Source organism: Streptomyces albicerus (assembly GCF_008905045.1).
Taxonomy (GTDB): Bacteria; Actinomycetota; Actinomycetes; order Streptomycetales; family Streptomycetaceae; genus Streptomyces; species Streptomyces albicerus.
In genome coordinates this window covers 1-57,671 of the sequence record NZ_VWMY01000050.1, presented here as the reverse complement: position 1 = coordinate 57,671, position 57,671 = coordinate 1, and the positions used below count along the sequence as shown (strand labels likewise).

Sequence of the window (57,671 nt, the reverse complement as noted above, 5' to 3'; positions counted from 1 at the left end):
AGCTCTCGGCGTGCGAGGCCGCCGGGTTCCGGCCGCGGTTCGTGGTGGAGAGCGAGGACTATGTGACCGCGCAGGGGTTCGTCGCGGCGGGGCTCGGCGTGAGCCTGATCCCGCGGCTGGGGCTGGGCAGCCGGCATCCCGGCGTGGTCGTACGGGAGGTCCGTCGGCCGGAGCCGATGCGGTCGATCTTCGCGGCCGTACGGGAGACCGCGCCGCCGGCGCCCGCGGTGCGGAGTTTTCTGGAGGCGCTGCGGGAGGCCGCCGGCGAGGGCGGTTACACGTCCTGAAACCGCCGGTCACCGACACCGCCGGTCACCGACACCGTCGGCTACCGGCGATGACCACCGGTCACGCCCGCTACGCCTTGCTGGGCAGCAAGGTCCCGCTCGGCCCTCTCGCCGGGACCAGTTGCGGCAGCGCGTACGGCAGAGACCCGTACCAGACCCTCGCCACCGTGAAGCCGAACGCCAGGCAGATCATGCCGCCCGCCGCGTCCAGCCAGAAGTGGTTGGCCGTGGCGACGATGACCACCAGGGTCACCGTGGGGTAGAGCAGGCCGAGGACGCGGACCCAGGGGACCGAGGCGAGGGCGAAGATCGTCAGGCCGCACCAGAGGGACCAGCCGATGTGCATGGACGGCATCGCCGCGTACTGGTTCGACATGTTCTTCAGGTCGCCGGAAGCCATCGAGCCCCAGGTCTGGTGGACCACGACCGTGTCGATGAAGTCGTTGCCGTTCATCAGGCGGGGCGGGGCCAGTGGATACAGATAGTAACCGACCAGGGCCACACCCGTGGTGGCGAAGAGGACCATGCGGGTCGCCGCGTAACGGCCCGGGTGGCTGCGGAAAAGCCACACAAGGACACCCAGGGTCACCACGAAGTGCAGTGTCGCGTAGTAGTAGTTCATGCCGACGATCAACCAAGTCACCGAGTTCACGGCGTGGTTGACGGACTCCTCGAAGGCCAGCCCGAGCTGGTGCTCGACCTTCCAGATCCAGTCGGCGTTCTTCAGCGCCTGCGTCTTCTGCTCCGGCACCGCGTTGCGGATCAGTGAGTACGTCCAGTAACTCACCGCGATCAGCAGGATCTCGAACCAGATCCGAGGGCGGCGGGGCGTGCGCAACCGGCGCAGGAAGCCCTCGCCCGCGCGGTCGTTCGCCTCGTCCGCGACGGGCTGGTCAGTGGCCTGCTCCTGGCCTTCCAGTGTCGTCACGGTGCTCTCACCCATAGGGACAGAGTCTGCCAGATAAGCCCTTCCCCACCGATCATCCCTCGGGTGGGTTCGGGTCGCACGTTCTACACCCGGAGGAGGTGGGGCACTACTGCTTACGTACGATTTCGGTCCCCAGGGGCCGAAGCGGTCGAACCGCGCACCACCAGCTCCGGCATGAACACGAACTCGCTGTGGGGTGCAGGTGTTCCGCCGATCTCCTCCAGCAACGTGCGCACCGCGGCCTGGCCCATGGCCGGCACCGGCTTGCGGACCGTCGTGAGGGGCGGGTCCGTGAAGGCGATGAGCGGGGAATCGTCGAAGCCGACGACCGAGACGTCCTTGGGGACGTCGAGGCCGCGCTGCCGTGCGGCCCGTATGGCGCCGAGCGCCATCATGTCGCTCGCGCAGACGATGGCCGTGCAGTCGCGGTCGATGAGCGCGTTGGTGGCCGCCTGGCCGCCCTCCAGCGTGTACAGCGAGTGCTGGACCAGGCGCTGCTCGATATCGTCCGTGCTCAGGCCCAGCAGGTCCTGCATCGTGCGGACAAAACCCTCGATCTTCCGCTGTACCGGTACGAACCGCTTCGGGCCCAGAGCGAGACCGATCCGCGTATGACCGAGCGAGACGAGGTGGGTGACCGCGAGGGCCATCGCCGCCCGGTCGTCCGGCGAGATGAAGGGGGCCTGCACCTTCGGCGAGAAACCGTCGACGAGGACGAAGGGCACGCCCTGGCCGCGCAGCTGCTCGTACCGCTGCATGTCCGCGGAGGTGTCCGCGTGCAGTCCGGAGACGAAGATGATCCCGGCGACGCCCCGGTCGACCAGCATCTCGGTCAGCTCGTCCTCCGTGGAGCCGCCCGGAGTCTGGGTCGCGAGGACCGGCGTGTAGCCCTGCCGGGTCAGCGCCTGGCCGATGACCTGGGCCAGGGCCGGGAATATCGGGTTCTCCAGCTCCGGGGTTATCAGTCCGACGAGCCCCTCGCTGCGCTGCCGCAGGCGCACGGGCCGCTCGTAGCCGAGCACGTCGAGCGCGGCCAGAACGGACTGGCGGGTGGTGGCGGCGACGCCCGGCTTCCCGTTCAGGACGCGGCTGACCGTCGCTTCGCTCACCCCCGCCTGGGCTGCGATGTCGGCGAGCCGTGTGGTCACAGGGGTGGACTGTACCGGCCGGGTAACGCCTTGCCCACTGAACGAACGCCGTGCGCGGGCACTTGAACGGCCCGCCCGGGGCTGCTGCGTCATCGCGGTCCCTCGTGATTCTGGTCGGCATTCCGGTCGGCGTCCGCCGCGTGTGCGCCGGCGGTAAGGGTGTTCCTGCAAGGCGCCGACGGGGCGATGATCCCCGTAGGAGTCGGTTGTGGCAAGACCTTGCAGAGTCTTGCACGGTGGCCCCACCCCCGGTCAACAGCGGTAAGTCAAGGCTCGAGACGGTCGAGACGAGGTCACGGGAGGGTAACTGTGGGCCGCTCTTGCACTTTTTTGCTGCAAGGACTTTCGCAACGCTTTCAACGCTGTTACGTTCACGTCGCCCGGCGGCGGCAACGGCGCAGTCGGCAAGTCGACAGGAGCGGCGGACGGGGCCGCCTTCTGTGAGCACACGGGCTTTCACCCTCAAGGAGAACTCATGCGGCGTGGCATAGCGGCCACCGCACTGGTGGCGTCCCTCGCCCTCGCGGCGACGGCCTGCGGCGGCGACAGCGACAGTGGCGAGGCGGACGGCCCGGTCACCATCACGTGGTGGGACACGTCCAACGCCACCAACGAGGCACCGGTGTACAAGGCCCTCGCGAAGGAATTCGAGAAGGCCAACCCGGGCATCAAGGTCAAGTACGTCAACGTGCCCTTCGACCAGGCGCAGAACAAGTTCGACACCGCCGCCGGCTCCAAGGGCGCCCCGGACATCCTGCGCTCCGAGGTCGGCTGGACCCCGGCCTTCGCGAAGAAGAGCTACCTGCTGCCCCTCGACGGCACGGAGGCCCTCGCGGACCAGAGCAAGTTCCAGGCCAGCCTGATCGAGCAGGCCAAGTACGAGGGCAAGACGTACGGTGTGCCGCTGGTCACCGACACCCTCGCGCTGGTCTACAACAAGGAACTCTTCGAGAAGGCCGGCATCAGCGAGGCGCCCAAGACCTGGGCGGACCTGAAGAAGGCCGCCGCCACGATCAAGGACAAGACCGGCGTCGACGGCTACTGGGGCTCCACCCAGGCCTACTACGCGCAGTCGTTCCTCTACGGCGAGGGCACCGACACGGTCGACGCCGACGCCAAGAAGATCACCGTCGCCTCGGCCGAGGCCAAGAAGGGCTACGAGACCTGGCAGGGCCTCTTCGACGGCAAGGGCCTGCACAAGGCCGACACCACCGCCGACGCGTACGCCCACATCCAGGACGCGTTCGTCAGCGGCAAGGTCGCCGCGATCGTCCAGGGCCCCTGGGAGATCACGAACTTCTACAAGGGCTCGGCCTTCAAGGACAAGGCCAACCTCGGCATCGCCACCGTCCCGGCCGGCTCCAGCGGCAAGGCGGGCGCCCCGACCGGCGGCCACAACCTCTCCGTGTACGCGGGCTCGGACAAGGCCCACCAGGAGGCCTCGCTGAAGTTCGTGAAGTTCATGACCTCGGCGAAGTCCCAGGAGACCATCGCCCTCAAGAACTCCACGCTGCCGACCCGCGACGACGCCTACACCGCCGAGGTCAAGGCCGACCCGGGCATCGCCGGCTACCAGGGCGTGCTCTCCGCCGCGCAGCCGCGCCCGGCACTGCCCGAGTACAGCTCCCTGTGGGGCCCGCTCGACACCGAGCTGCCCAAGATCGCCGGTGGCAAGGAATCGCTGGACAAGGGCCTGAGCAACGCGGAGACCGCGATCGCCAAGCTGGTCCCGGACTTCAGCAAGTGACCCCGAGTGGCCGTCGGATCCGACTGGGGGGACGGATCCGACGGCCATCGGCCTGTCCGTGCGACCCGACCAGCCCGGATCAGCCCGTGATCCTCCAGAACGTGCGCCCCACCCCTGATTTTCCAGAAGGTGTCGAACCATGACAGTCGTCATCGACCGCGCGACCGGCAAGCGCCGCGGTGACCGGGCCCCGCGCCCCGGCCCGCTCCAGCGCCTGAAGCACTCGTACCAGAGGTACTGGTACGCGTACGCGATGATCGCCCCGGTGGTCGTCGTGCTCGGCGTGCTGGTCCTCTACCCGCTGGTGCGGGGCATCTACCTGACGTTCACCGACGCCAACAGCCTCAACTCGGCCCGCACGATCGGCGTCAACCACATCGACGCCACCTACAAGTTCATCGGCCTGGACAACTACGCCGACATCCTGTGGGGCCCCACCGCGTACGACCGCTTCTGGTCGCACTTCATCTGGACGATCGTGTGGACGGCGCTGTGCGTCCTGCTCCACTACGCCATCGGCCTCGGCCTCGCGCTGCTGCTCAACCAGAAGCTGCGCGGCCGCACCTTCTACCGGCTGATCCTGGTCCTGCCCTGGGCCGTGCCGACCTTCGTCACCGTCTTCGGCTGGCGCTTCATGCTCGCCGACGGCGGCGTCATCAACTCCGTGCTCGACACGCTGCATCTGCCGTCGCCGCTGTGGCTGGAGGACTCCTTCTGGCAGCGCACGGCCGCGATCATGGTCAACACCTGGTGCGGTGTGCCGTTCATGATGGTCTCGCTGCTCGGCGGACTGCAGTCCATCGACGGCGCCCTGTACGAGGCCGCCGAGATGGACGGCGCCAATGCCTGGCAGCGCTTCCGGCACGTGACCCTGCCGGGCCTCAGGTCGGTCAGCTCCACCGTCGTCCTGCTCGGCGTCATCTGGACCTTCAACCAGTTCGCCATCATCTTCCTGCTCTTCGGCGACACCGCGCCGGACGCGCAGATCCTCGTCACCTGGGCCTACTACCTGGGCTTCGGCCAGCAGCCGCGCGACTACGCGCAGTCCGCCGCGTACGGCGTCCTGCTGCTCTCCATCCTGATCGTCTTCACCTCCGTCTACCGCCGCTGGCTGGCCCGCAATGAGCAGCAGCTCGCGATCTGAGGCAGGAGTCCCCATGAGCACCACAGCAGTCCAGAGCTCCGCCCCGGCGGACCAGGTCCCCGTGGACACCACCCCGGCGGGCAGGGGACGGCGGCGCGGCGAGCGAGGCCTCGCCGGCTCGCTCACCTCGCACGGCATCCTGATCGTCGCGAGTCTGATCGCGCTCTTCCCGATCGCCTGGCTGGTCTACCTGTCCCTCGGCCCGGACAAGGACGACTACCTGCACCCCGAGGACATCCTCGGCAAGATGACGCTCGACAACTACTCGTTCGTGCTCCAGCACACGCCCTTCTTCGACTGGCTGTGGAGCACGGTCGTCGTGTCGCTCGGCACGACCGTCATCGGTGTGCTGGTCGCCGCCACCACCGGCTACGCGGTCTCCCGCATGCGCTTCCCCGGCTACAAGAAGTTCATGTGGGTCCTGCTGGTCACCCAGATGTTCCCGGTCGCCGTGCTGATGGTCCCGATGTACGAGATCCTTTCGGAACTCCAGCTCATCGACAACTACTTGGGCCTGATCCTCGTCTACTGCTCGACCGCCGTGCCGTACTGCGCCTGGCTGCTCAAGGGCTACTTCGACACCATCCCCTTCGAGATCGACGAGGCCGGACGCGTCGACGGGCTCTCACCCTTCGGCACGTTCGCGCGACTGATCCTGCCGCTCGCCAAGCCGGGCCTGGCCGTGGCCGCCTTCTACAGCTTCATCACCGCGTTCGGCGAGGTCGCCTTCGCCTCGACGTTCATGCTGTCCGACACGAAGTACACGTTCGCCGTCGGTCTGCAGAGCTTCGTCAGCGAGCACGACGCGCAGCGCAACCTCATGGCCGCCACCGCGGTGTTGGTGGCCATCCCGGTCTCCGCGTTCTTCTACCTTGTGCAGAAGAACCTGGTGACCGGACTGACCGCGGGCGGCACGAAAGGCTGACGCCCTTGACACCTCCGACGTCTCGTTGTGGAAGTACCGCCTGCCGGGTGGCGCCCGGCCCTCCGCAGGCGCCACCTTGACGACAGGAGCCAAGCTCCCGTGCGTTCACCGCGCGGGTGGCGGCCGCGGTGTCCCTCCGACCCCGCCGGCACCGCGGCCGCCTCGTCCCAGCGCCGTACGCACACCCACCCATGACCGAACTCCTTACGCATCAAGGATGTTATGAGCCAGCACTCCGCCGACCCGGCCCCGACCTCCGCCCTCGTCACCGTCGCCGACCGCCGCGACTGGTGGCGCGACGCGGTGATCTACCAGGTCTATCCGCGCAGCTTCGCCGACAGCGACGGCGACGGCATGGGCGACCTGGAGGGCGTACGTTCCCGACTCCCGTATCTGCGCGACCTCGGCGTGGACGCCGTGTGGCTCAGCCCCTTCTACGCCTCGCCGCAGGCCGACGCCGGCTACGACGTGGCGGACTACCGGGCCGTGGATCCGATGTTCGGCAACCTGCTCGACGCCGACGCACTGATCCGCGACGCCCACGACCTCGGCCTCCGGATCATCGTCGACCTCGTGCCCAACCACTCCTCCGACCAGCACGAGTGGTTCAAGCGGGCCGTCGCGGACGGGCCGGGCTCGCCGCTGCGGGACCGCTACCACTTCCGCCCGGGGAAGGGCGTCGACGGTGAACTCCCGCCCAACGACTGGGAGTCCATCTTCGGCGGGCCCGCCTGGACCCGCGTCACCGAGCCGGACGGCACCCCCGGCGAGTGGTATCTGCACCTCTTCGCGCCCGAGCAGCCCGACTTCAACTGGGACCACCCGGCCGTCGGCGACGAGTTCCGCTCGATCCTGCGGTTCTGGCTCGACATGGGCGTCGACGGCTTCCGCATCGACGTGGCCCACGGCCTGGTGAAGGCGGCCGGCCTGCCGGACCTGGGCGCGCGCGACCAGGTGAAACTGCTGGGCAACGATGTCATGCCGTTCTTCGACCAGGACGGCGTGCACGAGATCTACCGGGCCTGGCGGATCGTCCTCGACGAGTACGCGGGCCAGCGCATCTTCGTCGCCGAGGCATGGACCCCGACGATCGAGCGCACCGCCAACTACGTGCGCCCCGACGAACTGCACCAGGCCTTCAACTTCCAGTATCTGAGCACCGATTGGGACGCCGGGCAGCTGCGCTCCTGCATCGACCGCACGCTCGACGCGATGCGTCCCGTGGGCGCCCCCGCCACCTGGGTGCTGTCCAACCACGACGTGACCCGGCACGCGACGCGGTTCGCCAACCCGGGCGGGCTCGGCACCCAGATCCGTACCGCCGGGGACCGCGAGCTGGGCCTGCGCCGGGCACGTGCCGCGACACTCCTGATGCTCGCGCTGCCCGGGTCCGCCTACCTGTACCAGGGCGAGGAGCTGGGCCTGCCGGACGTCGTCGACCTGCCGGACGAGGTGCGCCAGGACCCCGCGTACTTCCGGGGCGCGGGCCAGGACGGGTTCCGCGACGGGTGCCGGGTGCCGATCCCGTGGACCCGGGACGGCTCGTCGTACGGCTTCGGCAGCGGCGGCAGCTGGCTGCCCCAGCCGGACGGCTGGGGCGAGTTGAGCATCGAGGCGCAGACCGGCGTCGTGGGCTCGACCCTCGAGCTGTACCGGTCCGCGCTCGCCGTACGCAGCGAGCAGCCCGACCTCGGTGCGGGCGACCGCGTCGAGTGGCTGAAGGCACCCGAGGGCGTCCTCGCCTTCCGCCGCGGGGCGTTCACCTGCACCACCAACACCGGCGGCGAGGCGGTGACCGTCCCGGCGTACGGGCGGGTGCTGCTCACGAGCGGCGAGACGACCGGCGGGATGACCGGCGAGGTGACCGTGACGGACGACGGCGAGGCGAAGCTGCCGGCCGACACCACAGTGTGGTGGACCGATAACTGACCGTCCATCACCCGAGGGGTTCTGCAAGAACTTTCCGGAATTTTCAGAAGCCCGTCTTCCGCTCCGGAAGGCGGGCTTCTACTATCTGGCGCACCGCATGGCTGTTGAATCTTGCAGCAAGAACCTTCAATGGAGAAGGACCCCCACATGGCCAAGAGAGCTCTCTGTGGCGCGCTCGCCCTCGCGGCGGCCGCGCTCGTCGTCCCCGCGAGCACCGCGGGCACCGCGCACGCCTCCCCGCCCGGCACCAAGGACGTCACCGCCGTCCTCTTCGAGTGGAACTTCGCCTCGGTCGCCAAGGAGTGCACCAACCGCCTGGGCCCCGCCGGCTACGGATACGTCCAGGTCTCGCCGCCCGCCGAGCACATACAGGGCTCGCAGTGGTGGACCTCGTACCAGCCCGTCAGCTACAAGATCGCCGGCCGGCTCGGCGACCGAACCGCCTTCCAGAACATGGTCAGCACCTGTCACGCGGCGGGCGTGAAGGTCGTCGCCGACACGGTCATCAACCACATGTCGGCGGGCAGCGGCACCGGCACGGGCGGCTCGTCCTACACGAAGTACGACTACCCGGGCCTGTACTCGTCGTTCGACTTCGACAACTGCACCTCGCAGATCACCAACTACCAGGATCGCGGGAACGTCCAGAACTGCGAACTCGTCGGGCTCGCCGACCTGGACACGGGTGAGGAGTACGTCCGCGCGACCATCGCCAAGTACATGAACGACCTGCTCTCCCTCGGTGTCGACGGCTTCCGCGTCGACGCGGCCAAGCACATCCCGGCCGCCGACCTGGCCAACATCAAGTCGCGGCTGACGAACCCCTCGGTGTACTGGAAGCAGGAGGCCATCCACGGCGCGGGCGAGGCGGTCCAGCCCAGCGAGTACACCGGCAACGGCGACGTCCAGGAGTTCCGGTACGCGTTCGACCTCAAGCGGGTCTTCAACAGCGAGAACCTCGCCTACCTGAAGAACTACGGTGAGGGCTGGGGCTACATGAACAGCGGCGTCTCCGGCGTCTTCGTCGACAACCACGACACCGAGCGCAACGGCTCCACGCTCAGCTACAAGGACAACGCCAACTACACCCTGGCCAGCGTCTTCATGCTGGCGTACCCCTACGGCGCGCCCGACATCAACTCGGGCTACGAGTTCTCGTCCACGGACGCGGGCCCGCCCAACGGCGGTACGGTCAACGCCTGTTGGCAGGACGGCTGGAAGTGCCAGCACGCCTGGCCGGAGATCCAGTCGATGGTCGCCTTCCGCAACACGACGCGCGGCGAGTCCGTCACGAACTGGTGGGACAACGGCAACGACGCCATCGCGTTCGGCCGCGGCAGCAAGGGTTTCGTGGCCATCAACCACGAGTCGTCGTCCCTGACCCGCACCTACCAGACCTCCCTCCCGGCGGGCACGTACTGCAACGTCCAGAGCAACACGACGGTCACAGTGAACGGCTCGGGCCAGCTGACGGCAACCCTGGGCGCGAACACGGCACTGGCGGTCCACTCGGGCAAGTCGAGCTGCTGGCGCGCAGGCTTGGTTGAGGGCCCGGCCCGTCGCTCCTCGGCGGTCCGGGCCCTCCGCGCGGACGCACCGCTTTAGAAATTTCTTGCTACGGATTTCAAGACTCTTGCTGTAAACCTTGCGTAAGCGATACGGTCACGCCGGCGCCCGGCACCGTGGCCGTGCCGCGGCGAGGGGGCGGACCCAATTGAGCCGTATTCGCTAGGAGTTCACGCCTGTGGCCCTGATACCGAGATGGCCGGCGCCCAGGGTGCGCCGTACCGCGCACCGCAGACGGATCGCGGCCGTGGCCGCTGCCGCCCTCGCCGTCACCCTCGCCCAGCCCCTCGCCGCGCGGGCCGAGACCCCGCCCGCACCCCCGTCGGACGCGGCCCTCGCCAAGACGGCCGCCCGTAACGACCTGACCCGCGAGCAGTTCTACTTCGTCCTGCCGGACCGTTTCGCCAACGGGGACCGGGGCAACGACGAGGGAGGTCTCACCGGGTCGCGCCTCGACACCGGGTACGACCCCACCGACAAGGGCTTCTACCAGGGCGGCGACCTCAAGGGGCTGACCAAGAAGCTCGACTACATCAAGGACCTCGGCACCACCGCCATCTGGATGGCGCCGATCTTCAAGAACCAGCCCGTGCAGGGCACCGGCAAGGATGCCTCGGCCGGCTACCACGGTTACTGGATCACCGACTTCACCCAGGTCGACCCGCACTTCGGCACGAACGAAGACCTCGAGAAGCTCATCGACAAGGCCCACGCCAAGGGCATGAAGGTCTTCTTCGACGTCATCACCAACCACACCGCCGACGTCGTCGACTACGAGGAGAAGTCCTACTCCTACCTCTCCAAGGGCGCCTTCCCGTATCTGACGAAGAACGGCGAGCCCTTCGACGACGCCGACTACGCGGACGGGACCAAGCGCTTTCCATCCGTGGGTAGCGACTCTTTCCCGCGTACGCCCGTCGTGCCCGCCGCGAAGAAGAACCTCAAGGTTCCGTCGTGGCTCAACGACACGTCGATGTACCACAACCGCGGTGACTCGACCTTCGCCGGCGAGAACTCCACGTACGGCGACTTCTCCGGCCTCGACGACCTGTGGACCGAACGTCCCGAGGTCGTCAGCGGCATGGAGAGGATCTACCAGCGGTGGGTCAGGGGCTACGACATCGACGGCTTCCGGATCGACACCGTGAAGCACGTCAACACGGAGTTCTGGACCCAGTGGGCCACCGCCCTCGACGCCTACGCGGCCAAGCGCGGTCGTGACGACTTCTTCATGTTCGGCGAGGTGTACTCGACGGACACGTCGATCACCTCGCCGTACGTCACCCAGGGCCGCCTCGACTCCACGCTGGACTTCCCCTTCCAGGACGCGGCCCGCGCGTACGCCTCCCAGGGCGGCAGCGCGAAGCGGCTGGCCTCGGTCTTCGGGGACGACTACAAGTACACGACGGACAAGGCCAACGCGTACGAGCAGGTCACCTTCCTCGGCAACCACGACATGGGCCGCATCGGGTACTTCCTGAAGCAGGACAACCCCAAGGCGTCGGATGCCGAGCTGGTGAAGAAGGACAGGCTCGCGAACGAGCTGATGTTCCTCAGCCGCGGCAACCCCGTCGTCTACTACGGCGACGAGCAGGGCTTCACCGGCGCGGGCGGCGACAAGGACGCCCGCCAGACCCTGTTCGCGTCCCGGACGGCCGACTACCTGGACGACGACGAGCTGGGCACCGACCGTACGCACGCCGAGGACGCGTACGACAAGAGCGCACCGCTCTACAAGCAGATCAGTGCTCTCGCGAAACTCCGCAGGGACAACCCCGCCCTCGCGGACGGCGTACAGACGGAGCGGTACGCGGCCGACGGCGCCGGCGTCTACGCCTTCTCCCGCACGGACGCGAAGACGGGCGTCGAGTACGTCGTCGCCGTCAACAACGCCGACGAGGCGAAGGAGGCAACCTTCGCGACCGGCTCGGCGGGCATGACGTTCCGCGGGATCTACGGCACCGACGACGCGCTGAAGAGCACCGGCGACAAGAAGGTCACCGTCACCGTCCCGGCCGGTTCCTCGGTCGTGTTCAAGGCGGCGGGCAGGCTCACGGAGCCTGCGGCCAAGCCCACCATCACGCTGAAGGCTCCCGCCGCGGGCGCCACCGGCACCGTCGAGCTCTCCGCCGACGTGGACGGCGGTCAGCTGGGCCGCGTCGTCTTCGCCGCCCAGGTCGGCAACGGCAAGTGGCGAACGCTCGGCTCCGCGGACCACGCCCCGTACAAGGTCACTCAGGTCGTCGGCAAGGACGTACCGGCCGGAACCGCCCTGCGCTACAAGGCGGTTGTGATCGACTCGGCAGGGCGTACGGCCGGTGCCACGGCCGCCTCCACCACCGGCACCCCGCCCGCCGAGGAGGTCCCGACCGCCTCCTCGCGCGAGTACGCGATCGTCCACTACAAGCGCGAGGACGGCGACTACACCGACTGGCGCCTGTACGCCTGGGGCGACATCGCCGACGGCGAGGGCACCACCTGGCCCGCGGGCCACGACTTCGTCGGCCGGGACGCCTACGGGGCCTTCGCCCACGTGAAGCTGAAGCCGGGCGCGTCGAACGTGGGCTTCCTCGTCATCGACAAGGACGGCAACAAGGACGTCTCCGCCGACCGCACGATCGACGTCACCAAGACGGGCGAGATCTGGGTCGAACAGGGCAAGGAGACCGTACGGACCGAGCGGCCGACCGCCGACTATCCGGCACCGGACAAGACCAAGGCCGTACTGCACTACCACCGCGCCGACGGGAACTACGACGGCTGGGGTCTGCACACCTGGACCGGAGCCGCCAACCCCACGGACTGGTCGAAGCCCCTGGAGCCGGTGAAGACTGACGCGTATGGCGCTGTCTTCGAGGTGCCGCTCACCGAGGGTGCCACCAGCCTCAGTTACATCATCCACAAGGGCGACGAGAAGGACCTGCCCGCCGACCAGTCGCTCGACCTCAAGGCCGACGGCCACGAGGTGTGGCTCTTGAACGGCCAGGAGAAGTACCTCCTCCCACAGCCCGCCGGCAGCGCGGCCGCACTCGACCTGACCACCTCCAAGGCGGTCTGGATCGACCGGAACACGGTGGCGTGGAACGGCAACGAGGCGGCCGCCTCAACCCAGTTGCTGTACTCCCGCGGCGGCTCCATCAAGGTCGAGGACGGCGCCCTCGTCAGCGACGACGAGCGCTGGCTGCGGCTGGACAAGGCCACGCTCACCGACGCGCAGAAGGCCAAGTTCCCGCACCTGAAGGACTACCCGGCCTGGTCCGTCGACCCGCGCGACCGGGACCGGGTGCGTGAGGCGCTGCGCGGCCAGCTGGTCGCCTCCCAACGAGCGGCGAACGGCGCCGTGCTGGCGGCGACAGGCGTGCAGATCGCGGGCGTGCTCGACGATCTGTACGACGCGACGAAGGCCGACCTCGGGCCGACATTCCGGGATGGCCGCCCCACGCTTGCCGTCTGGGCGCCCACGGCGCAGGACGTGTCGCTGGAGATCGGCGACCGAGCCGTGCCCATGAAGAGGGACAACGCCACCGGCGTCTGGTCCGTCTCCGGTCCCAAGTCCTGGAAGAACAAGCCCTATCGGTACGTCGTGAAGGTGTGGGCGCCCAGCGTCCGCGAGGTCGTCACCAACAAGGTCACCGACCCGTACTCGGTCGCCCTCACCGCGAACTCCGAGCGCAGCCTCGTCGTCGACCTCGGCGACAAGTCCCTTGCCCCGAGCGGCTGGTCGGGCCTGAAGAAGCCCGCGGCTGTCCCGCTGAAGGACGCGCAGATCCAGGAGCTGCACATCCGGGACTTCTCCGTCGAGGACAAGAAGGCGCAAAGCCCAGGCACCTACCTCGCCTTCACCGACAAGGACAGCGCCGGCTCCCGGCACCTCAAGAAGCTTGCCGAGTCCGGGACTTCGTACGTCCATCTGCTGCCCGCCTTCGACATCGCCACGATCCCCGAGAAGAAGACGGACCAGGCGACCGTCGACTGCGACCTCGCCTCCTACGCCGCCGACTCCGAGAAGCAGCAGGAATGCGTGGCGAAGATCGCCGCGAAGGACGCGTACAACTGGGGCTACGACCCGTACCACTACACGGTGCCGGAGGGCTCGTACGCCACCGACCCCGACGGGACGGGCCGTACCGTCGAGTTCCGGAAGATGGTCAAGTCGCTGAACGAGGACGGCCTTCGGGTCGTCATGGACGTGGTCTACAACCACACCACCTCGAGCGGTCAGGCCGACACCAGCGTGCTCGACAAGGTGGTCCCCGGCTACTACCAGCGGCTCCTCGCCGACGGCAGCGTCGCGACCTCCACCTGCTGCGCCAACACGGCGCCCGAGAACGCCATGATGGGCAAGCTGGTGGTCGACTCGATCGTCACCTGGGCCAAGGAGTACAAGGTCGACGGCTTCCGCTTCGACCTGATGGGCCACCACCCGAAGGCCAACATCCTGGCGGTCAGAAAGGCCCTCGACGCGCTCACCCCCGCCAAGGACGGCGTCGACGGGAAGAAGATCATCCTGTACGGCGAGGGCTGGAACTTCGGCGAGATCGCGGACGACGCCCGCTTCGTGCAGGCCACGCAGAAGAACATGGCCGGAACCGGTATCGCCACCTTCTCCGACCGGGCCCGTGACGCGGTGCGCGGCGGCGGCCCGTTCGACGAGGACCCCGGCGTCCAGGGCTTCGCCTCCGGCCTCTACACCGACCCCAACTCCTCGGACGGCAACGGCACTTCGGCCCAGCAGAAGGCCCGCCTGCTGCACTACCAGGACCTGATCAAGGTGGGGCTCTCCGGCAACCTCGCGGGGTACGCCTTCACCGACACCAGCGGCAAGGAGGTCAAGGGCTCCGAGGTCGACTACAACGGGGCACCCGCCGGATACGCGGACGCGCCCGGCGACGCCCTCGCGTATGCGGACGCGCACGACAACGAGTCGCTGTTCGACGCGCTCGCGTTCAAGCTGCCCAAGGGCACGTCGGCCGCCGCCCGGGCCCGCATGCAGGTCCTCGCGATGGCCACGGCCACCCTGTCGCAGGGCCCGGCCCTCTCCCAGGCGGGCACCGACCTGCTGCGCTCCAAGTCCCTCGACCGCAACTCGTACGACAGCGGTGACTGGTTCAACGCGATCCACTGGGACTGCCGGGACGGCAACGGCTTCGGGCGCGGGCTGCCGATGGCGGCCGACAACGAGTCCAAGTGGCCTTACGCCAAGCCCCTGTTGACGTCCGTCGAGGTGGGCTGCCCGCAGATCGAGGGGGCCTCGGCCGCGTACCGGGACCTGCTGCAGATCCGTACGACGGAGAGCGTCTTCTCGCTCGGCACGGTCGGCCAGGTGCAGTCGAAGCTGTCCTTCCCGCTGTCCGGCAAGGACGAGACACCGGGGGTGATCACCATGCAACTCGGTGATCTCGTCGTGGTGTTCAACGCGACGCCCGAGAAGCAGGAGCAGCGGATCGCCTCCCTCGCCGGGACGGCGTACACGCTCCACCCGGTGCAGAGGGCGGGAGCGGACTCTACCGTCAAGTCCTCTTCGTACGATCCGGAATCGGGCAGCTTCGCCGTTCCCGGACGCAGCGTCGCCGTATTCGCCCGGGCCGCCTGATAAAGCACTAATTTTGGTGGGGCGGACCCCAAACCTCGTTCCGCCCCACCACCGTGCTGCGAGGGCTGCACAGATGGACGGCAACGCCAACAGGACACGCACGACCGTGCTGATCGTCGACGACGTGCCGGCCAGCCGCTACGCCATCGGGGCGGTGCTGCGCCGCGCCGGTCACCGAGTCGTCCCCGTGGCCACCGCCGGCGAGGCGCTCGTGGAACTCGACGTACGGCTGCGCGCGGGTGCCCTGCCCGACGTCGCCCTCATCGACGTCGGCCTGCCGGACATGAGCGGCTTCGAACTGTGCCGCCGGCTCAAGGCGCAGCCGCCCATGTCGGCGCTGCCCATCGTCCATTTCTCCGCCGCCGCCATGGCACCCGGCGACCGGTGCGAGGGCCTGGACGCGGGCGGCGAGGCGTATCTGACGGTGCCCGCCGAACCCGAGGAGATCCGGGCCGTCGTACGGGCCGCGCTGCGCGCCGCCCAGATGCGCTCGGGCGCGGAGACGCTCGTACGCCGGCTGACGCTGCTGTCCGAGACGATCGTCGCCGTCCAGACCGCGCGCAACCTCACGGAACTCGCCGACGCGTCCGCCGAGGGCGCCGCCCGGCTCACCGGTGGTCCGGCCGTCGTCTTCGTCCTCGGCCCGGACGGCGAGCTGTACTACAGCACGTCCAAGGGCCGAAGCACCTTCGCCCTGCCGGACATCCGGGCGCAGGAGGCCGCCGCCCGGCTGATCACCCAGATCAGCAAGGGGCGCAGCGGGGTGTTCCGCACCGTCGTACCCGCGCCCTTGTGGCCCATGGGCTTCTTCCGGCCCGGCGTCCAGGACGACGCCCGCCTCGTGCTCACCCTGACCCAGGACGGCAGGGCGCCGGTGTGCTTCGCGACACCCCTGCGTACCCTGCCCCTCGGCGAACCCGACGACGGGGAGCTGGTCGGCCGCCTCGCCCAGGCCACCGCGCTCGCCGCCGAACCCCTGCTGATGTACCAGGTCGAGCGCCACGTCGCCCTCACGCTCCAGCACAGCTTCCTGCCCCAGCCGCACCGGCTGCCCGACCTGCCCGGCGTCGACGTCGTGGTGCGTTATGTGCCCGCGTCCCGGCAGACCGAGATCGGCGGCGACTTCTACGCCGCGCTGCGCACCGACGACGGGGTGCTCACCGCGGTCGGGGACGTCGTCGGGCACTCGCTGGACGCGGCCACCGTCATGGTCGAGATACGTCATGCCCTGCGCGCCTACTGCGTCGAGGAATCCGATCCGGCGGTGCTCGCCGAGCGGCTCGACCGGATGCTGCAGCGCTACCACCCCGAGGCCACGGCCACCGTCTGCCTGGTGCTGGTCGGCCCGGACACCGGGCGCATCCGGATCGCCAACGCGGGCCACATCCCACCGCTGATCGTCCGCGACTCGGGCAGCGCCGAGTACGCCAAGGCCGCCGGGCCGCTGCTCGGCCTCGGCCTGGCCCGGCAGGAGCCCGTCGAACTGTTCCTCGACCCCACCGACCGCCTCCTCATGGTCACCGACGGCCTCATCGAGACCCGCGGCACGGATCTGGCGGTCTCCATGGAGCACCTCCGCACGGCCGCCGCCGACGCCCCGCCCGGTGTGGCCGCCCTGTGCGACACGCTGCTGGACTGCTTCGGCCACGAGCGGGAGGACGATATCGCGCTCCTCGCCCTGAGACTGTCCTCGGGCTGAGACAGTCCTCGGGCTGAAAGGGGCTGAAGACTAGGGTGAGCCTTGTTGACCTAGAACAGGAGTGCCCATGCCGCAGATCACTGTCGACTACTCCACGTCGCTTGCCGACGCCTTCGATCGGCAGGGGTTCGCTGTCGCGCTGCACGCCATGGTGGTGGAGACGGCCGCGGCGAAGATCGAAGCCTGTAAGACTCGGTTTCGGCCGACCGAGGACATTGTTGTCGGCTCGGAGGTGTCGGGCCATGCGCTTGTGCATGTCACGCTCGCGCTGTTGCCCGGGCGTACGGTCGAGACCAAGGCTGCGTTGACCGAGCGGGCGCTCGGGCTTTTGCGGGCCCATGTGAAGCCGGTTGATGGACTTGCGTTGCATGCCTCTGCGGAGGTGCGGGATCTTGATGCGTCTTACCAGAAGTTTGTGGACTGACGGCCGGTCCGGTGCGTCTTGTGCGGCCCGGTGGGGGCTGGTCGCGCAGTTCCCCGCGCCCCTTACGGGGCCGCCAGTGAGACCAAGCGGCCCACCAGGTCCGTGAAGGGGCCCTCGGGCGTTTCCTCCGCCAGTATGTCGCGCAGCAATTTGGCCATCTCCGTGTCGTACGCGGCGCTCACCGCTGCCAGGGCCGCGAAGTCGTGGACCAGTTGGGCCTCGAGTTCGGTGCGTGGGATGCGGCGGCCGTCCAGCCAGATCAGGGCGGTCGACTCGGCCAGTGAGATCCAGGAGCGGATGACCAGTTCGAGGCGGGCGGGCGGGTCGTCGATGCGCAGATGCGCCAGGATCTGGAGGTACGCGGCCTGCCGTACGCCGTCGATGAGGGCATTCGTGTTCGTGGAGCCAACCGCCGGGCCGCCGCGCATCAACGCCGCGAAACCGGGCCCGTGTTCGTCGACGAAGTCGAAGAACCGCCGCATCACCCGCAGCAGCCGGGCGCCCAGCGGCCCCTCCTGCGGTTCGACGAAACGTTCCGCCAGATCGTCCGAGGCGCGCTTCAACGCGGCCTCGTACAGGCTGAGTTTGCCAGGAAAGTAGTGGTAGACCAGCGGCCGCGAGATACCCGCGGCGGACGCTATCTCGTCGATGGAGACCTCGTCGGGCGAGCGTCGGCTGAACAGCTCGAGGGCGACGCCGATCAACTGCTGCCGCCGCTCGTCGACACCCATCCTGCGGCGTACCCCGGTTGTCATGCGAACACCTTACCGATTGAATCCGGCCTCGAACGGACCCGTTCCGTAAGCGTGTTCACCCGATTCAGCGCAGCCCGGTGATCGACCTTCCGTCGGTCAGGGTCCCTTTCAGGCCCGCCTGCGCGCCCTGTTCGGTCCGTACGACCAGGAGATTCCCCCGGGTGGATCCGCTGACTCCGCCCGTCGCACGGATCGACGCCGTGTCCTTGCTTCCGGCCGCGAGGAGATACCAGTCGCCCGTAGGGGAATTCCACAGCACGCCCGCCAGGACGTGGGGGTCCTTCGAGCCGCAGGCGGCCACGTTCTCCGCCTTCGCCGCGACCGCGGCGTACGGCTGGCCCGGGGCGTGGAACTGGGCCAGCACCCGCGTGCCCCCGCCGCGCCAGGTGTCCGCCCGCGTGCACAGCCAGTCCGCCGTGCCGCTCGCGTGGGGCAGTGGCTGCCGGGCGTACTGCCAGGCGTTGACCGAGCGCACTCCCTGCCCGCGTACCGCCGCGAGGGAGCAGGCGAGCGGGGACCAGGTCTCCGCCGAGGCGTCGTGAGGCTGCCCGGGGCGGCCCGAGGTGAGACGGGCCGGAGTCAGCTCGCCGAGATCGGTCGTCAGGCGGGTGCCCGAGCGGTCGGAGAGCTCCAGCGCGTTCCAGGAACGGCACTCGCCGGTCTGCTGCGCCGGGCTGGCGAACGGCTCGGTCACCCCGTCCGCCGAGCGCTTCAACGGAGTCGCACCGGCCGCGGACTTCAGCAGGTCGCGCACGGCGGCCGTCCGCACCCAAGGCGCCGTCAGATAGCGGACGTTGCCGTCGGAGCGGCCCACGACCACCGCGTTGGCCTCGGCTCCGGTGGCGCCGTCGACGCGCGCGAAGTCGAGGGCGGCGCCCCGCGTGCCGTCCTTCGGCTCGGCGTACCGCACGATGCGCAGGCCGTCGTAGAGCAGCACGACCCGGCTCTGGTCGACCTCATCCGCGTACAGCAGCTGGGGTGGTCCGGGCGGGGCACCCGCCGGGGTGCCGGGGGTGGCCGAGACCTGGACGGTCTCGCCGGGCCGCGCCCACACGGCGAGCGCGCGGCGCAGCAGCGCCTTGTCGCCGGTGAGGCTGCCGCGCGCGGGCCACACGGAGAAGTCGGTGCGCGCCGACGACTCCCACGCGGCCGCCGGAACCAGCGTCAACTGGTCCGGATCCAGGGCGGCTTGGGCCGACGGGTTCTGCGCGTACGAGGGTGCCGCCGCGCCGTCGGGGCCCCAGCCGTCACCGGGCAGTGCGAGCAGCGCCCCGCACACGGCGACGGCGGCGGCCGCGGCGAGCGCCGCCTTCATGTGCTGGCGGCGGCGCATCAGGTCCGGGGGCCGGGCCTGCAGGGAGCACGGATCGAACTCGGGGGACGTCAGCAGCGCGTACTGTTCAGCCCCGATTCCGTCCGCCTCGGCGAGCGCGGCGGCCGGGTCCTCCTCGCCCACCGCGGCGAGCACCTTGCGCACCTCCGGGTCGGGCATCTGCTCCAGGCCGCGCAGTACGTAGGCGGCGCGGGCCGGGGCGGACAGGGCCGACAGCCGCTGGTCCAGGGCGAGTTCGTCGGCGCCGCCCGAGCGCGGGAAGAGCCGCAGGCCCCACACCTGGGGGAGCAGCGGCGGCAACTGCGCCCGCTTCGGCCACGCCTTGGGTTTCAGCGGGCGGCCGGCCTCCAGCGCCGTACGCAGCACCTGGAGGCGTACGTACATGTATCCGGGATCGCCGTCGCGGCCCTCCGCGGTCCGCTGGGCCGGGACGGCCGAGGCGTCGCCGGGCGTCCGGCCGCGGGGCAGCGCGCGCTGCGTGAGCGCGTGCGCCGTGAGCACCCGGCGGTTGCGGCCGAGGCTCGGCGGCAGCACAAGGTAGGCGAGCCGGACGAGCCGCGGGTAGTGCTCGACGAGCGCGGCCTCGGCCTGCTCGACGTCGACGACCGGTCCAGGGGCTGTTGCGGGGCGCGGGGCGACATCCTGTGACTGCACGTTCAGCAAAACGAGCGAATCGGTGGTTGGTCACCTGGACTGCCCCGAGTCCGTGGGGAGTTACTCCTCCGGCTCGACGAGCAGGCGCGCGTAATTCGCCATCGAGCGCTGGTAGCGCGGCAGATGAGGGGCGAGCGCGCCGAGCGCGAGCGAGAGTCCCTCGCGCTCGCGACCCAGGTTCGCCAGGCACAGCGCGAGTGTCGCGCGTACGGCGTCGTCCAACTCGTCGGAGGGCGCGTCGAGTTCGGGTGTCAGGAGCTTGACGCCCTCCTCCGGCTGCCCGATGTTCCGCAGCGAGCTGGAGAGCTGGATCTTCGTGCGCCGGCCGCGATAGCCGTCGAGGCCGCGCGCCAGGGCCTCCTGGTACAGCGGCACGGCCTTGTCCGAGTGGCCCGTCGAGTCCCATGCGCAGGCCTGCTCGAACGGGCCGACCGGGCTGTCGGCGGGCAACTCGGCGACCAGCGCGTCGATCACCGCGCGGAAGTCCGCCGCGTCCGCCTCCGCATAGTCGTCGAAGGTGGCCCAGGCGGCTGCCACGCGCTCTTCCCAGTCCGCTGTCGTGTGTTCTGCCGTCATGGGCACACCCTCGCACGGGTGTGCCCATGACCGGCAGCGGTTTTTCGCGATCATCGGAGCAGTGGCCTCCGGTGCGCACGCCGGCCGGTGTGGTCCCGGTCATTGCGATGTGCCCTGTGATGCAGGTAACACGGAATCCGCCACCTGTGCCGTCCTGCTTGACGAGACTGAGGCGGAGCTGGTTCGCCTGCCCGTGCGGCAGTCGATTGAGCGCGGAGCGTGCGGGAGCCGTATCGAAGGCAGGGCCCCCGCGAGGGCTCTCAGCGGCGTGGGCCGGGACCGACCCTCCCAGGCCGGAACGGACCCGGAGGTACGAACGAATGAGTGTGACGAGGAAGAGGCTCGCGGTCGGTACGGCCGGGGCGTTCATGGCAGTGCTGGCGGTGACGGGCTGTGGCTCGGAGGACGGCGGGGAGAAGGTCCCCGAGACCGCGAGCGGGAGCCTGGAGCACCTGGCGAGCGAGGCGGGCTGCAAGCCGAACATGCAGACGGACGCGGACACGATCCGCCAGGCCATCTGCAAGAACACCGACGGCAAGTTCGTCCTCGCGACCTTCGCCACCGACCGCGGTCAGCGCGAGTGGCTGAACGGGGCCAAGGACTACGGCGGCTACTACCTCGTCGGCCGCAAGTGGGTCGCCATCGGCGAGAAGAAGATGGTGACAGCGCTGCGCGGCCAGCTCGGCGGAATCTTGGAGGAGGGGTCCGAGCACATGAATCCCGGTGGCAGCCACAACAAGAGTGGCGGTCACAGCGGCTGACCGCGCAGGTTCCGGCGCAGGAGAAAGCCGGCGGTGGGAAATCCCACCGCCGGCTTTCTCCTGCTTACTGCCTATGTGCTACTGGCAGTCCTGGCCGCTGTTGATGCAGTCGACCACCTGGTTCATCGTGTTCTCGTCGAAGAAGTTGATGAAGTCGTTGTGGTCGGTGATCGGCTTGTGCAGCTCTGTCGGGAAGCCGTCCACCGCGAACGGGTTCACGACTTGTCCGTTCTCGATCTGCGGGGCCGGAACGTCGTAGACCAGACGGGCCTGGAGCTGGGGGATGGCCTGGAAACCGTTGGCGCAGGTGCCGTCCTCCTGCACGAAGGCCACGTGCGTGCGGTGGTTGGCGCTGTCGATGTTCTGGCCGTCCCAGCAGCTCTGGAAGTTGGACGTCCGTACCACGGAGCTGCCCTCGGGGCAGATCGGGTACTTGTCCGTCAGCTGCCGGTCCTCGAAGCCGGTGCAGCTCCAGTTCGTGTTGGCGTTGGCGAGGCCGTTGGTGAAGGCCTTGGCGTCACCGGTGATGATGCGCAGGGCCTGCGGCATCGCGACAACATCGCTCGTCTTGTTGCCGACGAACTTCAGCTCCGCCTGGGTGGCTTCTTGGATCGGGCCGATGTTGCCTTCCGCACCGCCACCGAGCTCGTTCGCGTCGAACTCGTCCTCACCGTTCTGCAGGCGCAGCACCGGCCAGTAGTACGACGACTTGTCGCCCTGGTTCTCGCAGCTGGTGTCGGCCTGGAGGAACTGCTCGTCGCTGGTGAAGGCGTTGTTGTCCTGGTTGCCGACGTAGTCGTGCGTGTGCTGCGCACCGTTGTCGACACCCGGAGCGACGATCACGTTGTCCGAGTTGTGGTTGTCGTTCGGGTTGGTGCCACAGCTCGTGGTGAAGGTGCCCGTCGAACCGGTGTCCCCGTTCGCGGGGAGCCCGTTCGCACCGACGCCCTTCGCGCCGCCGTTCGGCTGGACCTGGGTGATGTCCTGGAAGTCGGCCGCCACCGGGCCGCCTTCCTGGCCGCCGTCGCCCTGGTCCTGGCCGTCGCCCTGGTCCTGACCCTGGTCCTGGCCGTCACCCTGGTTCTGGCCGTCGCCCTGGTCCTGACCGTCGTTGTTCTGGTCCTGACCCTCACCGGCGGCGGTGTCCGGCTGCTCGGCCGGCACACCCTCGCACTGGGCGAGCTGGTCGGCTCCCTGCGGAGGCTGACCGCCCGCGCGCTGGATGTTGATGCCGATCCGGTCGATGGTGGCCGTCCGCTTGGACTTCAGCGGGCCGAGGATGGCGTTGTCGACGTAGCCGGAGTCACCGGCCTGGGCCTGGCGGGTGTCCGCGAGACGCTTGTAGGCCTCCGTGACCTGCTGGTCGAGCTTCGCCAGCTCCTGGTCGACACCGGCGCGTGCGCCGTCCGGCACGTCGGTCAGCTGCTGACCGACGTCCGGGCATTTGATCGTTGCCACCCCGGCGGCGGTCGTCTGTGCGTTCTGCGTCGAATCCTGGTTCTCGCCCGCAGAAGCGTAGATGTTCGCCGCCAGCAAGCCGCCGCCACCCAGCGCGAGAGCCGCCGATGCGGCTATCGCCCGGTTGGCGAGCGTGGAGCGGCGTTTACGGTTTGTGCGTCCCATGGAACTCCTCTGGCTTCCTTGCGGGGCATTGAGGCGCCCGACAGGAGGTGAAGCGGCGTCGTTCAATACGGGAGGGGTTCCTGGGGCGTTCAGACGCCTCAGAAATTGGTGAGAGATTGGTGGAGCAATTCCGGCGCAACGTGCGCAGAAGCCCCCGTTTCAACGGCAGTTGAGGGGGAGTTATTGAATATCATTCAGCGAAGCCGATCTCGGTCCCGGGTCATTTCACCGGCCCTGATCCAAATAGGCGAGAACGGCCAGAACGCGACGGTTGTCGTCGTCCGAGACCTCCAGGCCCAGCTTCGCGAAGATGTTGGATGTGTGCTTTGCGATCGCCCGCTCCGTGACCACCAGTTGGCCCGCGATCGCCGCATTCGACCTGCCCTGTGCCATGAGTTCCAAAACCTCCAGCTCGCGCGGAGTCAGCCGGCCCAGCGGCCGGTCGTCCGCCTGCCGCCGCGACAGCAGCTGCTGGATGACCTGTGGGTCCATCGCCGTACCGCCCGCCGCGACCCGCCGCACGGCGTCGATGAACTGCTCGGCGTCGAACACCCGGTCCTTGAGCAGATAGCCGACCCCGCCCTCCCCGTCGGCGAGCAGTTCGCGCGCGTACAACTGCTCCACGTGCTGCGAAAGCACGAGCACCGGCAGCCCGGGTCTGGCCCGGCGGGCCGCCAGCGCGCACTGCAGCCCCTCGTCCGTGTGCGAGGGCGGCAGGCGTACGTCGACCACGGCGACGTCCGGTGCCAACTCGGCGAGCGCCCGCGTGAGCTCGGGTCCCGTCTCGACGGCCGCCGCGATCTCGAAGTCGTACGCCTCCAGCATCCGGACCAGGCCGTCGCGCAGCAGGAACAGGTCTTCGGCTAGGACAACTCGCAAGGGATCTCCATGGTCACCATGGTGGGACCGCCCGCGGGACTGCTGACGGCCAGGACGCCGTCGAATGTACCCAGTCGCCGCTCGACTCCGGAGAGTCCCGAACCCGCGCCGATCGAGGCGCCGCCGTGGCCGTTGTCGGTGACGGCGATCCGCAGCATCCCGCCGTGCTCCGGGGTGTGGTGCACATCGACCCAGATGCGGTCGGCGCCCGAGTGCTTCACGGCGTTGGTGAGGACCTCGCTGACGGCGAAGTACGCGGCGGACTCCACCGGCGCTTCGGGCCGCCCCGGCAGGTCCACGTCGGCCTCGGTACTGATCGGCATCCGCAGCGCCAATGCCCGTACGGCGTCGCCGAGCCCGCGCTCCGCGAGCACGGGCGGGTGGATGCCGCGTACGAGATCGCGCAGTTCGGTGAGCGCCTCGGCGGAGGACTTGCGGGCCTGCGCTAGCAGCTGCTTGGCCTTCGCCGGGTCCTTCTCGATCAGGGCCTCGACCGTGCCGAGATCCATGCCCATCGCGACCAGCCGGGCCTGCGCCCCGTCGTGCAGGTCCCGCTCGATACGGCGCAGTTCGGCCGCGGAGGTGTCGACGGCGTCCCGCCGGGTCTCGGTGAGCACCCGTACGCGCTCGGCGAGTTCACCCTGGCCGGACGCGAGGACGGACCGGGTCAGCAGGAAGTGGACGCGCAGGAGGAGGGGCGCCGTGTAGACGCCGGTGACGAGCAGGGCGGCGCCCAGCGCGGCCGCGCCGAGGGCGCTGAGCTGCCCGCTGACCGGCACGAACCCGTACCACCAGCCGACGCGCGTGCCGTCCGTGAAGACCTGCCACAGCCCGGCGCCCAGGGCGAACCCCTCGAAGGGATACGTGAGCAGCGCGGCCGGCAGCAGCGCGGTGACGAAACCCGCGGTGAAGTCGACCGGCAGCCACATGAGATCCCGCCAGGTCGCCGGATCGCCGAGCAGGTGGAAGCACCGCCTCCACGGGTTGGCGCCCTTCGGGACCGGCCGGTACGCGGGCGGAATCCGCACGCCGCTCCACTGGGCCGCCACCAGGCGCCGCCAGTTCGCGAAGCCTCGTACGGCGGCCAGCACCCACGGCGTCGTGACGATGCCGATGCCCACGGACACGAGGACGAGCGACACGACGGACAGTACGAAGAGGGTGATCGACCCGACCGGCGCGACCACGGCCAGCACCAGCGCCCGCACTCCGGCGAGCGCGGCGGTACGCACCCTGCCGCCACCGCTGTTCCCGACGGCGCCCTCGCTCTTGTCCCCGCTCCTCGTGTCCATGCGCTCAGTCTCGCCGAACCGGCCGCCGTGGGTCACGGGGCCGAGCCACCGGGACGGGGGTGGTGCCAGTGCCACCCCCCACCGAACTCAGCCGCCCAGGACCTTCGCCTCCACGGCGGGGTCGAGCCCGACCACCGGGCGGTCGGGCCGCTGCGGAGCCGTACCGCCGATGCCCTGGAGCCAGCTCCAGGTGTCGGCCACGGTCTCGGACACGGAGCGGCACCGGAGCCCCGCCGCCACGGCCCGCGAGACGTCCGCGCCGTGCAGGGCCCCGTGCAGCTCGCTCCCCGGCGGTACCCACACGGGAAGCTGCGTCCAGGGCTCGATCCCGGCCTCCAGAACCACGTCCGGGTCGGTCCACCGGAGCTCCGCCCGGTCACCCGTGACCCGGACGCACTCGTCGAGCAGCGCCCCCATCGTCGTATGCCCCCGCGGACTGACGAGGTTGTACGCCCCGCTCACCTCCCGGTCCACGCCCTGGAGCACCCACTCGGCGAGGTCCCGGACATCGACGTACTGCAGCGGAAGATCCCGGGGGCCGGGTGCCAGGACGGGCCCGCCGCGGGCCGCCCGTCCCAGCCACCACGGCAGACGCCCGATGTTCTCGTACGGCCCGAGGATCAGCCCGGACCGTACGAGCACCGACCGCTCCTCGCCGAACGCGTCGAGCACGGCCAGCTCGCCGCCGCGCTTGTCCCGCGCGTAGTCGGTCTGCTCCGCGTCGGCCGACGCGCCCTCCACGGGCGGAGCGTCCTCGGTGTAGCCGGCGGCCGGCGGCCACGCGTACACGGAGCAGCTCGACACGTACACATACCGCCGGACCCGGTCCCTCAACAGCCGCGCGGCGTCCCGCACGGCCCGGGGCGCCGCCGACCAGGTGTCGACGACGACGTCCCACTCGTCCCCGGTCCCGGCCAGCGCCGCCAGCCCGTCGGGCGCGTTGCGGTCGCCGTGCAGTGACCGCACCCCCTCCACAGGCTCATGCCGCCCCCGGTGGAAGACGGTCACATCCCAGCCGCGGGCGAGCGCCGCCTCCACGACTGCCCGGCCCACGAACTCCGTACCACCCAGCATCAGAAGTCTCATGCGGGTGACTCTGCCCGGAATGCCCGCGCGGCGGAACGGGAATCTGCTGCCAGGCAAACCGTTCCGCCGTCGGGCGAATCCGTGCGACGGGATTCAGCGGCGCGCGACCGGCGTCAACTCCCGGTCGGCGGCGCGTACTTGTAACCGACCCGCCGCACCGTCCGGATCGCGTCCCGGTGCTCAGCGCCGAGCTTGCGGCGCAACCGGGCGATGTGGACGTCGACGGTGCGCCCGTCGCCCACATGCCCGTAGCCCCACACCGTGGTGACCAGCTGGTCGCGGGTGTGCACCCGATGAGGATGCGCCACGAGGTGCGCGAGCAGCTCGAACTCCAGGTAGGTGAGGTCGAGCGGCCGCCCGTCCACCTCGGCGGTGCGCCGCACGGTGTCGACGCGTACGAGGGAGTCGGCGTCCTCCGGTTCTCCCGGCTCCGCGACCGGCAGCAGGGACGGCTCGTCGGCCGGTACGAGGACCAAGTACCCGATCATCGGGGGCCGGCCGGGAAGCGTAGGCAGGGCGTGCTGGGGAGCGGGCAGCCAGGTAGCGCCCGGCGGCAGGAGATCCGTCACGTCGACCACCTCATCCCGGTCGACGGCACGCAGCCGATGGCGCGCCGAATCCGTGGACCGGGCGGCAGCGACGGACGAGAGTGAACGATTGTTCGCCATATGAGGTCAGCTCTTTCGCGCGAGAAGTCGTCGTCGAGGGACGTACGTCGTGCGCGCTGGCCGAAGGCCGGGATGTACGGCTTTAAAGGGCCGGCGCGTTCATCGCGCGACAACACACCCGGTCGAAGTCATGGTGCTGACGGGAAGGCCAGAAGGGCTCAAGGTCATGACGACCCGTCGCGATGCACTCCTGAAAGCTGGCCATGCCCCCATTGAAGCAGACGACACCAGGACGCAACCGCACCTTCTCGGCAGTTGATACGCACCAGCCACCCACCGTCCCGCAGCCGCCCTCCGGCGTGAGGGGACGCGCCGGGACGTGCGAGCGCCGCGCCTCCCGGCCCACCCGACTTCCAACAGAGCAAGCTCGGATGTCCCGGCGCGTCCCCGCCCCACCACGAACCCAAGGGGCGCGGGGAACTGCGCGACAAGCCCCCACCGACCCGCACCCGCCACCGCACCCGACACCGCACCCAAGCACACGCGGAAGGGGCGCCCACCGACTCGGTGGACGCCCCTTCACAAAGAACCGAAAGCTCAGACCTGCCCGGCCTTCTCCAGCGCGGAGCAGCACGTGTCGACAAGCAGACGCGTCACCACGTACGGGTCGACGTTGGCGTTGGGCCGCCGGTCCTCGATGTAGCCCTTGCCGTCCTTCTCGACCTGCCAGGGGATACGCACCGAGGCGCCACGGTTGGAGACACCGTAGGAGTACTCGTTCCACGGCGCGGTCTCGTGCAGACCGGTCAGCCGGTCGTCGATACCGGCGCCGTAGTTCTTGACGTGGTCCATGGGCTTGGAGCCCTCACCCAGCGACTCGCACGCGGTGATGATCGCGTCGTAGCGCTCGCGCATCGCCTTCGTGGAGAAGTTGGTGTGCGCACCGGCGCCGTTCCAGTCGCCCTTCACCGGCTTCGGGTCCAGCGTCGCGGAGACGCCGAAGTCCTCGGCGGTGCGGTACAGCAGCCAGCGGGCCACCCACAGCTGGTCGGAGACCTCCAGCGGCGAGACCGGGCCGACCTGGAACTCCCACTGGCCGGGCATGACCTCGGCGTTGATGCCGGAGATGGCCAGCCCCGCCTTGAGGCAGTTCTCGAGGTGCGCCTCGACGATGTCACGGCCGAAGATCTCGTCCGAGCCGACGCCGCAGTAGTAGCCGCCCTGCGCGGCCGGGAAGCCGCCCTCGGGGAAGCCGAGCGGGCGCGAGCCCTTGAAGAAGGTGTACTCCTGCTCGATGCCGAAGATCGGCTCCTGCGCGGCGAACTTGTCCGAAACCTCGGTGAGCGCGGCCCGCGTGTTGGACTCGTGCGGCGTCATGTCGATGTTGAGGACCTCGCACATGACGAGCACGTCGTCGCCGCCGCGGATCGGGTCCGGGTAGGTGGCGACCGGCTTGAGCACGCGGTCGGAGGCGTGACCCTCGGCCTGGTTCGTGGAGGACCCGTCGAAGCCCCAGATCGGCAGCTCGGCACCCTTGGCGTCGTCGCCCAGTATCTTCGTCTTCGAACGGAGCTTGGCCGTCGGCTCGGTGCCGTCGATCCAGATGTACTCAGCCTTGAAGGTCACGGGCCTCATCCTTCGGGGTGGGTCTCTAGGCGCACTTGCGGGTGCTGCGGCGCTGCGGCACTGGGGCGCCGCCGGGGATACCGGGCAGCCTGCCAACAGGCGATTTCCCGATCATTGCTCGAATGTGAACCCCGTGTTACCTGGTGCCTCTGTGCTGCGACTCACTCGCTGAGAGCGTTCGTGCGCCGCGTCCCGCACGCGAACACCGGACTGCGCCCGCCGCTCCTCCGCCCGCCGAACCCTCGTATGCGATGGGTTTCGCACGCGCGGTCAAAACGGTCACGCGGGCAAACGGCCATCCTGCCTATGGCCCTGCCCATGGCCCTGCCCATAGCCCTGCCCATGGCCCTGCCCCTGCCCTCGGCCCCACCCCTGCGTTTCCCGCGCGCGCGACGGGTGGCGGCGCGCGCCGCCACCCTGCCGCCGGCGAGTCCCGTCAGCCCACCTTCTCGATAAGGGCCTTGCGGATCAGGAACTTCCCGGGCTCGCGGACCTGCTCGAACGCCGCGTTGTTCAGGAGCGCACAGCTGCCGGAGACCGAGGTGACCTCGACGGTCGTGGACTTGTTGTTGTCCAGGTTCGTGACCTTGAGCTTCGTGCCGGCCGGGAACTGGTTGCTGGACGCGGCCGGGGCGCCGTCCTCGCCGGAGAGGGTGACCGTGGAACCGTTGCAGACCTGCTCGCCGGCGGCGCCGGCGTCACCGCCGCCGTCCTCGCCGGCAGGGGCCGACGCACTCTGCGAAGGCTGCCCGGCAGGATCGGCGGGATCGGCAGGCGCGGCGGACCCGGCGGGCGCCCCCTGAGGCGCCCCTGCCTGCGACGACTCGCCGACCTCGCACCCGGACGCTTCCTGCTGCACCTTGATCTGGGCGATCACCGCCTCCCGGTTGGCGATCCGCGCCTCAGACTGCGCGTCCGGGTTGGCGCGCTGCCCCTCGATGAACTTCTCGTTGTTCCCGAGCGCGGTGGCCAGTCCGTCGCAGACCACCGAGGACTGTGCGGTGGGCGCCGCGTTCGAGGTGGTGGCCAGGGCGAAGGCCCCGCCACCGGCCACCGCCGCGGCGCTCACCAGCAGCGCGAGCTTCTTCTTCGGGCCGAGGGTTCTCCTGCGTGACATGTACGGCTCCTGTCCCCGGCCGCCCCTGTCGGCGGCCGTACGCCGCTATGTACGAGATACCGAACAGAGTTACTCAGCAGTTCACGCGAGTCACTTAAGTAACGTAGATCACACGGGAGTTGAGGGATTCTCAGCCCTCCGCCCTAACCGTCCTCGCGTGCCACGACCCTCTTGTTGACGTATTCGAGCAGGTCTGTCGTCTGCTTGGTGATGGCCGCCTCGTCCGTCTCCGCGCCGTCGCCCCACTGCCCGTTGGCGAAGACGACGGACCGTACGGTCATCAGTCGCCGGAACACCCCGGCCGAACCCGGCGGCACGGTCGGCATCCCCGCCTCCGGCGGCGGATCGAGCGAGACCACCTGATACGTCACCGGATCCATGGAGGCCATCGCGAACACCCGCGAGGCGTCCTCCACCTTCCGGAAGCTCAGCACGGTGACCGTCACCTGTGAACGCCGCTCGGCGTCGGTGAACAGCGCGGAGGTCAACTGGGCGCATTCCTCGCCCTGTTCGATGAGTTCGGCGAGCTGGACCGACATCCCGTGGGCGCAGTCGGTGGTGGTGGCCAGGTCCACCCGCTCGTACGCGGTCCCGTCCGCCAGCCGTACGTCCTTCTCCGGGAAGGCCTGCTCCGGCGTCACGATGGGCCGCTTGAGCAGCGAGGGCAACGAGGAAGGCGCCCCGGACGGCGACTCGATGACCACGGACGGGACGGGCCGACGGGAGGACGGAACGGGCTCACTGGAGGTGGTGCTGGGCACCGGAGCCCCCGCCGCCCCGGCCTCCTTCTCGTCCCCGTCCGCGTACAGCACGGCGGCCCCGGCCACGACCGTCGCCACGAGCACACCTCCCGCCGCGCTCGCGGCCGCGAACCGGATCCGCCGTCTCCTGCGTATCCGTTCCCGCTCGGCCACCCACTGGGCGTAGGGATCGGGCGGCCCGTACGACATTCCTTGATCACCGAAGCTCATGGCGGCGGAGGGTAACAGCGGGAGAGGCCCCCGATCCCATCACCCGACAAACCATCAACTACCGGAACTACAGGGGCTATCGAGATCATCGGGGCTATACGAGCCATATAGCTATGCGGGCTTTACGGGGTTGCGGGCTATGTGGGCTGTCGCCCCAAGGCATCCCGCACGGCCTCGTCCGTACGTGCCACGACGGCGGTCCCGTCCTCCGCGGTGATGATCGGCCGCTGGATGAGTCGAGGGTGTTCGGCCAGCGCCCTGACCCATCGCTCCCGCGAACCGGCGTCCCGGGCCCACTCCTTCATCCCCAGCTCCTTCGCCACGGCCTCCTGGGTCCGGGTGATGTCCCAGGGCTCGAGCCCCAGCCGCTCCAGCACCTCCCGGATCTCGCCCTCACTGGGCACGTCCTCGAGGTACCGCCGAACCGTGTACGCGGCCCCCTCCTCGTCCAGCAGCTTGATGGCGCCGCGGCACTTCGAACAGGCCGGATTGATCCAGATCTCCATGCCGCACAAGGTACGCGAAACACCGTGCCGCACACCCGTCACGGCACCGCCCAAAACCCTTCTGGCCAGGGGCGATTGTCAGTGGGCGGCAGTAGAATAGAAGCAGTGTTCGAGGGTGCCGCCGGAGACGCCGGACGGTTCCCTGACCGCGACAGGAGGATGCCTGTGCCCGCTGCCGCACTCAGCCCGCTGCCCACCCAGTCCACATCCAAGAGGGCGGTTCTGCTCGACCGGCCGTACGAGCCCGTCGAGAAGCGCCCGTTGCCGCCGGGGCGTCCGCGCGACTGGTACATCACGCACAACCGCCGCCTCAAGGCGATGCGGCTCGCCATCGCCCTCCTCGACTCCGGTGTCTACGTGCCGAACCAGGCCCGGAACGAGACGATCCGCAGCACGGCCGAACTCATAGGCGTCCACCCGCCGTCGGACACGACGTGCCACATGGTCCGGGCCCTGATGAGGTACGCCCGCTGAGAGCCTGTGTCCGGTGCGTCGCCCGGTTCCTGGGCGGGCGGCGCACCGGGTTCGTAGCCTGAGCCCGACGGTGAGTTGACGGAGTCTCGCCGTCAGCCGGACGCCAACTCCCGTTCCAGGGGCGTCCGGAAGCGCGGGGTGACCCGGGTCGGGCCCACCCAGGCGTGCAGCCGCGCGGCCTCCGCCTCGATCGCGTCCCGTGCCTCGCGGCCCACGCCCTCGGCGTCCAGCAACCGCCAGGCGATCTCGCCGTCGGGGCGCTGGGCCCATCCGCCGACGACCCGGCCGTCCCACCACACCGTCGGCCCGATGTTCCCGCTGCGGTCGAAGAGCGCGGATCGCAGCTCGGCCGGGCAGTACCAGTCCCGCTCCCGCCATCCCATGGCCGTCGGATCAAGGCCGGGCAGCAGCGCGGCCCACGGCTCGCCGGCCGCGACGGGCTCCACCGCGTCGGCGAGCACGTACCCCACGCCCTCGTCGACCGACACGGCCACCGCTCCGACCGCGCTCAGGGCGGCACGCACATCGCTGACCTTCCAGCCCGTCCACCACTTCAGATCTGCCTCCGTGGCCGGCCCGCACGCGGCCAGCCACCGCCGCACCAGCTCCGCCTGAGCCTCGGCGACCGGCAGTTCGGCACTCGGAGGAGCCACCGCCCACCGGAACTGCGTGGACGTCCACGACCCCAACGGCCGCCCCCGCACTACCCGCCCCTCTGCCCCCAGCACCCGCAACAGCCGCGCCGAGACGGTATGCACGCCCTCGTAGCTCTTCCCCGCCGCGTACACGAACTGCTCCCTCAACCGGGGCTCGTCCTGCGCCAGTTCCACCGCGGTCGCCTCGCCCCGCCGGGCCAGCGCGGCCAGCGCGGACGCCTCCACCTCCGCGAGCCACTCCGCGTCCGGCGCCCCGGCCTTGGCCATGTCCTTGATCAGCGCGGCCCGCGCCCGCGCGGCGACGGCGATGGCGGTGGACGCGTGCACGACCGCCACGAGCTCGGTGGGAAACACGAACACGGTGTGCCGCATGCCGTGCATCCGCACCAGCGTCCGGTCCTCGTACAGGGCCCGCTCCATCTCCGGCACGGTCTTCGTCGCGTCCACGAGCCGCGCGCCCACGGCAAGGAAGACGCTCGCGGGATCCGTCCCGTGCAACGCGACCAGCGACGTCCCGACCTCCTCCGGCGTGCCCGCCCGCGCGGCCCCGGCCAGCCGCTGCCCGACCGCGAGCCGAGCCCGCCGCTCGGCCACCCCGATGTACCGCCGCTGCCCACTCACGCCGCCACCACCCCTGTCCCGCTCGTCGTCCTCGCCCGGCCCTGGTCCGGTCCTGGTCCTGGTCCTGGTCCTGGTTCGGTCCCGCCCGTGAATTCTCCGTCCTGGAGGGCTCCGAGGGGACGGACGGCCTCGTTCCCGTGCACCCCTTTTGCCTATTGCTGTGCTGATTTTGTTCGACTTCCGGGCGTTCCGTGAACACTCGCATTCGGAGCGGTCGTTATTCGTTTCCGTCGGACAGGCATCAGCCGCCATCCTGAGGGCTACTCTCAACGCACCGACGGACGGGCGCCCGCCCCCAACGCCGCGTCGGACATCTCAAGGTCCCACCACACACGCACAAGGAGACCCGCCATGGGTACCTTGATCATTTTAGCGATCCTCGTTCTGGTCGTCATGGGGTTCAGCAACCCCGTCTGGTGGCTCGCCGCGGCCGCCCTGCTCTATCTGCACCTCCGCTACGGCCGCACCGGCCAGGGGTCCTCGGGCTCCTCGTCGACCGGCGGAGCCCCGCGTTCCGCGGGCTCGTCGGCGCGGTTCGACTCGAGCTACCGCGCGTACCGTCAGCGCCGTGACCAGCAGGCCAGGTGGGAGCGCCGCTACCGCCGCGAGCGCCCCTGGATGACCCGCCAGAAGCGCAGCTGACCGCGGGTGGGGCGGGCGGGGCTCAGCCCAGGCCCGGCGCTCCCCAGATGGGGAACCACCGGCCCAGGTCCTGCTCCACCCGCAGGTCGTTCGCGAGTGCCGCCCTGATCTGCAGCTCCAGCGCGTTGTCGCGCCGCTCGCCGCCCCCGGGCTGCGGCGCGAACGGGTAGAAGGTGCCGCGCTTGTAGAGATAGACGAGCCCGAGCCGCCGCTTGTCGCCGTCCTGGAAACCGACCACCGAGCACAGCAGCTGCGGCCCGAACCCGCTGCCCTCCAACGCGCTGTTCACCGCGTGCAGATCGCTGACGAGCGCGGGCAGATCGTCCGGCTCGCGCCGCGACACCAGCCAGGTGTACCCGTAGTCGTCCCGGCGCACCTCCACCGGCGGCCCCGTCCGCTCCGCGTCGGCGTCGAGCAGCGCCCGCACTTCCTGTCGTACGTCGTCGAAGGCGGCCCCCTCGACGGTCGCGAAGCACACCGAGCCGTGCCCGGTCGGTGTGAACCCGGCCGCGGCTTCCAGGGTCACGGCGGCCGACGGCAGCCCGAAGAGCTGGTCGAGGTCGGGTGCCGCGGGCTTGCTGCGGCCCAGGAGGATGTCGAGGAGCCCCATGCTCAGCCCGCCTTCCCGGGCCTTGGCGCCTCACCCAACTCGCCGGAGATACGGGCGAGTTGATCGAGCCGCTGTTCCAAGCTCGGGTGGGTCGAGAACAGCCGCTGGACGCCCGGCTCGGCACCGAGCGCGGGCGTGAAGTAGAAGGCGTTGAACGCCTGCGCCGTCCGCAGGTCCTTCGTCGGAATCCGGGCGATGTCACCCGTGACCTTGGTCAGCGCGGACGCCAGCGCCGACGGCCGCCCGGTGAGCAGGGCCGCGGCCCGGTCGGCGGCCAGCTCCCGGTACCGGGACAGCGCCCTGATGAGCAGGAAGCTGATCGCGTAGACGGCTGCGGAGACGGTCATGACGGCCATGAACACGATGGCCGTGTTCTGATCCCTCCGTCCTCCGCCGAACAGCTGCGAGTAGAAGGCGAACCGCACGATGAGCCCGGCGATGACACCGAGGAACGAGGCCACGGTGATCACCGCGACGTCCTTGTGCGCCACATGCGACAGTTCGTGCGCCAGCACGCCTTCGAGTTCGTCCGGCTCCAGCCGCCTGAGCAGCCCTGTGGTCACACACAGCACGGCATGATCGGGATTCCGCCCGGTGGCGAAGGCGTTGGGCATGTCCATATCGGATACGGCGACCGCGGGCTTGGGCATGTCCGCCATGGCACACAGGCGGTCGACGACCCCGTGCAGCTGGGGAAACTCCTCCCGCTCCACGACCCGCCCGCGCATCGCGTACAGCGCGATCCGGTCCGAGAACCAGTACTGCGCGCCGAGCAGCGCAGCCGCGATCACCACCACCAGCACCCAGGACTTCAGCAGCACGATCAACGCGGCCACGAACGCCACGTACAGCAGCCCGAGCAGGAACAGCGTGGCCCCCATCCGCACGGTCAGCCGTCGGTCTGCCTGAAAGCGGCTCTGCATCACGATCACCTCGAAATCGGGCACTCGTCCCGATTCCAGTGTGCACCCGGGCATTTCTACGAATGGATCTGCACCAGTCCTGCACCAGGCAAAGAACGACAAAGCCCCGCCCTTGCCCGAGGGGCAGTGGCGGGGCTCCGAAGCCGCGAGGCCTACGCGTCGATCAGACGCCGATCGGACGCCGACCGGACGGTGCATCGATCACACGTCGTAGTACAGCTCGAACTCGTGCGGGTGCGGACGCAGCTGCAGCGGGGCGATTTCGTTCGTGCGCTTGTAGTCGATCCACGTCTCGATCAGGTCGGCCGTGAAGACGTCGCCCGCGAGCAGGAACTCGTGGTCGCGCTCCAGGGAGTCGAGGACGGCCGGGAGGGAGGTCGGGACCTGTGCGACGCCCGCGTGCTCCTCGGGAGCCAGCTCGTAGAGGTCCTTGTCGATCGGCTCGGCCGGCTCGATCTTGTTCCTGATGCCGTCCAGGCCGGCCAGCATCAGGGCCGAGAAGGTCAGGTACGGGTTGCCGGAGGAGTCCGGCGCGCGGAACTCGACGCGCTTGGCCTTCGGGTTCGAGCCCGTGATCGGGATACGCATGGCCGCGGAGCGGTTGCGCTGCGAGTAGACCAGGTTGATCGGGGCCTCGAAGCCGGGGACCAGACGGTGGTACGAGTTCACCGTCGGGTTGGTGAAGGCCAGCAGCGACGGCGCGTGCTTGAGGATGCCGCCGATGTAGAAGCGGGCGGTGTCCGACAGGCCCGCGTAACCGGCCTCGTCGTAGAACAGCGGGTCGCCGTTCGCCCACAGCGACTGGTGGACGTGCATGCCCGAGCCGTTGTCACCGAAGATCGGCTTCGGCATGAAGGTCGCGGTCTTGCCGTTGCGCCAGGCGACGTTCTTCACGATGTACTTGAAGAGCTGGAGGTCGTCGGCCGCGGCGAGCAGCGTGTTGAACTTGTAGTTGATCTCGGCCTGGCCGGCGGTGCCCACCTCGTGGTGCTGGCGCTCGACCTGGAGGCCGGACTTGTTCAGCTCCAGGGAGATCTCGGCGCGCAGGTCGGCGAAGTGGTCGACCGGCGGGGTCGGGAAGTAACCGCCCTTGTAGCGGACCTTGTAGCCGCGGTTGTCCTCGATGGCGCCGGTGTTCCAGGCGCCCGCCTCGGAGTCGATGTGGTAGAAGGACTCGTTCGACTTGGTCTCGAAGCGCACGCTGTCGAAGACGTAGAACTCGGCTTCGGGGCCGAAGTACGCGGTGTCGGCGATACCGGTCGACGCGAGGTACGCCTCCGCCTTCTTCGCCACGTTGCGCGGGTCGCGGGAGTACTGCTCGCCCGTGATCGGGTCGTGGATGAAGAAGTTGATGTTGACCGTCTTGTCGCGGCGGAACGGGTCGACGCGCGCGGTGGACAGGTCGGCGCGGAGCGCCATGTCGGACTCGTGGATGGCCTGGAAGCCGCGGATCGAGGAGCCGTCGAAGGCCAGTTCCTCGGTCGGGTCGAAGGCCTCTGCCGGCACCGTGAAGTGCTGCATCACGCCAGGCAGGTCGCAGAAGCGGACGTCGACGAACTTGACGTCCTCGTCCGCGATGAACTTCTTGGCCTCGTCGGCGTTCTGGAACATCCAGCTCCTCCTACTCCCGACCATGTCCGACCGGGGTGGTAGTTCGTTCGTGCGGCCAGTGCGGTGGCACACGCTGACCCCGACCCTAGGGACGGGTGATTTCTCGAGCGTGACCCATTTGTTTCATCCAAGTTAACCGGACCGGGCCCGGTACACCCCACCTGTCCGCATACCAAAACGCGCGCAGTACCGTGGACGGGTGGACAACAGGCAAGCATTCGGATCGTGGCTCTCCGGACCCCGCGCGGCCGCGGAGGAAGCCGGTGCCGACTTCGGATACCGCGGCGAACAACTGGGGCTGCCTGAGTCCGGCCCCGGGTCGATCGCCCGCCCGGGAAGGCGCCTCGGCGCCCTCGCCGTCGACTGGGGCCTGTGCCTCTTGATCGCATACGGCCTGATCACCGACGGCTACGGCCAGGCGACCGGAAACTGGGCACTGCTCATCTTCTTCGCCGTGAGCATCCTGACCGTCGGCACGGTCGGCTCCACCCCGGGCAAGCGCCTGTTCGGCCTCCGGGTCCTGGCCCTCGACACCGGCACGGTCAACCCCCTCCGTGCCCTCCTGCGCACGGCCCTCCTGTGCGTAGCCCTCCCGGCCCTGATCTGGGACCGCGACGGCCGAGGCCTCCACGACCGCTTGGCCCGCACGGTAGAGGTACGGATCTGAGGACGCGCTGAGTTGGGACGCCCCTTCGGGGGGGAGACCCACTCAGGGGCGCCCCGAAGGGGCGCGGGGAACTGCGCGAGCAACCACAACGGACCGGCAGTCGCCAATCCGCAGAACCACCCCCGACATACGCCGAAGGGCGCCGGAACCCACAGGTTCCGGCGCCCTTCGAATTCCGGCCAAGCCCAGCCCAGCGGCAGCGTCACCGCATCTTCGGGCCGCCGCGAGGCATCCGCATCCCCTTGGGCATCGGCCCCTTCGGGAGGGGCATGTTGCTCATCAAGTCGCCCAGGGCGCGCAGCCGGTCATTCGTCGCGGTGACCTGAGGGCCGCTCAGGACACGCGGCAGCTTCAGCATCGTCGTGCGGAGCTTCTTGAGCTCGACCTGGCCCTCGCCCGTGCCGACGAGGATGTCGTGCACCGGCACGTCGGCGACGATGCGGGCCATCCTCTTCTTCTCGGCGGCCAGCAGGCTCTTCACCCGGTTCGGGTTGCCCTCGGCGATCAGTACGATGCCCGGCTTGCCGACGGCCCGGTGCACCACGTCCTGATTGCGGTTCATCGCCACCGCCGGCGTCGTCGTCCAGCCGCGCTTCATGTTGTCGAGCACTGCTGCTGCCGCGCCCGGCTGGCCCTCCATCTGCCCGAAGGCCGCCCGCTCGGCCCGGCGCCCGAAGACGATCGCCGTCGCAAGGAAGGCGAGCAGAAGGCCGAGAATGCCGAGATAGACCGGGTGACCGATCCAGAAGCCGATCGCGAGGAAGACACCGAGGGTGACGATTCCGACAGCCGCGAGTACAAGACCGATTTTTGAGTCGGCCTTGCGGGTCATCTTGTAAGTCAGGGCGATCTGCTTGAGCCGCCCGGGGTTCGCAGCGTCCGCTGCGGATTCCTTCCTCGCCATGCCGAGAAGTCTACGTGGCGCGGGAAGCGGGGACGACGGCGGTACGGGGTCGGCCGTCGCCGGCCGGCTTTCAACGGCCGGCCTTGACGCGGGGAGGCGCGGGGAGATGCGGAGGAGTCGGGGACTCAGGGGCGAGCGGTGAAGGACTGCTCCAGGACGCGCTGGGCCTCGACCCGGTCCTTGGCGCGGCGGCGGTCCTCCAGGACGGAGGTCCAGGCGTTGCGGCGGGCGGTGCGCTGGCCGTTGCTCATGAGCAGGGACTCGACGGCACGGAGTGCATCGGTGAAGGACGGAATCGCTGTGGCGCGTACGGGCGTGGCCTGCATTGTGGAGGTCCCCCCTCGGGATGGCGGCTCTGGCTAGGGATGTACCTGGCGTAAGAGCACTGTCACTGAATGGTGTTACCAGGGCGTGACCGACCGGTCAAACGCCAATGAAACCTTGATACGCAGGCCGGAAACACTGACGCGGCCCTGACGTGGCCCCCATCTGCGGGGACGGTCAGAACCGCGTCGTATTGGCCACTACCGGCGGGTAGCTTCTTGTGCGCAGATTCACACGTTCATGTGGCACTGCGTGCCATCTCGCAGGGTGGCGCGCCCTGGTTCAGACGGCCTGCGAAGCGACGTACGCGCCACGCTTCTCGATGGCCATCTGGTACAGGCGGCCCGCCCGGTACGAGGAGCGGACCAGCGGGCCCGACATCACACCGGAGAAGCCGATCTGCTCGGCCTCGTCCTTCAGCTCCACGAACTCGTGCGGCTTCACCCAGCGCTCGACGGGGTGGTGACGTACGGACGGGCGCAGGTACTGCGTGATGGTCACCAGCTCGCAGCCCGCCTCGTGCAGCTGCCGCAGCGCCTCGCTGACCTCTTCACGGGTCTCGCCCATGCCGAGGATCAGGTTCGACTTCGTGACCAGACCGTAGTCGCGGGCCTCCGTGATGACCTTCAGCGAGCGCTCGTAGCGGAAGCCCGGGCGGATGCGCTTGAAGATGCGGGGGACCGTCTCGACGTTGTGCGCGAAGACCTCCGGGCGGGAGGAGAAGACCTCGGCGAGCTGGGCCGGCTCGGCGTTGAAGTCCGGGGCGAGGAGTTCGACCTTGGTGCGGCCGGCCTCGCGGCCCGCGGTCTGCTCGTGGATCTGGCGCACGGTCTCGGCGTACAGCCAGGCGCCGCCGTCCTCGAGGTCGTCGCGGGCGACGCCGGTGATCGTCGCGTAGTTCAGGTCCATCGTGACGACGGACTCGCCCACGCGGCGCGGCTCGTCGCGGTCCAGGGCCTCCGGCTTGCCCGTGTCGATCTGGCAGAAGTCGCAGCGCCTCGTGCACTGGTCGCCGCCGATGAGGAAGGTGGCCTCTCGGTCTTCCCAGCACTCGTAGATGTTGGGACAGCCCGCCTCCTGGCAGACCGTGTGCAGGCCCTCGCTCTTCACGAGGTTCTGCATCTTCGTGTACTCGGGGCCCATTTTCGCCCGGGTCTTGATCCACTCGGGCTTGCGCTCGATGGGGGTCTGGGCGTTCCTGACCTCCAGGCGCAGCATCTTGCGTCCGTCGGGTGCGACTGCGGACACATCGGCTCCCTGTAGCTTCGATTCTTCGGCGTACACCAGGGTACGCCCGTGCGGTTCTCGGCCCCCGTGGTGGGCAACCTTCGGGAACGGGGGTGCATTCCCGGGCCCTGTTTCCGCCCCGCCGCCCTTACCCGTCCCATCCCTGGGGCTCCGCCCCAGACCCCGTTGCCTGGCTGTCGGGTGCGGGTTGGGTGTGGCTGGTCGCGCAGTTCCCCGCGCCCCTGGAAGGTGGGGCTGCGCCCCCACCTTCCAGCCCGTCCGGCGTTTGGACGGGTAAGGGCGGCGGGGGCGGAAAAAGGCTCTACACCGCGGCCCGTTCCACCTCGCGCGGCTTCAGTTCCGCGTTCTCCAAGACGTCCCTCAGGTGCCGCTCGGCCATGGGCAGTACCTCCGCGATGGTGAGGTCGCGCCCCAACTCGTGGGCCAGCGACGTGACACCCGCGTCACGGATCCCGCAAGGGATGATCTTGTCGAAGTTGGACGTGTCCGGATTCACGTTGAGGGCGAAGCCGTGCATGGTGACGCCCTTGGCGACACGGATACCCACGGCACAGATCTTGCGATCCTCACGGCGCTGCCCGGCGTTGGAGGGCGCGTACTCGGGCCCGTTGAGGCGAGGGTCGAACTCCTCGTCGGCGAGGCGAGGGTCGAAGTCGAGGGAGAGCCCCCCGAGGGCGGGACGCTCCGCCACCGGGTCACCGAGGACCCAGACACCGGCCCGCCCCTCCACCCGGCTCGTCTCGACACCGAACTCCGCGCAGACACGGATCATCGCGTCCTCGAGGCGGCGGAGATGGGCGACGACGTCGACGGGACGCGGGAGCTTCTGGATCGGGTAGCCGACAAGCTGCCCGGGACCGTGCCAGGTGATCTTGCCGCCACGGTCCACGTCGACGACGGGCGTGCCGTCGAGGGGCCGCTCACTGTCCGCCGTGCGTCGCCCCGCCGTGTAGACCGGCGGGTGCTCGAGGAGCAGACAGGTGTCGGGGATCTCGTCCTGGAAGCGGGCCGCGTGCACACGGCGCTGCTCGTCCCAGGCCTCCTGGTACTCGACGGCGTCCGCACCGAAACCCATCCGGACGAACCGCAACTCACTCACGGCAAGCGCCTCCCTGGCACGACTCGTAAGGCGCGTACGCGCCCCACGCCACTGTACGTCCGGCCGATGCCCGTCAGCCCTGGGGCCAATCCTCACACGATCGGATGAATGCGGGTCGAAGTGTGCGATCGCGCGCTTACAGACCGCTACATTCGCGCCGTTCACGAGGCTTTCAAGGGCTGCTCAAGGCACGGCGGCCGACCTCGCCCGGGCCTGTCCGTGCAGGCCCCCAGCCCGGAAGGCAGGAGTTCGCACCGCAGATGACGGAACGACCCGCGCAGCGCACCCCCAACCGTCAGCTCGCCGCACTTATCGCAGAAGCGGGGTTCTCCAACGCGGGGCTCGCCCGTCGAGTGGACCAGCTCGGCCTCGAACACGGGCTCGATCTCAGATACGACAAGACATCGGTGACCCGCTGGCTGCGCGGTCAGCAGCCACGGGGCACCACACCGGCCCTGATCGCCGAGGTCTTCACCCGCCGCCTCGGCCGCCGGCTCACCGCACAGGACCTCGGCCTCGACGCGTGCGCCCCGGTGTACGCCGGGCTCGAGTTCGCCGCCACGCCCGAGGAGGCCGTCGACATCGTCGGCGGGCTGTGGCGCAAGGACTCCGGAAGCCACGCGGAGCTGCGCAAGATCGCGTTCACTCCGGCGGGGCTCGTCGTGCCCAGCCGTGACTGGCTGATCGGCCGGGCCGACGACCGGGTGGGCCGCGGTGACCCCGGGGCCGCACGGATCCCCGCGCAGGGCCGCCCGGCCGTGCCCCGGCAGCGCACGCAGACCGAGCGCGGGCCGGGCCAGCGGGTGACCGCGGGCGACATCGCGGCCCTGCGCTCGGTCGGCGAGCTCTTCCGCGCGCTCGACAACGCGTACGGCGGCGGGCACGCCAGGCAGGCCCTCGTGCGCTACCTGGAGCACGAGCTGGAGCCGATGCTGCGCGGCACGTACGGCGAGCAGACCGGGCGCCGGCTGTTCGCCGCGGCCTCCGATCTGACCCGGCTGGCGGGCTGGACCTCGTACGACATCGCCGCGCACGGACTGGCACAGCGGTACTTCGTACAGGCGCTGCGCCTCTCGCAGGCGGCGGGGGACCGGGCGTACGGCTCGTACGTGCTCGTGACGATGAGTCGACAAGCCGTCTATCTGGGGCACGGCCGGGAGGCGGTGCAGTTGGCCCGGGTCGCCCAGCAGGGCGTGGGCTCGTCGGCGCCGCCCGTCGTCCAGGCGCTGCTGTACGCGGTCGAGGCGCGCGGCCATGCCGTGCTGGGCGAGGTCCGGGCGGCCACGGCCTCGCTGGTGCGGGCCGAGCGGGCGCTGGAGACCGCGCGGCCCGGCGACGAAGTCCCGTACTGGGCGCGGTTCTTCGACGAGGCGCAGCTCGCGGACGAGTTCGGGCACTGCCACCGCGATCTCCAGCAGTACCGCGCGGCCGCCCAGCACGCGGAGCGCTCCCTCCAGCTCCGCGCGCCCGGCTACGCCCGCAGCCGGCTCTTCTGCCGGGTCGTCCTGGCCTCCGCCCGGCTCGGTCTCGGCGAGCTCGACCAGGCCTGCCAGTTGGGCGCGGAGGCGGCGACGCAGGCCGCGGAGATGCGGTCCGTGCGGGCGCTGGAGTATGTACGCGACTTCGAGCGGCGGCTGGAGCCGTATCGGGACGCGGCGCCGGTGCGGGGGTATCGCGACAAGGTCGCGGCACTTGGCTGAGGGCCACTGTGGGAACGGCTGTATTCCGCTGCGGGGCGGCTGTGGCTGGTCGCGCAGTTCCCCGCGCCCCTAAGGGGCGCGGGGTGGAGGCCCCGCCCCGCGACGGGACCTCCACCCCTGCTCTCGCGCGCCTAAGCGGTCTCGGTGCAGTCCGGTGCGGTCTGGCAGCGCCCTGAAGGGGCGCGGGGCTGCGACATTTGCGGCTCCGCCGCGCGGGCGCGACCAGCCACGACGCACCCGCAGACGACCCACCGGACATCCAGCGAAGCGCTCAGGCGGCGGTCGAGGCCGTTAACCGGGCCGGTGCGGACGGTGAGTTGATGCCCAGATCCGTCAGGAGGGCCGTCGCCGCCCGGTGGCCCGAGTGCAGGGCGCCCTGGACCGTGCTGGTGTCGCGGTGGTCGCCGCAGACGTACAGGCCGGCCAGGAGGCGGACCGGGCGGCGGAGGTCGTGCGGGGGCGGCATCGCGGGGACGGCGTCCGGGGTGTGGTGGACCGCGAGCAGCTCCCAGCGGTGGGTGGCGGTGCCGTAGAGGGCGGCCAGGTGGGCGCGTACGGCCCGGTCCGGGTCCGCGGGCGGTGCGCCGAGGAGCGTGGACGAGATCAGGGCGCGGCCCGCGGGCGCGCGGGACGGGTCGACCTGGCTCATGACGGCGGTGTGGGCCACCGGGCCGCGGCGGTCCGCGTCCAGGACCAGCGCCGCCTCCGTCAGAGGCGCCTCGTCGGCCGTGTGGTGCACCACCGTCACGGGGTGGAACGGCGGTACCCGCAGACCGGGCAGCAGCTCGGCGGCGGCGCTGGCGCCGGTCGCCACCAGGACGGCCCGGCAACGGAGTTCACCGTGGTCCGCCGTCGTCACGGAGGTCGTCGACACGGACGTGACGCGCACTCCGGTACGGACCGTCCCGGGCGGCAGGGCTCCCGCGAGCAGCTCCGGCAGTGTGTCGGCGCCGCCCTCCGGGACGCACAGGCGGCCGGAGGCGAAGGCGCGCAGCGCGAGGTCCGCGCACCGGCTGGACGTCGTCAGATCCGGGTCGCAGAGCAGCGCGGCGAGGAGCGGGCGCAGAAAGCCCTCCACCGTACGGGCGGGCATGCCGCGCGCCGCGAGCGCCCGCCCGGCGGGCCGCTCCGGACGGGCCAGCAGCCGCTCCACGGGGACCGTCGAGATACGCCCCAGGGCCGCGGCGAGCCGGGCCTGGTCGAGGGCACCGCCGAGGGGCGGGAACGCCCGCGAGAGGGGCGGGGCGGTGGCCGCCGGTATCTGCCGGGACCGGCGAGGAGGGCTCACCAAGGCGCGTGCCGCATCCAGTGCGCCCCGTGCGCCCCCGGCGCTCGCTGGCTCGCCCGCACGGTGGACGCGGCCGTCGGCGTGGACCAGAACGCCCGGCGCGAACGGGCGCAGGACGAGGGCGTCGAGGCCCGGTGTCAGCCGCAGCTCCGGATACGACGTGGAGAGGAGCCGGCCGATGCGGTCGAGACGGAAGCCGTCGACCTTCTCGGTCGTCATACGGCCACCCACGTAAGGGGCGGCCTCCAGGACCACGGTCGTTACACCTGCGCTGTTCAGCCGATGGGCGGCCGAGAGTCCCGCGACCCCGGCCCCCACGATGACGACGTCCGCCTGACAAGCGGGCTCAAGCACGTGCCCCTCCCCGAGGTCGCGCGGTTGCTGGGGACGTCATGCCCCCAACAGGCTTCCGGAATACCCGAGTTCGGGATGAGGGTAGAGCCGCGGACGGCCGGGGGAAGTCGCGCATGAACAGGGCACGGGCGCACGCCGGTCGCATGTGGCCGCGACCGCCGACTCGCGACTATGCCCGAGCCAACTGCCCCTGTCCGGAGCCTCTACGCCCGCGCCGACCGGATCGCCTCCTCGATGCCCGGGAACGCGAACGTGAAGCCCGACTCCAACAGCCGCGTGGGAAGCACCCGTTGGCTCCCCAGCACATCCGCGGCCATCTCGCCGAGCACGAGCCTCAGCACGGGCGCGGGCACCGCGAAGAGGGTGGGCCGGTGCAGCACGCGCCCCATCGCGGCCGTGATCTCCCGGTTGGTGAGCGGCTCCGGGGCCGTCAGGTTGAAGGGGCCCGACAGAGTCTCCGTGTCGAGCAGATGCCGCAGCGCGGCCACCTCGTCGTGCAGCGCGATGTAGCTCCAGTACTGGCGCCCGTCGCCGAGACGCCCGCCGAGCCCCGCCTTGAACAGCGGGAAGAGTCGCCCCCAGGCGCCGCCCTTCGCGGCCACCACGAGCCCGGTGCGCGCGAAGACGGTCCGGATGCCGGCCTCCTCCGCGGGCGCCGCCGCCTCCTCCCACTCCACGCACATCGAGGGCAGGAACCCGCCCGCGGGAGGCGTGCTCTCGTCCACGGCCCGCTCGCTGGTGTCTCCGTAGATACCCATCGCGCTGCCGTTCAGGAAGACTCGTGGCGGCCGGTCGAGCGAGGCGACGGCCTCCGCGAGCGCGGCCGTGCCGAGCACCCGGCTGTCACGGATCCTCCGCTTGTACGCGTCCGTCCAGCGGTGGTCGCCGATCCCCGCCCCCGCGAAGTTCGCCACGGCGTCGCAGCCGACGAGCCCCGCCGCGTCGACGTACTGCCGCTCGGGGTCCCACTCGACCTCGTCCTTCGCCCGGGGCGTACGGCGTACCAGCCGCACCACCTCGTGCCCGTCAGCGATCAGCGAGCGCGTCAGCGCCCCGCCGATGAGACCGGACGCGCCGGCCACGGCGATTCGGGAAGATTCCATGGCCCCATCCTCCTTCAGAGCCTGTGTCACATCCCCGGCCGGGCGCCCGCCGCCTGGTGCGTGCGCTGATCCGGCCGGGGATGTGACGAAGGCTCTCAGGCCCTCCGGAGCGGCCCGTCAGAGGTGGCCGAAATCCCGGACAACGCCTCGCACTCCCGCCGTACAGTGACCTCCATGCCCGAGCTGCACATACGCACCGCCCGGCCCGACGACGAAGACGCTCTGGGCCGTCTCGACCGCGCGACCTGGTCCTATCTGCATGCGGTCAGACCACAGGAGCAGCCGCCGTACGAGCCGTTCTTCAACGAGCGCTTCGGACCCCACGACCACTTGGTCGCGGAGCTGGCCGGACGCCTCGTCGGCTATGTACGGCTCGGTTTCCCCACCCCGCTCGCCTCCAACGCGCACGTACGGCAGATCCAGGGCCTCGCCGTCGCCGACGAGGCACGGGGCAACGGCGTGGGCCGGGCGCTGATCCGCGCGGTCGTCGCGGAGGCCCGCCGCCAGGGCGCGCTCCGGATCACCCTGCGCGTCCTCGGCCACAACACCCCGGCCCGCAAGCTGTACGAGTCGGAGGGCTTCGTGGTCGAGGGCATCCAGCCGGGGGAGTTCTATCTGGACGGGGAGTACGTGGACGACGTACTCATGGGGCTCAGCCTCTGAGCCGAGCCGGTCCGCGGTCTTCCCCGGGACGTGATCCTCAGGACGTGACGAGGTCGCCCGTGTCCACCGGAGACGTGGCCTGCGCCGCGCGCCGGGCCTCGCCCGCGACCTCGTCGGCGGTCAGCACGTAACCCGTCTCGTCGTCGCTCGTGGAGCGGGCGAAGACGACGCCGTACACCTTGCCGCCGGTGGTCAGCAGAGGGCCGCCGGAGTTGCCGGGGCGGACCGTGGAGCGGATCGAGTAGATCTCGCGGGTGACCGTGTCGGAGCCGTAGATGTTCTGGCCCCTGGCGTTGATCTTGTTCGCGACGGTGGCCGCCTGGAGGTCGAGGCCGCCGTCCTGCGGGTAGCCCGCGACCACGGCCGCGTCGCCGCGGGTGGCGCTCGCGTCGAACGGCAGCACGGGGGCCTTGAGGCCCGGCACGTCGAGCACGGCCACGTCCTTCTGCGGGTCGAAGAGGACGACCTTCGCCTCGTACGCCCGGCCCGTGCCGCCCACGCGTACGGTCGGGTCGTCGATGCCCGCCACCACGTGGGCGTTGGTCATCACATGCTCGGCCGCGTACACGAAACCGCTGCCCTCGCGGCCCTGGGTGCCGACGGCGCCCTCGACCTTCACGGTGGAGCGCTGCGCGGCCAGCGTGGCGGCCGAGGTGACGCTGTCCCCGGAGGGCTTGGCGACGCTGGCCGCCGGCTCGTTCTCGAAGGGGTTGAAGACCTGCGGGAAGCCCGCCTCCGTCAGGGCCGAGGTGGCCCGGGAGAACCAGGCCGGAGTGGTCTCCGGCATCGCGTCCTGTACCGCGCCGAGCAGCGCGGAGTTACGGATCGACGAGGTGACGACCGGCGAGGCGGACGCGCCGAGGACGCTCGCGGCGACCCACGCCACGAGCAGCACGGCGACCGAGTTGGCCGCGGCCCCGCCCACTCCGTCGGCCACGCGCAGCGGGCCCTGGTCCAGCTCGCGCCGCAGCTTCAGGGCCAGGCGGCCCGCCAGCTCGTGGCCCACCGCGGCGGGCAGCAGCACCGTGAGCACCGCCGTGACCGTCGCCGTCGTGCTCCCCGCCGTCACCAGGTCCATCGTCCAGGGCAGCACCCATACGCCGATCACGGCACCGCCCACGAAGCCGGCCAGCGAAACACAGCCGGCGACGAGTCCGCGCCGGTAGCCGGACGCCGCATAGCCGAGGATCACCAGCAACAGCAGGATGTCGAGCAGGTCCACGGAGCTCCCTTTCTCTTGGGCCTCCTAGTACGTGCCGGGCGGGCCCAGTGATCAGGTACGCGCGCGTGGAAACCGGCCAACCGGCACGCGCGCGTGGACCTGTAGAAACGTCCCGGACCGGGAGGTTGGTTCCACCGGGTGGCAGACCACACATCGCGGACGGCCCAGGTGTCCCGGAGAGTGGATCTCATGTGCGCCCACCGAACCCCGCCCGCGCGACGCGCCCGGGGCGCGCTGCGAGCGGTGTGCGCGGGGTGGGGGCGGCGGGTCCGGCGGGTCCGGTCGGGCCGTACGGGCGCAGCACGCCCGCCGGGCGGCGCGCGTCCGCCGCTCGCGGCGCGCATACCCCGGCCTGTGCGCATCGCCCTCGCCTGTGTCCCCGGGCTCGCGGCCGTCGTCGCGCTGGTCCTGTGTGCCGTGGTCGTCGACCGGACGCCCGGCGGTGCCCGGCGTCCGGTCGCGGCGCGGGCCGGCACGGAGCATCAGGCCGCGCGGCCCGCCATCGTGCCGAGGGAGCGCTGGCTGGGCGACGCCGCCTACACGCGGCCGCCCACCCGGTACGCCGACCGCGTGTCCGCCGTGTTCGTGCACCACACCGACTCGCCGAACGGGTACGACTGCGCCGACGTGCCCCGGATCATCCGGTACCTGTACGTGGGGCAGGCCGGGGGCCGGAACTGGGACGACATCGGCTACAACTTCCTCGTCGACCGCTGCGGCACGATCTACGAGGGCCGGGCGGGCGGCACCGACCGCCCCGTCGTCGGCGCGCACACGCAGGGCTTCAACGTGGGGACGACGGGCATCGCGGCGATAGGCACCTTCACCGCGGGCGTGCCCGTCCCGAAGGCCATGACCGACGCCATAGCGGCCGTCGCCGCCTGGAAACTCGGTCTCGCGGACATCGACCCGCGCGCCCCCGTACGACTCGTCTCCACCAACAGCCTGAGCAAGTACCGGGCAGGCACCCGCGGAACCTTCACGGCCGTCTCGGGCCACACCGACGGCTACTGGACCGCGTGCCCGGGCGCGGCCCTGATGGCCCGCCTGCCCGAGATCAGACAGCACGCGGCCCACCTCCAGGGCAGGCGGTAGTGCCCACGCGGCGGCTCACAGCTACGCCACAGCAGACTCACCGATCTCCCAGAGCCGTGCCTCCTAGCGTCGAAGCACGCACTGACTGGAGGTGGGGATCGTGAACAGTCACGAGAACGTGAACAGCCGCAGGGACACGAGCAGTCACGGGAGCGGTCGGAAGAACGGGAGCGGTCAGAAGAACGAGAGCGGTCGGAAGAAGCGGCAGCCCCGGCGTACGCCCCTGTGGGCGCGGGCCGTGCGCAGCCCGTGGACCGTGGCCTGTGTGGTGGCCGCCGTCGTGGTGGGCCCGTCCGCCGCCACCGCGTCCGCGCTCGACCGGGCCAACGCGGCGCCCCCGCACAGTGCGCCGAGGGACGGCTCGCCCATGGCCAAGGACGCGCCCGGGACGGGTTTCGTGGTCCCGCGCAGGCCCGTCTGGTGAGACCGCGTCAGTCGGCGAACCGATCCCACAGCCGCGGGAAACGCTCCGCCAGCAGGGCCTGGTTCTCCAGGTCGAGCGGGGCGCCCAGCGGCTCGGGCGGCGCGGCCGGAATGCCCAGGTCCGGAGCGACCGTGGCGGTGAGCTGCTCGTACGCCTCGTCCGCCGCGTAGCCCAGCTCCTCGCCGTCCCCGTCGACCTCGTCGTCGAAGTCCGCGAGGAGATCGGCCAGCTTGTCGGGATCGTGCACGGCACCCTCGTACACCTCCCGGCCCTGGCCGATCAGCCAGCAGCGGAAGAAGTCGAAGGCGTCGTCGCTGGCCCCGTCGAGCAGGATCCAGGCGGCGCCCCACAGGTCCCAGGTGTACGCGCGGTTGTAGCGGGCCTCGAAGTGACGGGCGAAGTCGAGGATCATCTCGGGGTCGTCGAGGCGCAGGAGCCGCTCGACCAGCAGGTCGGCCTGCTCCTCGGGGTCGCCCTCGGCGGCCTCGCGGGTCGCGTCCACCAGCTCCCAGAACTCCGTCTCGTCCATCACGGGACAAGCATCGGGCCTGTGACCGGCCCGCGCACCCGGGGACGGACAGATCGTTATGCGCGCACATGCCGAAGGAATGACCGCTCGCAACCGGAGGAACGACCGACGGCAACCGGAGGAAAGCCCGACAGCAGATGTCGGCTTTCGGCGAGATGCTCGGCCCATGGAGACAACAGCACAGGAGACCGCACAGCCCCTCAAGGGAAAGATCGCCCTGGTCGCGGGCGCCACGCGCGGCGCGGGGCGGGCCATGGCAGTGGAACTGGGGCGCGCCGGGGCCACGGTGTACGCGACGGGACGGACCACTCGTGAGCACGTCAGCGAGGTCGGCCGGACCACCGAGACCATCGAGGAGACGGCCGAACTCGTCGACGCGGCCGCCGGTGCCTCCGGCCGGGGGATCGCCGTGCCGACGGACCACCTGGAGCCGGAACAGGTACGCGCCCTCGTCGACCGTATCGACCGCGAACAGGGCCGCCTCGACATCCTCGTCAACGACCTCTGGGGCGGCGACGTCCACCTCGACATGGGGTCGAGCGAGCAGCCGAACATGTGGGAGATGGACCTCGCCAAGGGACTGCGGGTCATGCGCCTCGGCATCGAGTCGCACATCGTCACCAGCCACTGCGCGCTGCCGCTCCTCGTCCGCAACCGGGGCGGGCTGCTCGTCGAGGTCACCGACGGGACCGAGGAGTCCAACCGCGACTACCGCAGGCCGTTCTTCTACGACCTCGCCAAGACGACTCCGATCCGCATGGCGCGCGACCTCGGCGAGGAGCTGAAGGAGTACGGCTGCACGGCGGTCTGCCTCACGCCGGGCTGGCTGCGCTCGGAGGCGATGCTCGACACCGCCTTCCACGTCACCGAGGAGAACTGGCGGGACGCCTGCGCGCAGGCCCCGCACTTCGCGATCTCCGAGTCACCCACGTACGTCGCGCGGGCCCTGGTCGCCCTCGCCGCCGACCCCGAGGTCGCGCGCTGGAACGGGCGGTCGCTGTCCAGCGGCGGCCTCGCCCAGGAGTACGGCTTCACGGACGTCGACGGCTCGGCGCCGGACGCGTGGCGGTACATCACCGAGGTGGAGCAGGCGGGCAAGCCCGCGGACGTCACGGGCTATCGGTAGCCCTCAGTCCTGCCCGGCGTCCTGCGCGGCCCTGGGCATGTAGTACGCGGCCGTCCGGGCGGCCGCCTCCGCGAAGCGCTCGCGGAGCCCGGACGGCTCCAGGACCTCCACCTCGGGTCCGAGGGCGAGGAGCTGGGTGTACGCCACGTCGTACGACTCGACGGACAGCGTGACCGTCACCCGGCCCTCGCCGTCGGGCGGGCCCGCCTCGGCCAGGGCCTCCTGCGCGGAGGGCGGATCGACGGCGTACTTCAGCTGCCGTGCGCCCGTCCCGGTGAGCCGTACCACGATCGTCGCCCGCAGGATCGAGCGCGCGAACTGCGCCGCGCGGTCCGCCCAGAAGCCGGGCAGGTCGAACCCCTCGTCGCGGCTGAAGCGTTCGCCGCCGTCCTCGACCGCCGTGAACCGGTCGATCCGGTAGACCCGGAACGAGCCGGGGTCCGGGACGCGGGCGCACACGTACCAGACGCCCGCCTTGAGCACGAGCCCGTACGGCTCCAACTCCCGCTCCACATCGGCCTCTTGGCGCCGATAGCGGGCGGTGATCCGGCGGTCGTCCCACACCGCCTCCGCGACGGCGGGCAGCAGTTCGGGGGTCTTCGGGTCGGTGAACCAGGCGGGGGCGTCCAGGTGGAAGCGTTGGGCGGCGGTGTGCTGGGCGTCGCGGAGGGAGGGGAGGAGGGCGGCCGACACCTTGAGCCGGGCGGCGGAGGCGGCGTCCTCGAGCCCCATCTCGCGCAGTGCGCCGGGGACCCCGGACAGGAACAGCGCCTCGGCCTCACTCCGGGCGAGCCCGGTCAGCCGGGTCCGGTACCCGCCGATCAGCCGGTACCCGCCGGCGCGGCCCCGGTCCGCGTACACCGGGACCCCCGCCTCCGACAGTGCCTGCGCATCCCGGGTGATCGTCCGCTCGGACACCTCCAGCTCCTGTGCCAGCTCGGCGGCGGTCATGGAGGACCGCGACTGGAGAAGCAGCACCATCTTGATGAGGCGGGCAGCACGCATGCCCCTCATGATGCCGGTTGCCTCCGGCGGTTGGGCCGGGTCGGGTTCGTGGTCGGCTGCGGGTTCGTGGGGGCTTGTCGCGCCGTTCCCCGCGCCCCTGAGAGGGGGGCCTGAGGTTGCGTCGTTCACTGCGGGTGGGTGGGGGCTTGCCGCGCAGTTCCCCGCGCCCCTTAGGGGCGCACCCGCAGCCGACGAACCCCGCTCGCCCACCCCGACAACAAAGGGACGCGCCGGCCACAAGCCGGCGCGTCCCATCGTTCACCCGGGCTTACAGCCCGTACCGCTCGCGGGCCTCCTTGACCGCCGAGGCCTTCACCTCGCCGCGTCGGGCAAGCTGGGCCAGGGCGGCGACGACGACGGACTGGGCGTCGACACCGAAGTGGCGGCGAGCCGCCTCCCGGGTGTCGGAGAGCCCGAAACCGTCCGCGCCCAGCGACGAGTAGTCCTGCTCGACCCACTGCGCGATCTGGTCGGGCACCTGCCGCATGTAGTCGGTGACCGCGAGGACGGGCCCCTCGGCCCCGTGCAGCGCCTGCCGCACGTACGGCGCACGGTCCTCCCCGCGCAGGAGCGCCGCGTCGGCCTCCAGCGCGTCCCGCCGCAGCTCCGTCCAGGACGTGGCGGACCACACGTCCGCGGCCACTCCCCACTCCTCCGCGAGCAGCTTCTGCGCCTCCAGGACCCAGTGGATCGCCGTACCGGAGCCGAGGAGCTGAATGCGCGCGGCGTTGGCGGCGGGCGAAAGCCCCGCGGACTCGGCCGTGTTGAAGCGGTAGAGGCCCTTGACGATGCCCTCGTCGATGCCGAGGCCCGACGGCTTCGCGGGCTGCGGCAGCGGCTCGTTGTAGACGGTGAGGTAGTAGAAGACGTTCGAGTCCTCGCCGGGCGCCGCCTCGCCGTACATCCGGCGCAGCCCGTCCTTCACGATCGTCGCGACCTCGTACGCGAACGCCGGGTCGTACGTCAGGGCGGCCGGGTTGGTCGCCGCGATGACGGGGGAGTGGCCGTCCGCGTGCTGCAGGCCCTCGCCCGTCAGCGTCGTACGGCCGGCCGTCGCGCCGACCAGGAAGCCGCGGCCGAGCTGGTCGCCGAGCTGCCACATCTGGTCGGCCGTGCGCTGCCAGCCGAACATCGAGTAGAAGATGTAGAAGGGGATCATCACTTCGCCGTGCGTGCTGTACGCGGTGGACGCGGCGATGAAGTCCGCCATCGAACCGGCCTCGGTGATCCCCTCGTTGAGGATCTGGCCGTCCTTGGCCTCCTTGTAGTACATCAGCTGGTCACGGTCGACCGGCTCGTACGTCTGGCCCTTGGGAGAGTAGATGCCGAGGGAGGGGAAGAGCGATTCCATGCCGAAGGTGCGCGCCTCGTCGGGGACGATCGGCACCCAGCGCCTGCCGGACTGCTTGTCGCGGACCAGGTCCTTGATGAGGCGTACGAAGGCCATGGTCGTCGCCAGGTTCTGCGAGCCGGAGCCCTTGTCGAACGCCGCGAACGCCTTGTCGGCCGGGGCGGGGAGCGGTGCCAGCGCGTGCGTACGGCGAGCGGGGGCCGGGCCGCCGAGGGCCGCGCGGCGCTCCTGGAGGTAGCGGACCTCGGGGGCGTCGGCGCCCGGGTGGCCGTAGGGGACCACGCCGTCCACGAACTGGCTGTCGGAGATGGGCAGTTCGAGCAGGTCACGCATCTGCTTGAACTCGTCCGTCGACAGCTTCTTCATCTGGTGGTTGGCGTTCTTCGACGCGAAGCCCTGGCCGAGCGTGAAGCCCTTGACCGTCTGGGCCAGGATCACCGTCGGGGCGCCCTTGTGCTCCACCGCCGCCTTGTAGGCCGCGTACACCTTGCGCGCCTCGTGACCGCCGCGGGAGAGGTGGAAGCACTCGAGGATCTTGTCGTCGCTCAGCAGCTTCGCCATCTCGACGAGCGCCGGGTCCGCGCCGAAGAAGTCCTGGCGGATGTAGGCGGCGTCACGGGTCTGGTACGTCTGCACCTGCGCGTCCGGCACCTCACGGAGGCGGCGTACGAGCGCGCCCGTGGTGTCGAGCTGGAACAGTTCGTCCCAGGCGTTGCCCCACAGGGACTTGATGACGTTCCAGCCGGCGCCGCGGAACTGGGCCTCCAGCTCCTGCACGATCTTGAAGTTCGCGCGGACCGGGCCGTCGAGGCGCTGCAGGTTGCAGTTGATGACGAAGGTCAGGTTGTCGAGACCCTCGCGGGAGGCGAGTGCGAGTGCCGCCGTCGACTCCGGCTCGTCCATCTCGCCGTCACCGAGGAACGCCCATACGTGGGACGCCGAGACGTCCTTGATGCCGCGGTTGGTGAGATAGCGGTTGAAGCGCGCCTGGTAGATGGCGGAGAGCGGGCCGAGGCCCATCGAGACCGTCGGGAACTCCCAGAGCCACGGGAGGCGTCGCGGGTGCGGGTACGACGGCAGGCCGTTGCCGCCCGCCTCCTGGCGGAAGTTGTCCAGGTGGGTCTCGTTCAGCCGGCCGTCGAGGAAGGCGCGGGCGTAGATGCCGGGGGAGGCGTGGCCCTGGATGTAGAGCTGGTCGCCGGACCCGTCGGCCTCCTTGCCCTTGAAGAAGTGGTTGAAGCCCGTCTCGTAGAGCCAGGCCGCGGAGGCGAAGGTGGCGATGTGGCCGCCCACGCCGTGTTTCGCGCCCCGGGTCACCATCGCGGCCGCGTTCCAGCGGTTCCACGCGGTGATCCTGCGCTCCATCTCCTCGTCGCCGTCCACTGCGGGCTCGGCGGCGGTCGGGATGGTGTTGACGTAGTCCGTCTCAAGCAGCTTGGGCAGCGCGAGGCCGTTGCCCTCGGCGCGTTCCAGAGTGCGGCGCATCAGATATGCGGCACGGTGCGGCCCGGCCGCCTTGGTGACGGCGTCCAGGGAGGCCTGCCATTCGGCGGTCTCCTCCGGGTCGCGGTCCGGGAGCTGGTCGAGCTCGCTCGGCTGGATTGCGGTGGGGTCGGTCATTGCGCCGCCTTCCGGATGCGGAGGGGGGTTCCCTCATCGGTAAGGGGTTCTCGGGGGTGCCCTTGGTCTTTGGCAGGACAGGGCGGCAGGCTTTGGTGAAAGCCCGTCGTCGACTGTAACTCTCTGATCGATGATCGATCAAAGGATTCCCGGGCAAAACCTCTTGATCACGAGAAAGTAGGCACGGGGTGCCTCGGCGTCAGGCACGGGGTGCCTGATTTTCGCAGGTGGGAGGTGTTGGTGGGGTACTTCTGAGCGGGCAGGCGCTCCACTGTTCCGGGCCAGGGCACTGTTCCGGGTCAGAGCACTGTTCCGGTCAGGAGGGTTCGCTGCCCGTCCTCGGTGCGCAGCCCAGCACATGCGCCTTCACCAGGTCCGCGATCAGCGGATCCCGGCGCCGGAAGGCCTCCACCAGCGCCTCGTGCTCCTCCGCGTACGACTGCTGGACCGTCCCCAGCCAGCGGATCGACAGGGCCGTGAAGACCTCGATGCCCAGGCCCTCCCAGGTGTGCAGCAGTACGGAGTTGCCCGCGGCGCGCACCAGTTCGCGGTGGAAGGCCACCGTGTGGCGGACCTGGCCGGTGCCGTCGGCCTTGCGGTCGGCCTCGTACAGGGCGGCGACGTGCGGCTCCAGGGCCGAGCAGTCGGCGGCGAGCCGCTCGGCGGCCAGTTCGGCGGCGATGGCCTCCAGGCCGGCCCGGACGGGGTAGCTCTCCTCCAGGTCCGCCGCGGTCAGGTTCCGTACGCGTACGCCCTTGTTGGGGGCCGACTCGATCAGGCGCAGGGACTCCAGCTCGCGCAGCGCCTCCCGGACGGGCGTCTGGCTGACCTCGAGCTCCGTGGCGATCCGGCGCTCCACGATCCGCTCGCCCGGCTTCCAGCGGCCGCTCACGATCCCCTCCACGATGTGCTCGCGGATCTGTTCGCGGAGCGAGTGGACGACGGGCGCGGTCATGAAGGCTCCTTAGGCGGGGGCACGCGGGCCCCTTAAGGCGTTGACGTCTAGACAATAAGGCCGTGCCCGGCGCGAGGAGAGTCGGACGGGGGCGCTTTCGCGCAGGTGAGACGAGACTTACACGCTGGCAGAGTGCCGCTTCCTGTCAAGCCTCGTAGCGGAAGCGGCCCGTCGCCGTCACAGGCCTGTCACGCCGGGAACGCGGGAGCGCGCCCACGGTGTGACCCCGGTGGCAGGGGCTCCCGCAAGAGGGTGCCCCTCCGAACCACCAGGGGGAACCATGGCCGGCAGGGGATGGACCGGAGGCGTGCGGGCCGCGGTCGCGGCGGCCGCCGCCGTGACGGTCGTCGGCATCACGGGGTGCGAACCGACGGAGGCCGGGGCGGTGGGCGAGCCGTCGGCCCCGGTGACCTCGACGGAGCCGGCGCCCGGCGGCACGTCGCCGCCGGGCCCCGGCGGAGCCTGCGTCTTCGTCAAGCCGGACGGCGCCGAGAGGTTCGGCCATGTCGGCTGGGGCTTCCGCGTCACCGGCACGGACCGCTGGGTGTACGGAGCGGTGGAGAACCCGAGCGGGAAGATCTACACCCCGCCGGGCGGCGACATCGGCGCCTGGCACGCGGAAGGGACGTACGCCCGCATGCTCAGCGACATGTCCCGGGACGCCCACTACCCCGGGACGTCGGAGCATCCGTACAGCCGCTACCGCTGCACCGGCGGGAAGACCGGTGACGTGGCGGCGGCCCGCGTGATGGTCGACGAGGTGGAGCGGCGGGGCTTCCTGGTGGGCATCGACCCGCGGACGGGCGAGATCGGCTCGCGGGACTGCCTGGACGCGACGTACGACGTGCTCAAGGCGTACAAGGCGCGGCGGCTGACCCCCGCGTACCAGACGGAGATTCCGAACGTGTGGGTGGAGTCGCTGGTGCTGTGGACGGACAGGACGCTCAAGCCGCGCTGAGCGCTCCGCTCGGTGCGGTGCTTCGTCTGCGGGTCCGTTGTGGCTGGTCGCGCAGTTCCCCGCGCCCCTACGGGGCGCTGTTGAACCGCGTGGGACTTCACCGGGCCCGTTCAGGAGTGGCCAAGACAGGAAGCGGGAAAGACGCGGCGCCCCCGTCCGGAGAAGTTCCGGGCGGGGGCGCCGCAGGTGGTGCGTACGAGACCTTGTGCGGGTCAGAGGCCGAGCTCGACCTCGAACTCGCCCGCCTCCAGGATCGCCTTGACCGCCGTCAGGTAGCGGGCGGCGTCGGCGCCGTCCACCAGGCGGTGGTCGTAGGAGAGCGTCAGGTACGTCATGTCGCGGACGCCGATCATGGTGCCCTCGTCCGTCTCGATGACGGCCGGACGCTTGACCGTGGCGCCGATGCCCAGGATCGCCACCTGGTTCGGCGGCACGATGATCGTGTCGAAGAGCGCGCCGCGCGAGCCGGTGTTGCTGATGGTGAAGGTCGCGCCGGACAGCTCGTCCGGAGTGATCTTGTTGGCCCGCACCTTGCCCGCCAGGTCGGCGGTGGCCTTGGCGATGCCGGCGATGTTCAGGTCGCCCGCGTGCTTGATGACCGGGGTCATCAGGCCCTTCTCGGAGTCCACCGCGATACCGATGCTCTCGGTGTCGAAGTAGGTGATCGTGCCCTCTTCCACGTTGATCCGGGCGTTGACGGCCGGGTGGGCCTTCAGCGCCTGGGCCGCAGCCTTCACGAAGAACGGCATCGGGGAGAGCTTGACGCCCTCACGGGCCGCGAAGGCATCCTTCGCCTTGGCGCGGAGCTTCATCAGCCGGGTGACGTCGACCTCGACGACCGAGGACAGCTGGGCCTGCTCGTGCAGGGCCTTCACCATGTTGTCGCCGATGACCTTGCGGATGCGAGGCATCTTGACGGTCTGGCCGCGGAGCGGAGAGGCCTCCAGGACCGGGGCCTTCTTGGCGGCAGCAGGGGCAGCGGCGGCCGGAGCCGGAGCTGCCGCGGCGGCCTTCGCGGCCTCGGCGGCGGCGATGACGTCCTGCTTGCGGATACGGCCGCCGACGCCGGTGCCCTTGACGGAGGCCAGGTCGACGCCGTTCTCGGCGGCGAGCTTGCGCACCAGCGGGGTCACGTACGCACCCTCGTCGGTGGGCTTCGCGGCGGCCGGCGTGACCGGAGCCGGGGTGACCGGCGCGGGAGCCGGAGCCGCGGGGCGGGCCGGGGCCGGAGCGGCCGCGGTCGGGGCGACCGGAGCAGCGGGGGCCGGAGCCGGAGCGGCGGCCGGAGCCGGAGCGGCGGCCGGAGCCGGAGCGGCGGCCGG

General features: G+C 70.3%; 49 protein-coding genes (1 of these 49 running past the window's edge). 19 read left to right on the top strand and 30 right to left on the bottom strand.

Annotated elements, in window-relative coordinates; translation table 11 throughout:
- Positions 1–287 carry the end of a LysR family transcriptional regulator gene (locus tag GAS53_RS37245; protein WP_151482195.1) on the top strand. The gene continues 619 nt to the left of window position 1, outside the view, so the window shows 287 of its 906 coding nt (coding positions 620–906); the start codon falls outside the window, past its left edge; its stop codon occupies positions 285–287.
- Between the two features lie 70 nt (positions 288–357).
- On the opposite strand, the gene GAS53_RS37240 is transcribed toward GAS53_RS37245, so the two are convergent.
- Together GAS53_RS37240 and GAS53_RS37235 are read right to left on the bottom strand one after the other, a co-directional pair.
- Positions 358–1,230, bottom strand: coding sequence for a phosphatase PAP2 family protein (locus GAS53_RS37240; protein WP_151482194.1), 873 nt, complete (start codon positions 1,228–1,230; stop codon positions 358–360).
- A 98-nt stretch (positions 1,231–1,328) separates the two neighbouring features.
- Positions 1,329–2,363, bottom strand: a complete 1,035-nt coding sequence (locus tag GAS53_RS37235; protein WP_263974200.1) for a LacI family DNA-binding transcriptional regulator — start codon at positions 2,361–2,363, stop codon at positions 1,329–1,331.
- Positions 2,364–2,838: 475 nt separating this feature from the next.
- On the opposite strand from GAS53_RS37235, the gene GAS53_RS37230 reads away from it, so the two are divergent.
- The 8 genes from GAS53_RS37230 (at position 2,839) to GAS53_RS37195 (ending at position 17,390) form a co-directional block, all read left to right on the top strand.
- Complete coding sequence (locus tag GAS53_RS37230; protein WP_151482192.1) at positions 2,839–4,110, top strand: extracellular solute-binding protein; 1,272 nt, start codon at positions 2,839–2,841, stop codon at positions 4,108–4,110.
- A gap of 139 nt (positions 4,111–4,249) precedes the next feature.
- On the top strand, positions 4,250–5,254 hold the full coding sequence (locus GAS53_RS37225) for a carbohydrate ABC transporter permease (RefSeq protein ID WP_151482191.1): 1,005 nt from the start codon (positions 4,250–4,252) through the stop codon (positions 5,252–5,254).
- Positions 5,255–5,267: 13 nt separating this feature from the next.
- Positions 5,268–6,179, top strand: a complete 912-nt coding sequence (locus tag GAS53_RS37220) for a sugar ABC transporter permease (RefSeq protein WP_151482190.1) — start codon at positions 5,268–5,270, stop codon at positions 6,177–6,179.
- A gap of 222 nt (positions 6,180–6,401) precedes the next feature.
- A complete protein-coding gene (locus GAS53_RS37215) occupies positions 6,402–8,108 on the top strand; it encodes a glycoside hydrolase family 13 protein (protein WP_151482189.1) in 1,707 nt (568 codons plus the stop codon).
- 147 nt (positions 8,109–8,255) lie between these two features.
- Positions 8,256–9,713: an alpha-amylase gene (locus tag GAS53_RS37210; RefSeq protein WP_151482188.1), complete on the top strand. Its 1,458-nt coding sequence runs from the start codon at positions 8,256–8,258 to the stop codon at positions 9,711–9,713.
- Positions 9,714–9,858: 145 nt separating this feature from the next.
- Complete coding sequence (gene pulA, locus GAS53_RS37205; protein ID WP_151482218.1) at positions 9,859–15,267, top strand: pullulanase-type alpha-1,6-glucosidase; 5,409 nt, start codon at positions 9,859–9,861, stop codon at positions 15,265–15,267.
- 73 nt (positions 15,268–15,340) lie between these two features.
- Positions 15,341–16,966 carry a SpoIIE family protein phosphatase gene (locus GAS53_RS37200; RefSeq protein WP_151482187.1) on the top strand — a complete coding sequence of 542 codons (1,626 nt, stop codon included), beginning with the start codon at positions 15,341–15,343 and terminating at the stop codon, positions 16,964–16,966.
- A 67-nt stretch (positions 16,967–17,033) separates the two neighbouring features.
- A complete protein-coding gene (locus GAS53_RS37195) occupies positions 17,034–17,390 on the top strand; it encodes a 5-carboxymethyl-2-hydroxymuconate Delta-isomerase (RefSeq protein ID WP_151482186.1) in 357 nt (118 codons plus the stop codon).
- Between the two features lie 62 nt (positions 17,391–17,452).
- Here GAS53_RS37195 and GAS53_RS37190 read toward each other — a convergent pair whose 3' ends face one another.
- The 3 genes from GAS53_RS37190 to GAS53_RS37180 all read right to left on the bottom strand — a co-directional run bounded on the left by GAS53_RS37190 (position 17,453) and on the right by GAS53_RS37180 (position 20,708).
- On the bottom strand, positions 17,453–18,145 hold the full coding sequence (locus GAS53_RS37190; protein ID WP_151482185.1) for a TetR/AcrR family transcriptional regulator: 693 nt from the start codon (positions 18,143–18,145) through the stop codon (positions 17,453–17,455).
- A 64-nt stretch (positions 18,146–18,209) separates the two neighbouring features.
- Positions 18,210–20,132 (bottom strand): hypothetical protein, encoded by a 1,923-nt coding sequence (locus tag GAS53_RS37185; RefSeq protein ID WP_151482184.1) that lies wholly within the window; start codon positions 20,130–20,132, stop codon positions 18,210–18,212.
- Positions 20,133–20,192: 60 nt separating this feature from the next.
- A complete protein-coding gene (locus tag GAS53_RS37180; RefSeq protein WP_151482183.1) occupies positions 20,193–20,708 on the bottom strand; it encodes a tetratricopeptide repeat protein in 516 nt (171 codons plus the stop codon).
- A 320-nt stretch (positions 20,709–21,028) separates the two neighbouring features.
- On the opposite strand from GAS53_RS37180, the gene GAS53_RS37170 reads away from it, so the two are divergent.
- Positions 21,029–21,469 (top strand): hypothetical protein, encoded by a 441-nt coding sequence (locus GAS53_RS37170; RefSeq protein ID WP_192583451.1) that lies wholly within the window; start codon positions 21,029–21,031, stop codon positions 21,467–21,469.
- 78 nt (positions 21,470–21,547) lie between these two features.
- On the opposite strand, the gene GAS53_RS37165 is transcribed toward GAS53_RS37170, so the two are convergent.
- From GAS53_RS37165 to GAS53_RS37120, 9 genes are all read right to left on the bottom strand, one after another.
- Positions 21,548–23,092 carry a DUF1996 domain-containing protein gene (locus GAS53_RS37165; protein ID WP_151482182.1) on the bottom strand — a complete coding sequence of 515 codons (1,545 nt, stop codon included), beginning with the start codon at positions 23,090–23,092 and terminating at the stop codon, positions 21,548–21,550.
- Positions 23,093–23,317: 225 nt separating this feature from the next.
- On the bottom strand, positions 23,318–23,971 hold the full coding sequence (locus GAS53_RS37160; RefSeq protein WP_151482181.1) for a LuxR C-terminal-related transcriptional regulator: 654 nt from the start codon (positions 23,969–23,971) through the stop codon (positions 23,318–23,320).
- Entirely contained in the window at positions 23,956–25,263 is a 1,308-nt protein-coding gene (locus tag GAS53_RS37155) for a sensor histidine kinase (RefSeq protein WP_151482180.1), read from the bottom strand. The genes GAS53_RS37160 and GAS53_RS37155 overlap by 16 nt, the downstream gene beginning before the upstream one ends.
- Before the next feature lie 87 nt (positions 25,264–25,350).
- On the bottom strand, positions 25,351–26,349 hold the full coding sequence (locus GAS53_RS37150; RefSeq protein WP_151482179.1) for an SDR family oxidoreductase: 999 nt from the start codon (positions 26,347–26,349) through the stop codon (positions 25,351–25,353).
- Positions 26,350–26,462: 113 nt separating this feature from the next.
- Positions 26,463–27,017, bottom strand: coding sequence for a winged helix-turn-helix domain-containing protein (locus GAS53_RS37145; RefSeq protein WP_151482178.1), 555 nt, complete (start codon positions 27,015–27,017; stop codon positions 26,463–26,465).
- A 537-nt stretch (positions 27,018–27,554) separates the two neighbouring features.
- Positions 27,555–28,583, bottom strand: a complete 1,029-nt coding sequence (glnII, locus tag GAS53_RS37140; RefSeq protein ID WP_151482177.1) for a glutamine synthetase — start codon at positions 28,581–28,583, stop codon at positions 27,555–27,557.
- 436 nt (positions 28,584–29,019) lie between these two features.
- Positions 29,020–29,700 (bottom strand): RlpA-like double-psi beta-barrel domain-containing protein, encoded by a 681-nt coding sequence (locus tag GAS53_RS37130; protein WP_151482175.1) that lies wholly within the window; start codon positions 29,698–29,700, stop codon positions 29,020–29,022.
- Positions 29,701–29,843: 143 nt separating this feature from the next.
- Positions 29,844–30,671, bottom strand: a complete 828-nt coding sequence (locus GAS53_RS37125; protein ID WP_192583450.1) for a hypothetical protein — start codon at positions 30,669–30,671, stop codon at positions 29,844–29,846.
- A gap of 137 nt (positions 30,672–30,808) precedes the next feature.
- Complete coding sequence (locus tag GAS53_RS37120; RefSeq protein WP_151482174.1) at positions 30,809–31,177, bottom strand: arsenate reductase family protein; 369 nt, start codon at positions 31,175–31,177, stop codon at positions 30,809–30,811.
- Positions 31,178–31,342: 165 nt separating this feature from the next.
- Between GAS53_RS37120 and GAS53_RS37115 the strand changes: the two genes are divergently transcribed.
- Positions 31,343–31,651, top strand: coding sequence for a hypothetical protein (locus GAS53_RS37115; protein ID WP_151482173.1), 309 nt, complete (start codon positions 31,343–31,345; stop codon positions 31,649–31,651).
- 92 nt (positions 31,652–31,743) lie between these two features.
- Here the strand turns inward: GAS53_RS37115 and GAS53_RS37110 are convergent, their stop codons facing one another.
- Positions 31,744–32,928 carry a winged helix DNA-binding domain-containing protein gene (locus tag GAS53_RS37110; RefSeq protein WP_225859334.1) on the bottom strand — a complete coding sequence of 395 codons (1,185 nt, stop codon included), beginning with the start codon at positions 32,926–32,928 and terminating at the stop codon, positions 31,744–31,746.
- A 351-nt stretch (positions 32,929–33,279) separates the two neighbouring features.
- Between GAS53_RS37110 and GAS53_RS37105 the strand changes: the two genes are divergently transcribed.
- Positions 33,280–33,570 carry a hypothetical protein gene (locus tag GAS53_RS37105; RefSeq protein ID WP_151482171.1) on the top strand — a complete coding sequence of 97 codons (291 nt, stop codon included), beginning with the start codon at positions 33,280–33,282 and terminating at the stop codon, positions 33,568–33,570.
- Between the two features lie 22 nt (positions 33,571–33,592).
- Here GAS53_RS37105 and pspAB read toward each other — a convergent pair whose 3' ends face one another.
- From pspAB to glnA, 3 genes are all read right to left on the bottom strand, one after another.
- A complete protein-coding gene (pspAB, locus tag GAS53_RS37100; protein ID WP_151482170.1) occupies positions 33,593–34,180 on the bottom strand; it encodes a PspA-associated protein PspAB in 588 nt (195 codons plus the stop codon).
- A gap of 2 nt (positions 34,181–34,182) precedes the next feature.
- The gene (gene htpX / locus GAS53_RS37095) at positions 34,183–35,103 is read right to left on the bottom strand and encodes a zinc metalloprotease HtpX (protein ID WP_151482169.1); all 921 of its coding nucleotides are present in this window, start codon (positions 35,101–35,103) and stop codon (positions 34,183–34,185) included.
- A gap of 201 nt (positions 35,104–35,304) precedes the next feature.
- On the bottom strand, positions 35,305–36,714 hold the full coding sequence (gene glnA, locus GAS53_RS37090) for a type I glutamate--ammonia ligase (protein ID WP_151482168.1): 1,410 nt from the start codon (positions 36,712–36,714) through the stop codon (positions 35,305–35,307).
- Positions 36,715–36,913: 199 nt separating this feature from the next.
- Between glnA and GAS53_RS37085 the strand changes: the two genes are divergently transcribed.
- Positions 36,914–37,381 (top strand): RDD family protein, encoded by a 468-nt coding sequence (locus tag GAS53_RS37085; protein WP_151482167.1) that lies wholly within the window; start codon positions 36,914–36,916, stop codon positions 37,379–37,381.
- 202 nt (positions 37,382–37,583) lie between these two features.
- Here GAS53_RS37085 and GAS53_RS37080 read toward each other — a convergent pair whose 3' ends face one another.
- From GAS53_RS37080 to lipB, 4 genes are all read right to left on the bottom strand, one after another.
- Positions 37,584–38,285 (bottom strand): DUF4191 domain-containing protein, encoded by a 702-nt coding sequence (locus tag GAS53_RS37080; protein WP_151482166.1) that lies wholly within the window; start codon positions 38,283–38,285, stop codon positions 37,584–37,586.
- Between the two features lie 125 nt (positions 38,286–38,410).
- Positions 38,411–38,611: an SCO2195 family GlnR-regulated protein gene (locus GAS53_RS37075; protein ID WP_151482165.1), complete on the bottom strand. Its 201-nt coding sequence runs from the start codon at positions 38,609–38,611 to the stop codon at positions 38,411–38,413.
- Positions 38,612–38,891: 280 nt separating this feature from the next.
- Entirely contained in the window at positions 38,892–39,857 is a 966-nt protein-coding gene (lipA, locus tag GAS53_RS37070; protein WP_151482164.1) for a lipoyl synthase, read from the bottom strand.
- Positions 39,858–40,158: 301 nt separating this feature from the next.
- Complete coding sequence (gene lipB / locus GAS53_RS37065) at positions 40,159–40,956, bottom strand: lipoyl(octanoyl) transferase LipB (protein ID WP_151482163.1); 798 nt, start codon at positions 40,954–40,956, stop codon at positions 40,159–40,161.
- 260 nt (positions 40,957–41,216) lie between these two features.
- Here lipB and GAS53_RS37060 point away from each other — a divergent pair, with 260 nt between their 5' ends.
- Complete coding sequence (locus GAS53_RS37060) at positions 41,217–42,656, top strand: tetratricopeptide repeat protein (protein ID WP_151482162.1); 1,440 nt, start codon at positions 41,217–41,219, stop codon at positions 42,654–42,656.
- 271 nt (positions 42,657–42,927) lie between these two features.
- Here GAS53_RS37060 and GAS53_RS37055 read toward each other — a convergent pair whose 3' ends face one another.
- Positions 42,928–44,298, bottom strand: coding sequence for an NAD(P)/FAD-dependent oxidoreductase (locus GAS53_RS37055; protein WP_151482161.1), 1,371 nt, complete (start codon positions 44,296–44,298; stop codon positions 42,928–42,930).
- 203 nt (positions 44,299–44,501) lie between these two features.
- Entirely contained in the window at positions 44,502–45,401 is a 900-nt protein-coding gene (locus GAS53_RS37050; RefSeq protein ID WP_151482160.1) for a TIGR01777 family oxidoreductase, read from the bottom strand.
- Positions 45,402–45,575: 174 nt separating this feature from the next.
- Here GAS53_RS37050 and GAS53_RS37045 point away from each other — a divergent pair, with 174 nt between their 5' ends.
- Entirely contained in the window at positions 45,576–46,064 is a 489-nt protein-coding gene (locus tag GAS53_RS37045) for a GNAT family N-acetyltransferase (RefSeq protein WP_151482159.1), read from the top strand.
- Positions 46,065–46,101: 37 nt separating this feature from the next.
- On the opposite strand, the gene GAS53_RS37040 is transcribed toward GAS53_RS37045, so the two are convergent.
- The gene (locus GAS53_RS37040; RefSeq protein ID WP_151482158.1) at positions 46,102–47,286 is read right to left on the bottom strand and encodes a MarP family serine protease; all 1,185 of its coding nucleotides are present in this window, start codon (positions 47,284–47,286) and stop codon (positions 46,102–46,104) included.
- 360 nt (positions 47,287–47,646) lie between these two features.
- Here GAS53_RS37040 and GAS53_RS37035 point away from each other — a divergent pair, with 360 nt between their 5' ends.
- On the top strand, positions 47,647–48,381 hold the full coding sequence (locus GAS53_RS37035) for a peptidoglycan recognition protein family protein (protein ID WP_225859338.1): 735 nt from the start codon (positions 47,647–47,649) through the stop codon (positions 48,379–48,381).
- Positions 48,382–48,481: 100 nt separating this feature from the next.
- Positions 48,482–48,805, top strand: coding sequence for a hypothetical protein (locus GAS53_RS58100; protein ID WP_151482156.1), 324 nt, complete (start codon positions 48,482–48,484; stop codon positions 48,803–48,805).
- Positions 48,806–48,812: 7 nt separating this feature from the next.
- Here the strand turns inward: GAS53_RS58100 and GAS53_RS37025 are convergent, their stop codons facing one another.
- On the bottom strand, positions 48,813–49,334 hold the full coding sequence (locus tag GAS53_RS37025; RefSeq protein WP_192583452.1) for a DUF4240 domain-containing protein: 522 nt from the start codon (positions 49,332–49,334) through the stop codon (positions 48,813–48,815).
- Between the two features lie 166 nt (positions 49,335–49,500).
- Here GAS53_RS37025 and GAS53_RS37020 point away from each other — a divergent pair, with 166 nt between their 5' ends.
- Positions 49,501–50,460, top strand: a complete 960-nt coding sequence (locus tag GAS53_RS37020) for an SDR family oxidoreductase (RefSeq protein WP_151482154.1) — start codon at positions 49,501–49,503, stop codon at positions 50,458–50,460.
- Positions 50,461–50,463: 3 nt separating this feature from the next.
- Here GAS53_RS37020 and GAS53_RS37015 read toward each other — a convergent pair whose 3' ends face one another.
- The 3 genes from GAS53_RS37015 to GAS53_RS37005 form a co-directional block, all read right to left on the bottom strand.
- Positions 50,464–51,465: a helix-turn-helix transcriptional regulator gene (locus GAS53_RS37015; protein ID WP_151482153.1), complete on the bottom strand. Its 1,002-nt coding sequence runs from the start codon at positions 51,463–51,465 to the stop codon at positions 50,464–50,466.
- Between the two features lie 268 nt (positions 51,466–51,733).
- Entirely contained in the window at positions 51,734–54,436 is a 2,703-nt protein-coding gene (aceE, locus tag GAS53_RS37010; RefSeq protein WP_151482152.1) for a pyruvate dehydrogenase (acetyl-transferring), homodimeric type, read from the bottom strand.
- 316 nt (positions 54,437–54,752) lie between these two features.
- The gene (locus tag GAS53_RS37005) at positions 54,753–55,391 is read right to left on the bottom strand and encodes a GntR family transcriptional regulator (protein WP_151482151.1); all 639 of its coding nucleotides are present in this window, start codon (positions 55,389–55,391) and stop codon (positions 54,753–54,755) included.
- Between the two features lie 280 nt (positions 55,392–55,671).
- Between GAS53_RS37005 and GAS53_RS37000 the strand changes: the two genes are divergently transcribed.
- Positions 55,672–56,349 carry a hypothetical protein gene (locus GAS53_RS37000; RefSeq protein ID WP_225859333.1) on the top strand — a complete coding sequence of 226 codons (678 nt, stop codon included), beginning with the start codon at positions 55,672–55,674 and terminating at the stop codon, positions 56,347–56,349.
- A gap of 212 nt (positions 56,350–56,561) precedes the next feature.
- Here GAS53_RS37000 and sucB read toward each other — a convergent pair.
- Positions 56,562–57,671, bottom strand: a 1,110-nt coding sequence (sucB, locus tag GAS53_RS36995) for a 2-oxoglutarate dehydrogenase, E2 component, dihydrolipoamide succinyltransferase (protein WP_151482150.1), incomplete at its 5' end; no start/stop codon positions are given.

Coding starts and splice junctions, on each gene's coding strand:
- aceE (WP_151482152.1), bottom strand. CDS start 54,436: ATGACCGACCCCACCGCAATCCAGCCGAGCGAGCTCGACCAGCTCCCG.
- GAS53_RS37155 (WP_151482180.1), bottom strand. CDS start 25,263: ATGGACACGAGGAGCGGGGACAAGAGCGAGGGCGCCGTCGGGAACAGC.
- pspAB (WP_151482170.1), bottom strand. CDS start 34,180: ATGGGGCTCCTCGACATCCTCCTGGGCCGCAGCAAGCCCGCGGCACCC.
- GAS53_RS37210 (WP_151482188.1), top strand. CDS start 8,256: ATGGCCAAGAGAGCTCTCTGTGGCGCGCTCGCCCTCGCGGCGGCCGCG.
- GAS53_RS37080 (WP_151482166.1), bottom strand. CDS start 38,285: ATGGCGAGGAAGGAATCCGCAGCGGACGCTGCGAACCCCGGGCGGCTC.
- GAS53_RS37215 (WP_151482189.1), top strand. CDS start 6,402: ATGAGCCAGCACTCCGCCGACCCGGCCCCGACCTCCGCCCTCGTCACC.
- GAS53_RS37195 (WP_151482186.1), top strand. CDS start 17,034: ATGCCGCAGATCACTGTCGACTACTCCACGTCGCTTGCCGACGCCTTC.
- GAS53_RS37240 (WP_151482194.1), bottom strand. CDS start 1,230: ATGGGTGAGAGCACCGTGACGACACTGGAAGGCCAGGAGCAGGCCACT.
- GAS53_RS37165 (WP_151482182.1), bottom strand. CDS start 23,092: ATGGGACGCACAAACCGTAAACGCCGCTCCACGCTCGCCAACCGGGCG.
- glnA (WP_151482168.1), bottom strand. CDS start 36,714: ATGTTCCAGAACGCCGACGAGGCCAAGAAGTTCATCGCGGACGAGGAC.
- GAS53_RS37015 (WP_151482153.1), bottom strand. CDS start 51,465: ATGCGTGCTGCCCGCCTCATCAAGATGGTGCTGCTTCTCCAGTCGCGG.
- GAS53_RS37180 (WP_151482183.1), bottom strand. CDS start 20,708: ATGACGGCAGAACACACGACAGCGGACTGGGAAGAGCGCGTGGCAGCC.
- htpX (WP_151482169.1), bottom strand. CDS start 35,103: ATGCAGAGCCGCTTTCAGGCAGACCGACGGCTGACCGTGCGGATGGGG.
- GAS53_RS37105 (WP_151482171.1), top strand. CDS start 33,280: ATGGGTACCTTGATCATTTTAGCGATCCTCGTTCTGGTCGTCATGGGG.
- GAS53_RS37045 (WP_151482159.1), top strand. CDS start 45,576: ATGCCCGAGCTGCACATACGCACCGCCCGGCCCGACGACGAAGACGCT.
- GAS53_RS37150 (WP_151482179.1), bottom strand. CDS start 26,349: ATGAGACTTCTGATGCTGGGTGGTACGGAGTTCGTGGGCCGGGCAGTC.
- GAS53_RS37060 (WP_151482162.1), top strand. CDS start 41,217: ATGACGGAACGACCCGCGCAGCGCACCCCCAACCGTCAGCTCGCCGCA.
- GAS53_RS37145 (WP_151482178.1), bottom strand. CDS start 27,017: ATGGCGAACAATCGTTCACTCTCGTCCGTCGCTGCCGCCCGGTCCACG.
- GAS53_RS37220 (WP_151482190.1), top strand. CDS start 5,268: ATGAGCACCACAGCAGTCCAGAGCTCCGCCCCGGCGGACCAGGTCCCC.
- GAS53_RS37000 (WP_225859333.1), top strand. CDS start 55,672: ATGGCCGGCAGGGGATGGACCGGAGGCGTGCGGGCCGCGGTCGCGGCG.
- GAS53_RS37050 (WP_151482160.1), bottom strand. CDS start 45,401: ATGGAATCTTCCCGAATCGCCGTGGCCGGCGCGTCCGGTCTCATCGGC.
- GAS53_RS37005 (WP_151482151.1), bottom strand. CDS start 55,391: ATGACCGCGCCCGTCGTCCACTCGCTCCGCGAACAGATCCGCGAGCAC.
- GAS53_RS37225 (WP_151482191.1), top strand. CDS start 4,250: ATGACAGTCGTCATCGACCGCGCGACCGGCAAGCGCCGCGGTGACCGG.
- GAS53_RS37200 (WP_151482187.1), top strand. CDS start 15,341: ATGGACGGCAACGCCAACAGGACACGCACGACCGTGCTGATCGTCGAC.
- GAS53_RS37130 (WP_151482175.1), bottom strand. CDS start 29,700: ATGTCACGCAGGAGAACCCTCGGCCCGAAGAAGAAGCTCGCGCTGCTG.
- GAS53_RS37230 (WP_151482192.1), top strand. CDS start 2,839: ATGCGGCGTGGCATAGCGGCCACCGCACTGGTGGCGTCCCTCGCCCTC.
- GAS53_RS37075 (WP_151482165.1), bottom strand. CDS start 38,611: ATGCAGGCCACGCCCGTACGCGCCACAGCGATTCCGTCCTTCACCGAT.
- GAS53_RS37125 (WP_192583450.1), bottom strand. CDS start 30,671: ATGAGCTTCGGTGATCAAGGAATGTCGTACGGGCCGCCCGATCCCTAC.
- GAS53_RS37120 (WP_151482174.1), bottom strand. CDS start 31,177: ATGGAGATCTGGATCAATCCGGCCTGTTCGAAGTGCCGCGGCGCCATC.
- GAS53_RS37190 (WP_151482185.1), bottom strand. CDS start 18,145: ATGACAACCGGGGTACGCCGCAGGATGGGTGTCGACGAGCGGCGGCAG.
- GAS53_RS37025 (WP_192583452.1), bottom strand. CDS start 49,334: ATGGACGAGACGGAGTTCTGGGAGCTGGTGGACGCGACCCGCGAGGCC.
- GAS53_RS37020 (WP_151482154.1), top strand. CDS start 49,501: ATGGAGACAACAGCACAGGAGACCGCACAGCCCCTCAAGGGAAAGATC.
- GAS53_RS37170 (WP_192583451.1), top strand. CDS start 21,029: ATGAGTGTGACGAGGAAGAGGCTCGCGGTCGGTACGGCCGGGGCGTTC.